The organism is Acidovorax bellezanensis (assembly GCF_025421555.1).
GTDB lineage: Bacteria > Pseudomonadota > Gammaproteobacteria > Burkholderiales > Burkholderiaceae_C > Comamonas > Comamonas bellezanensis.
This window is the reverse complement of sequence record NZ_JAODYH010000005.1, coordinates 280518-338188: the sequence shown is the minus strand read 5'-3', so window position 1 is coordinate 338188 and position 57671 is coordinate 280518. Positions and strand designations below refer to the sequence as shown.

Below are 57671 nucleotides of genomic sequence, written 5' to 3'. Positions count from 1 at the left end.
CGTCGAAGTCTTCCACCGTGACGAGCTCGACCGCATCCAGCGCGAGCTGCGCGACGTTCCCGGCTGCACGGCACTGATCTACGACCAGACCTGCGCCACCGAAAAGCGCCGCCGCCGCAAGCGCGGCACCCTGGCCACGCCGGACCGCACGGTGGTCATCAACGAGCTGGTCTGCGAAGGCTGCGGCGACTGCTCGGTGCAGTCCAACTGCCTGTCGGTCGAGCCGGTGGACACCGATTTCGGCCGCAAGCGCCGCATCAACCAGAACAGCTGCAACAAGGACTACTCCTGCCTCAAGGGCTTTTGCCCCAGCTTCGTCACCGTCGAGGGCGGCAAGCTCAGAAAGCCCAAGAAGGAAAAGAAAGGCCAGCTGTCGCTGCTGCCCCCGCTGCCCGAGCCCGTATTGCCGGTCGCCGAGAGCGCCTGGGGCATCGTCGTCGGCGGCGTCGGCGGCACGGGCGTGATCACCATAGGCTCGCTGCTGGGCATGGCCGCCCACCTCGACGGCAAGGGCGTGGTCACGCAGGACGCGGGCGGACTGGCCCAGAAAGGCGGCGCCACCTGGAGCCACATCCAGATCGCCAACCGGCCTGAAGCCATCTACACCACCAAGGTCGATACCGCCAAGGCCGACCTGGTGATTGGCTGCGACGCCATCGTCGCGGCCCACAAGTCCACGCTGGCCGTGATGCAGCCGGGCCGCACTTTCGTCGCCCTCAGCACCCATGCCACGCCCACGGCCGCCTTCGTGCACGACCCGGACTGGCAGTTCCCCGGCGGCAACTGCGCCAGCGCCATCGAGAGCGCTGTCGGCGCCGGCCTGGTCGGCAGCCTGGACGCCGAACAGGCGGCCGTGCAATTGCTGGGTGACAGCATCTATGCCAACCCGCTGCTGCTGGGCTATGCCTGGCAAAAAGGCCGGGTGCCGCTGTCGCACGCAGCGCTGATGCGCGCCATGGAACTCAACGGCGTGCAGGTCGAGAACAACCAGGCGGCGTTCGAATGGGGCCGCCGCTGCGCCCACGACCTGGCAGCCGTGCAGGCCTTGTACCAGGCCACGCAGGTCATCCACTTCGCGAAAAAACCTGGCCTGGAGGAAATCGTCGTCAAGCGCGTGGAATTCCTCACGGGCTACCAGAACGCGGCCTATGCCGGCAGCTACAAGGCGCTGGTCGACCAGGTGCATTCCGCCGAACAGGCGCTGGACAAGGGCACACGCCTGTCCCAAGCCGTGGCGCGCTATCTGTTCAAGCTGATGGCCTACAAGGACGAGTACGAAGTGGCCCGCCTGCACACCGACCCGGCCTTCACCGCCAAGCTCGAGCAGATGTTTGAAGGCGACTACAAGCTGGTCCACCACCTGGCGCCGCCGCTGCTGGCCAAGAAGGATGCGCAAGGCCATCTGGTCAAGCAGCGCTTCCAGCCCTGGATTCGCAGCGCCTTCACCTGGCTGGCCAAGGCACGCGGCCTGCGCGGCACCAAGCTGGACCTGTTCGGCTACACCGCCGAGCGCCGTACCGAGCGCGCGCTGATAGCGCAATACCGCGCCGACATCGCCGAGCTGCTGCAAGGCCTGAGCGCCGAGCGCCTGGCGCTGGCCGTGGAAATCGCCAGCGTCCCCGAAGACATCCGGGGCTACGGCCATGTGAAGGAACGCCACCTCGAAGCGGCCCGCGCCAAGCACGCCAAGTTGCTGGAGCAATGGCGCAAGCCAGCGGCTGCGGACGCTGCAGCAGTGCCGGCACGCGACGCCGTAGCGCACTGAAACGCGCCCTTTGGGGAACTTGTCACGCCCGCCCGGCCCCAAGCCTGGGCGGGCGTGCTATTTGTGGTGGGCGGAAATCAATTTTGATAGCATCAGACGCTGCGAGCAAAATGTGCGACACCGGAAACCAGCAGCCAGAACAAATCACTCCAGCGGCTGCCAAAAACCCAAAGGCCTACGGGTCGGGCCTGTAGTCGCGCAGAAACGCCCGCATACAATGTTCCGTTACCCATTCGGTGCGCAGTCGCGCAACCGGACAGGAAGCCATTTTTTTTGACCATCCATTTGTGGAGTCTTCGCCGTGTTTATTTCTTCTGCTTTTGCCCAGACCGCCCCTGCCGCTGCCGCCGAGGGCACCGGCATCATGGGTTCGCTCACCGGCATGCTGCCGCTGGTGCTGATGTTCGTGGTGCTGTACTTCGTGATGATCCGTCCCCAGATGAAGCGCCAGAAAGAGCACCGCGCCATGATCGACGCCCTGGCCAAGGGTGACGAAGTCGCCACGGTCGGCGGTCTGATCGGCAAGGTCACGGGCCTGTCCGATGGCTTCGTCCAGGTCGAGATCGCTTCCGGCGTGACCGTGCAGCTGCAACGCAGCGCCGTGACGCAAGTGCTGCCCAAGGGTTCGGTCAAGTAATTTTTTCGCAGTCGAAGACCCTGTTGTCTTCTTCCTGGCACGGCACCTGACCGCAGGACGCCGTGCCCATTGTGCTTTCTGAGAGATACGAGCGCGATCATGAACCGATATCCGGTCTGGAAATACGCGATCATCGTGATCGCGCTGCTGGTGGGTGTGCTCTACACCCTGCCCAATTTTTTTGGTGAAGCGCCTGCCGTGCAGGTGTCTTCCGTCAAGACCTCCGTCAAGGTGGACAACGCTGTGCTGCAGCGTGTGGAAGAGGCACTCAAGGCCGCCAACGTCACGCCCGACGTCCTGGAGCTCGAAGGCAACTCGGTGCGCGCGCGTTTCAACACGCCCGACGAGCAGCTCAAGGCCAAGGACGTGATCCAGCGGGCCCTGGTGCCCGATGCCAATGATCCCGCCTACATCGTGGCGCTGAACCTGGTGTCGCGCTCGCCCGCCTGGCTCACCGCCATCGGCGCCAAGCCCATGTACCTGGGCCTGGACCTGCGCGGTGGCGTGCACTTCATGCTGCAAGTGGACATGCAGGCCGCGCTGACCAAGAAGGCCGAGTCCTTCACCGGCGACCTGCGCACTTCGCTGCGCGACAAGGGCATCCGCCACGGCGGCATTTCGCGCGACGGCCAGTCCATCGAAATCCGCCTGCGCGACGAAGCCACGCTGACGGCCACACGCAACCTGATCGCCGACCAGTACCCCGACCTGCTGGTCACCAGCCAGCCCGACGGCAGCGAATTCCGTCTGCGCGCCGCCATCAAGCCCGAAGCCATGCGCCGGGTGCAGGAGCAGGCGCTCAAGCAGAACATCGTGACCCTGCACAACCGGATCAACGAACTCGGCGTGGCCGAACCGGTGATCCAGCAGCAAGGCCTGGACCGCATCGTGGTCCAGCTGCCAGGCGTGCAGGACACGGCCAAGGCCAAGGACATCCTGGGCCGCACGGCCACGCTGGAAGTGCGCATGGTGGACGAGTCCGCCGAAGCGCGCGCCGCCGAAATGGGCTCGGGCCCCGTGCCTTTCGGCGCCGAGAAGTACCTGGACCGCAGCGGCCAGGCGGTGATCGTGAAGAAACAGGTCATCCTGACCGGCGAAAACCTGACCGACGCCCAGCCTGGCTTTGACGGCCAGACCCAGGAGCCCACCGTGAACCTGACGCTCGATGCCAAGGGCTCGCGCATCTTCAAGGACATCACGCGTGAGAACGTGGGCAAGCGCATGGCCATCGTGCTGTTCGAAAAGGGCAAGGGCGAAGTCGTGACGGCGCCCGTGATCCGCGCCGAAATCAGCGGCGGCCGCGTGCAGATTTCCGGCCGCATGACGACCATGGAAGCCAACGACACTTCGCTGCTGCTGCGCGCCGGCTCGCTGGCCGCGCCCATGGAAATCATCGAGGAATACACCATCGGCCCCAGCCTGGGCGCCGACAACATCGACCGCGGCATCCACTCCGTGGTCTGGGGCATGGTGGCGATTGCCGTCTTCATGTGCGTTTACTACATGATGTTCGGGATCTTCTCGACCGTCGCGCTGTCGATCAACGTGCTGCTGCTGCTGGCGATCCTGTCCATGCTGCAAGCCACGCTGACCCTGCCCGGCATCGCGGCCATGGCCTTGGCCCTGGGCGTGGCGATCGACTCGAACGTGCTGATCAACGAGCGCATCCGCGAGGAACTGCGTGCCGGCGCTTCGCCGCAGGCGGCCATCAGCGCGGGCTACCAGCACGCCTGGTCGACCATTCTGGACTCGAACGTGACCACGCTGATCGCCGGTCTGGCCTTGCTGGCCTTTGGCTCGGGCGTGGTGCGCGGCTTTGCCGTGGTGCACTGCATCGGCATTCTGACCAGCATGTTCTCGGCGGTTTTCGTTTCGCGCGGCCTGGTCAACCTCTGGTATGGCAACCGCAAGAAGCTCAAGCAAATCTCGATCGGTCAAATCTGGAAGCCCGAGGACGCATCACAGTTGCGCTCGGTAGCGTCCAAGAAATAAGGGAGGAAGACCATGGAATTCTTCCGCATCAAAAAAGACATCCCGTTCATGAAATACGCGTTGATCCTCAACGCGATTTCCCTGCTGACCTTCGTGCTGGCCGTGTTCTTCCTGTTCAGCCGCGGCCTGCACCTGTCGGTCGAGTTCACGGGCGGGACCGTGATGGAAGTGGCCTACGTCCAGACAGCCGACGTGGGCAAGGTCCGCGAAACGGTCACGAAACTGGGCTACGCCGACGTGATCGTGCAGAACTTCGGCACCTCGCGCGACGTGATGATCCGTCTGCCGGTGCAAAAGGGCGTGACTTCGGCCCAGCAAAGCGAGCAGGTGCTCACTGCGCTCAAGGCCGCCGATCCCGAAGTGACTTTGCGCCGCACCGAGTTCGTCGGCCCGCAGGTCGGTGAAGAACTGATGCACAACGGCCTGATGGCCCTGGGCATGGTGGTTCTTGGCATCGTGATCTACCTGGCGTTCCGCTTCGAGTGGAAGTTCGGGGTCGCGGCCATCATTGCCAACCTGCACGACATCGTGATCATTCTGGGCTTCTTCGCCTTCTTCCAGTGGGAGTTCTCACTGGCGGTGCTGGCCGGCATCCTGGCCGTGCTGGGTTACTCGGTCAATGAATCGGTGGTGATTTTCGACCGGATCCGCGAAACTTTCCGCAAGTTCCGCAAGCTCAACACGCACGAAGTGATCGACCACGCCATCACGTCGACCATGAGCCGCACCATCATCACCCATGCCTCGACCGAAGCCATGGTGCTGTCCATGTTCTTCTTTGGCGGCCCCAGCCTGCACTACTTCGCACTGGCGCTGACCATCGGCATTCTGTTCGGCATCTACTCCTCGGTGTTCGTCGCCGCCGCCATCGCCATGTGGCTGGGCGTCACGCGCGAAGACCTGGTGAAGTCGCCGAAGAAGGACCACGACGCCAACGACCCCAACGCAGGGGCCTCGGTCTAGGCGCGCAGCGCCTGGCTGCGTGAAAGTAGGGACCATGCCGGCGGCCCTCCCTACGTTGTCCTCCGCCCAGGCCGTTGGCCTGGTGCACAAGGCACGCCAGCAACTGGTGCAAGGCCTGGTCCAGGCGCTGCCGGGCCTGGCCGCGCAACTGGACGCGTTTCTCTGCGAGCTCGCCGACCAGGTCGGCACCCAGCGCGAAATGCAGGACCGCCAGGCGGCCAGGCAACGCTTTCGCCTGCTGCGGACCGACTGGGTACAAGCCTGCTGCAGCGCATTGAACGCGGCGCTGGCGGAATCCATCCGGCCGGCCCCACCTTCCCGCCACGCCAGCCTGACGCAACCCGGCACGTTCGAGCTGCTCAGCGACGATGCCATCGAAAACCAGATTCAGGCCTCCCGCCTGGCCTTGGCAGCCAGCGAGCTGGCCGGCAACAGCTTCGAAGCCCTGCGGCTGCGCAGCCAGTGGCTGCAGCGCCAGGAACTGGCCGCCGACGACTTGCTGCGCCCCGAGACTTTCTGCCAGCTGCTGGTCGTCCAGTGGCAAAACTGTGACTTGCCACGCACCGATCTGCAAAGCCTCACGGCCCCGCTGCAGACGGCCTTGGGCGAGCTGCTGCAAGCCCAGTACGCGGCGCTGCACCAGCTCTACGACCGCCAGAACGTGCCTCCGTCCAAGGACCTGACCACGATACGCCGCAACCCGGACACCACGCCTTTGCCGTTGCACGCAGCCGGGTCCCCTGCCGCTGCCGCCAGCCCCATTCCAGTCCCCCGGCATCCGCTGCTGCGCGCACGCCAGCGCGCCCAGGATGTGCTCCAGCAGCTGCGCCAGCTGGTCCAGCCGGCGGGCGGCCTCGCGGCGCGGGCGCCAGGCCGGGCCACGCCAGGCCGGGCCACGCCAGGCCGGGCCGCGCCAGGCCGGGCAGAACCCGCCTCGCAGCCTTTGGCCCAGGCGCTCGCCGACCAGAGCCTGCAGGATGCCAGCGACTACGTTCCGCTGCCCTCGGGCCGTGCCGCCATCGACATCGATATTGTCCAATTGGCCCAGGCATTGCGCCAGCGCTCCAATGTCTGGAAGCAGCAGACTTCGGTGCCCAGCGAACGGGCCGCCATCGAAGTCGTGGCCTTGATGTTCCAGAGCATCCTGGCCGAAGACCGCATTCCGCCGTCGATACGCGTGTGGTTTGCCCGCCTGCAGTTGCCGGTGCTGCGCGTGGCACTGGCCGAGCCGGAATTCTTCAGCAACCTGGAGCACCCCGCACGCCTGCTCATCGACCGCATGGGCGCCTGCGTGATGGGCTTCGACGCGACCAGCATGGGCGGCAATGCGCTGGAAGCCGAGATCCGCCGACTGGTGCAAATCATCGAGCAATACCCTGAAACCGGCCAGCGGGTGTTCGTGCTGACCCACCAGGAGTTCGAGGATTTTCTGGCCCGCTACCTTACGCAGGAGCAGTCCAAGACCCGCATCATCACCCTGGCCCAGCAGGTCGAGCAAAAGGAAACGCTGACCATCCAGTACACGATAGAGCTGCGCCGACTGCTCAAGGACATGCCGGTACGCGACGAACTGCGCGACTTCCTGTTCCGCGTCTGGGCCGAAGTGCTGGCGCTGTCGGCCGTGCGCCACGGCCCGGCCCACGCACACACCCTGGCGTTCAAGCAGACCGCCAGCGATCTGGTCTGGGCCGGCAGCGCCAAGCCCACGCGCCAGCAGCGTGCGCAGCTGATCCGCAGCCTGCCCCATTTGCTGCAGCGTCTGCGCGAAGGCCTGACGCTGGTGGGCATGGATACCGGCGTGCAGGCCGAGCAGATCAAGCGGCTCACCGATACCCTGGCCGAAGCTTTCATCGCCAAGACGGCGGCGATTGCGCCCGAGGACCTGGAGATCATGGCCCAGCGCCTGAGCCGCCTGGAAGACTTCATGACCGAAGACGGGCCGCAGGACGACACGCCGCTGTCGGCCGAAAACATCGAAATGCTGCTGGGCGTGGACATCGTCGGCCTTCATGTAATGGCCAGCACCGCCAGCCCGGTCGACCCCACCCTGCGCGAATGGGCCTGCGCCCTGCAGCCCGGCAGCTGGTTCACGCTCGACCACAACGGCGCCAGCGTGCAAGTGCAATACGCCTGGCGCAGCAACCAGCGCCAGCTGCACCTGTTTGCCACGCTGGACGGGCAGTGCTATTTGATGCCGCTACAGCGGCTGGCCAGCTATCTGCAATCGGGCCTGCTGCAATGGTATGACGCCGAAGGCCTGACCCTGCGCGCCACACGCGACGCCCTGGCCAAGATCGAAGCCAATCCGGAACGGTTGCAGGCTTGAAAAAAATAAGCACCCCCTGAGCCGCTGACGCGTCTTCCCCCTCTCATCCTTCGGTGGAGGGGGACGGCAGCCTCGCTGCGCGACGGCGCTTGCTCGCTGCCCCCTTGCTGGGCCGCGCCAGTTTCATGGGCTGTGGAGCGTGGAGGCTAACCCCTCTCCAGCCGCTGGAACAATCCACCCGGCAGTCTTGCCACCCTCCCCGCGAGCTCCAGCTCCAGCAAGGCCGCCTGCAGGTGCGCCGCATCCCAGCCGGTGCGCGCCACCAGTTCATCCAGGCCGAGCGGGCCAAAACCCAGGGCCGACAACAGACCCCCATGGACCGGACTGGCAGGCGGCGGGGCTGTCACGCGGGGCGGCGGTACGGGCTGGCGCAGGGGCAGGCCCTGCAGTTCATCGAGCACATCCTGCGCCGTCTCCACCAGCTTGGCGCCCTGGCGGATCAAGGCGTGGCAGCCGCGCGACTGCGGCGCGTGGATGGAGCCGGGAATGGCAAACACTTCACGGCCCTGCTCCACGGCCAGGCGCGCGGTGATCAGCGAGCCCGACGCCAGCGCCGCCTCGACCACCAGCGTGCCTTGCGCCAGGCCCGCGATGATGCGGTTGCGCTGGGGGAAATGGGCGGCCAGCGGTGGCGTGCCCAAGGGGTACTCGCTGACCAGCAGGCCCTGGCGGGCAATGCGCTGCGCCAGCGCCTCATGCCGGCGTGGATAGATCTGGTCCAGGCCCGTGCCCAGCACGGCAATCGTGGCCGGACCGGCGCCTGGCACCGCGCAGTCGGCCTCCAGTGCCCCCGTGTGCGCGGCGGCATCGATGCCCAGGGCCATGCCCGACACGATGCTGAGGCCGGCCGCGCGCAACTCGCGGGCAAACGCCAGTGCATCGATGGCGCCCTGGGCAGTGGGGTTGCGGCTGCCGACCATGGCCAGCGCCTGCTGCGGCGGAAACACAGGTCCGGCGCCCGAGAACATCTCGGCCGCGCCAGCGACGTACAGCAGCAGCGGCGGATCGGCGGTTTCCAGCAGGCCCACGGGGTAGCGCGCATCGCCCAGCGTGATCACCGCGTGCACCAGCCCTGCGGGCGGGGACTGCAGCCATTGCTGCGTGGCCTGCAGCGTCTGCTGCTGCTGCGCGGACAAGGTCCGCAGGGCCGTGGTTTGCGCAGGCGTGAGCAGGGCCGTGGGAAGCTGCTCGAACACCGCGGACGCCGATCCGCACTGCGCAAGCAGACGCCGGGCCACAGTCCGGTTGATGCCCGGTGTGAGCGACAACCTCAGCCAGGCTGACAGTTCAACAGAGTCCAAGGTCTTCTCCTCGGCACCGACAACTCAATTTTTCATGATGCGCGCGCCACACGCGATGGGCAAGCGTAGTTGGTATTTTTTTCTCAGCGCATGCACGAACAACAGCCCATGCAACTGGCTCGGCCCAGCAAGGGGGCAGCAAGCGAGGCTGCCGCCCCTAGCCGGGCGCCCCCTCCACCGAAGGATGAGAGGGGGGAGCCGGGGCCGGCCATCCGGCGTGAGCGGCTCAGGGGGTGCTTCATATCACCTTGGCGTCACCAGATGATCCCCCACCACCACGCCGAGGCGCACGTCCAGGATCAGCACGTAGGACACGCGGTCGAACGTGCGAAAGACCATGGCCAGGCCATTGTGTTCGCGCGGCAGTTGCACCCGATCGCGCCGGTCACCGGTCTTGTCCTTGATCACTTCGCCCTGGGTGACCAGCTCCAGCACCTGGCCCGCCGCCATGCCGTCCCGGGTGCCACGGTTGATGGCCACCACCTGGTTTTGCGCGGCGTATTTCAGCGCGGAATCGCCGTAAAGCGACACCACGCGCGCCGCCACGTCGGTCTGGGGCGCATGCGGCACATAGTTCGAGTAGCTGCGCTCGGGCGCGGGCAGCAGCCGGTCGCCGGCACGGATCTCGCCCGTGGATTTGCGAATGTCGACCGTGGCCGGCACCTGGGTTTGCAGCAGTGCCCCCTTGGGATTGCGCACGCTCATGGTGCTTTCACCCGCGACCAGCTCGGCTTGACCCAGGTACTGGGCTTCATAACCCAGAATTTCCCCGTTGTCGGGATCCTTCAGCGCCACCGCGTTACGGAACAGACGCCAGGAGCGTGGCTCACCGGGCTCGCGCGTGAGCTGCGGTCCGCCGCTGCTGCGCACATAGGCGCGGTCGCCGCTGGCCATGATCACGCGCTCGTCGGTGGTGGCCACCACCCGCGGGGCCTGCAGCAGCGCCTTTGCATCCACCACCAGGGGCTGGACCAGGAAAGGTTCGATCACATGGGCTGGCAGGGTCGGCAAGGCCAGGTCGGCCAGGCTTTCGCTGCGGGTGCGCGGCGACACTTTCACCGTGGACGAGCCATCGCCTTGGCGGGTGCTCAAGCGGGCATAGCCATTGCTCTTGTCGAGATACAGCACCTGGCCCGGATAGATCAGGTGGGGGTTGGCAATGGCCGACAGGTTCATGCCCCACAGCTCCGGCCAGCGCCAGGGCTGGCGCAGAAACAGGCCGGAAATGCCCCACAAGGTGTCGCCCGAGCGCACCGTATAGCTGTCCGGCGCCGTGGGTGACAGTTCCGCGAGCGGTACACCCTGCTGCGCCACCTGCTGGGCCGTGGCGCGCTGCGTGGCCGTTACCGGATAGCTTTGGGCGTGCACGGCGGTCAGCGCAGCAAGCAGCGCGCCCCCCATACCCCAGGCCCGAGCGTTGGCAAATGCCGTCATGTCAATCCCTCTTTTGGTCAGGCAGCACATCCCCGCGTGTCGCTGCGGCTGCGCCAGCCCCGCAGGCAGCGCCGTGATAATACGTAACAAAGCTTCACAGATTTTCAGTGCAAGGCCTTGATCAAGCAATGATTATTGGACAAGCGCCCAGCGAATACCCGCAAAAGTGGCGAAAATAGCGACATCATTTTGTTGGCTGCCATGGCAATTCTTCCCATTCTCTGCTATCCCGATCCACGCCTGCACAAGGTGGCCCAGCCGGTCACCGTGGTGGATGCGCGCATCCAGGCCCTGGTGGCCGACATGCTCGAAACCATGTACGACGCCCAGGGCATAGGCTTGGCCGCGACGCAAGTCGACGTGCACGAACGCGTGGTCGTGATCGATGTCTCGGAAGAGCGCGACCAGCCCATGGTGCTGATCAACCCCGAAATCCTCTGGGCCAGCGACGAAAAGCAGGTCGGCGACGAAGGCTGCCTGTCCGTGCCCGGCATTTACGACGGTGTCGAGCGCTCGACGGCCGTCAAGGTCCGCGCCCTCGACGGCAGCGGCCAGTCGCGCGAAATCGACGCCGAAGGCATGCTGGCCATCTGCATCCAGCACGAGATGGACCACCTGCTGGGCAAGGTCTTCGTCGAATACCTTTCGCCGCTCAAGCGCAACCGCATCAAGACCAAGCTGCTCAAGCAGCAAAAGCAGGACCGGCAATGAAAGCCCGCCCAGTGTTGCTCCGATGGACGCGCTGGGCAGTGGGGAGCGCGGCCTGTCTTTGGCTTGCCGGCTGCGCCGTCCCCGAATGGCAAAAAATCGGTGCCCCGCGCGCCGAAGTGCTGCAGGACATGGGCCGGCCCACGCTCACGCTGGCACTTCCCGGCGGCGCGCAGCGCCTGCTCTACAGCCGCCAGCCGGCCGGCCAGCAGGTCTACCACCTCGATTTCGACGCCCAGCAGCGCCTGACCCGTGTGCAGCAGGTGCTGACCATGGAACAGTTCTTCACCCTGCGCAACGGGGTCGACACGCGCGACACGGTCTTGCAGCAATTCGGCCCGCCGGCGCTGGTCGAGCATGTAGCCAGCTTCAAAGGCGACATCTGGACTTACCGTTTGCTGGACAATGGAGCGTCACGCCAGGCCCATGTGCACATCGATCCCCAGGGTGTGGTGCGTCGTGTGATGTTCACCGACGAAGTTTTCAACGACAGCGACCGCCACCATTGAGGCCGGCCGCGCTTTTCCCCTTGTGATTGCATGAACGTCATTTTTGCCGGTACGCCGGAATTTGCCCGTGTGGCCTTGCAGCGTCTGCTGGATGCCGGCTTTTCCGTGCCCCTGGTACTGACCCAGCCCGACCGGCCCGCGGGCCGCGGCATGAAACTGCAGGCCTCGCCCGTCAAGCAGTGCGCGCTCGCCCATGGCATCCCGGTGAGCCAGCCGCGCAGCCTGCGCCTGGACGGCAAATACCCGGAAGACGCAGCCGCGGCGCGCGAAGCGATTGCCGCCGCCCAGGCGGATGTGATGGTCGTGGCCGCCTACGGCCTGATCCTGCCGCAGTGGGTGCTGGACGCGCCCGCCCGGGGCTGCCTCAACATCCACGCCAGCCTGCTGCCGCGCTGGCGCGGCGCGGCCCCCATCCACCGGGCCATCGAAGCCGGCGATGCCGAAACCGGCGTCACCATCATGCAAATGGATGCGGGCCTGGACACCGGCGACATGTGCCTGATCGAGCGCCTGCCCATAGAACCGACCGACACCACGGCCAGCCTGCACGACAAGCTGGCCCTGCTGGGCGGGCGGCTGATCGTCGAAGCGCTGGAAATGAGCGCCTGCGGCGGCCTGCCGCGCACGCCCCAGCCCGCCGAAGGCATCACCTACGCGCACAAGATTGAAAAAGCCGAAAGCTGGATCGATTGGCGCCTGCCGGCCGCGGCCATCGACCTGCGGGTCCGTGCCTTCACGCCTTTCCCCGGCACCGCCAGCCTGTTCCAGGGCGAGACCATCAAGTTCTGCGAAGGCCGGCCCGAGCCCCGCAGCGAACCGGCCTCGCCCGGCCAGGTGCTGGCGGCCGATGCCGCGGGCGTGGTCGTGGCCTGCGGCGAAGGCGCGATGCGCTTTACCCAGCTGCAGCGCGCGGGCGGCAAGCGCCTGCCCGCGGCCGACTTCCTGCATGGCTTTGCACTGCCCGTGGGCGCCCAGCTCGACACCGCGCCATGAGCGCATCCCCTACGCCTGAAACATCCTCTGAACTCGCCGCCCTGACGCGGCGCGCCCGCGGCATTGCCCGCGACCCGGCCTTTGCCCAGGGCATACGCGACATGAGCGGCGTCTCGGTGGGCATCGGTGCCTGGGCGCTGGTCACCGGCGTGGCCATGGTCAAGAGCGGCATGTCCGTGCCCATGGCCTTGCTGATGTCGTTCACGGTCTACGCCGGCAGCGCCCAGCTGGCCGTGCTGCCGCTGATGGTGGCCGGCGCGCCGCTGTGGGTGGTCTGGTTCACCGCCACCTGCGTGAATCTGCGCTTCGTGATCCTGAGCAGCATGTGGCGGGTGTTCTTTGCGCATCTGGCACGGCGCCACCGGATGGCGCTGGCCTACTTCAGCGGGGATGTGATTTTTGTCGCCTTCCTCAAGCGCTATCCCGATTCCCAGCTCAAGGACGACCAGTTGCCCTACTTCTGGGGCGCGGCTTCGACCAACTGGCTGGTCTGGCAAGGCTGCTCGGTGGTCGGCATTTTCCTCGCCGACCAGGTGCCCCTGTCCTGGGGCCTGGGCTTCGCCGGCGTGCTGGCGCTGCTGGGCGTGCTGTATTCCATGCTCAGCGACCGCACCACCTGGACCTCCACCATCGTGGCCGCCGCGGCAGCCGTGGCCGCCTTTGCGCTGCCGCTCAAGCTCAACATCCTCGCGGCCATCGCCGCCGCCGTGGCCGTGGGCCTGCTGATGGAAAGCGCCGAACGCCAGCTGCGCCACTGGCGCGCCGGCCCGCCCACGCTGCGCCCGCCCGATCCCGCGCGCGGTGAGCGCCACCCAGTGCTGCCGCTGGACGAGGAGAAGCGCCCATGATGGATTCCTGGTGGCTGTTTGCCCTGACCTGTTTTGGCCTGGGAGCGATCACGCTGATCACCCGCGTTTTCTTCCTCTTCCCCGAAGAAGAAATCCCCATGCCGCACTGGCTCAAGCGCGGGCTCAAGTACGCACCGCTGGCCGCGCTGGCGGCCGTGATCGCCCCCGAACTGGTCATGACCCAGGGCGCGCTGATCCAGACCCTGCTCGACGCGCGCCTGCCGGCCGTGGCCTGCGCCACGGCCTACTACTTCTGGCGCCGCGGCATCCTGGGCACCATCGTGGTCGGGATGGCGGTGTATCTGCCCCTGCACATCGGCCTGGGCTGGTGAATGTAGCCCCCACGCTTGCTCGCTTCGTGTAGCTGCGCGCTGGGGGCGCAGCCCTCCAGATGCAGATGCATTTGCCTTGGGGCGGCCCTGCGGCGGCGGAAGTGACCCGTGGTTGCCGTTGCGGGGATTGCCAAGCCCCCTGCGCCTGCAGCGCTGTCGAGCAGGCGCCTACAATGGCGGCGCTTTCCACCACCACCGCCTCCTGCGCGAGGCTGATTCGCCGCCATGAACATTCTTCGTTTTTCCGACCTGTGTGCCCAGGGCAAAGCCCAAGGACAACGCGTTTTCATCCGTGCCGACCTGAACGTCCCGCTCAATAACGCAGGCGAAATCACCGAAGACACCCGCGTGCGCGCTTCTGTGCCCTGCATTGAAATGGCGCTCAAGGCCGGTGCGGCCGTGATGATCACCAGCCACCTGGGCCGTCCCACCGAAGGCGAGTTCCAGCCCGCGGATTCGCTGGCTCCCGTGGCCAAGCGTCTGGCCGAGTTGCTGGGCCGCGAAGTGCCGCTGGTCGCCAACTGGGTCGACGGCGTGCAGGTCGCTCCCGGCCAGGTCGTGCTGCTGGAAAACTGCCGCGTCAACGTCGGCGAGAAGAAGAACGCTCCCGCCCTGGCCCACAAGCTGGCCGCACTGTGCGATATTTTTGTCAACGACGCGTTCGGCACCGCCCACCGCGCCGAAGGCACGACCTACGGCATCGCCCAGTTCGCGCCCATCGCCTGCGCCGGCCCGCTCCTGTCGGCTGAAATCGACGCCCTGCAAAAAGCCCTGGCCGCGCCCGCCCAGCCCCTGGTGGCCATCGTCGCCGGCTCCAAGGTCTCGACCAAGCTCACCATCCTCGAAGCCCTGTCGCACAAGGTCGACCAGCTGATCGTCGGCGGCGGCATCGCCAACACCTTCATGCTGGCCGCCGGTCTGAAGATCGGCAAGTCGCTGGCCGAGCCCGACCTCGTGGCCCAGGCCAAGGCCGTGATCGATGCCATGGCCGCGCGCGGCGCGCAGGTGCCCATCCCCACCGACGTGGTGGTGGCCAAGACTTTTGCCGCCGATGCACCGGCCACGGTCAAGGCAGCTACCGACGTGGCCGACGACGACCTGATCCTGGACATCGGCCCCGACACCGCCGCACGCCTGGCCGCCCAGCTCAAGGCCGCGGGCACCATCGTCTGGAACGGCCCCGTGGGCGTGTTCGAGTTCGCGGCCTTCGAAAACGGCACGCGCACCATCGCCCAGGCGATCGCCGAATCCAAGGCCTTCAGCATCGCCGGCGGTGGCGACACGCTGGCCGCCATTGCCAAGTACGGCATCGAAGACCAGGTCGGCTACATTTCGACCGGCGGCGGCGCTTTCCTCGAAGTGCTGGAAGGCAAGACCTTGCCCGCATTTGAAATCCTCGAGAAGCGCGCAAACGGCTGATTGCCTCCCGCGTCGACCCGCCAAAGCCCGTGCCTGCACGGGCTTTTTGCATGGGAACTGCCGGCTAAAAAGACCGGCATTGCAGCAGTCCGCGCCGCGCCGCCTAAAATCGCACCCCATGACTTTCCTCGACATGCTGCGCAACGCCGGCTCGCAAAACCAATCCATGCTGTGCGTGGGGCTCGACCCCGAGCCCAACCGCTTTCCTGCCGCGATGCAAGGCGATGCCTCGAAGATCTACGACTTCTGTGCCGCCATCGTCGATGCCACGGCCGATCTGGTGAACTCGTTCAAGCCGCAGATCGCTTATTTCGCGGCCCACCGCGCCGAAGACCAGCTCGAACGCCTGATGGCCCACATGCGTGCCGTCGCCCCCCATGTGCCGGTGATTCTCGACGCCAAGCGCGGCGACATCGGCTCCACGGCCGAGCAGTACGCCAAGGAAGCCTTCGAGCGCTACGGCGCCGACGCCGTGACCCTGTCGCCGTTCATGGGCTTCGACTCGGTCGCGCCCTATCTGAAGTACGAAGGCAAGGGCGCGTTCCTGCTGTGCCGCACGTCCAACCCGGGCGGCGACGACCTGCAGGCGCGCACCCTGGCCGATGTGCCTGGCAACCCCAAGGTGTTCGAGCATGTGGCCGCGCTGGCCCAGGGCCCGTGGAACCTCAACGGCCAGCTGGGTCTGGTGGTCGGCGCGACGCGCCCGCATGAAATCGAGCGCGTGCGCGAAATTGCACCGACCCTGCCGCTGCTGATCCCCGGCGTGGGTGCCCAAGGCGGCGACGCCGTGGCCACCGTCAAGGCCGGTCTGCGCGAGCACGGCAGCATCATCGTCAACTCCTCGCGGGCGATTCTGTACGCCTCGTCCGGCGCCGACTTTGCCCAGGCCGCACGCACCCAGGCCCTGGCAACGCGCGAAATACTCCAGCAGGCTGCGCTAGAAGCGCGCGGCTGAGCCTCGGAGCGCCAGCCATGCAGATGAAATGGCTGGAGGACTTTCTCCTGCTGGCCCAGGAGCGCAGCTTCACCCGTGCGGCCGAACTGCGCCATGTGACCCATCCGGCGTTCGGTCGGCGCATCCGGGCGCTGGAAGCCTGGACCGGCACGGCGCTGGTGGTGTCGGGCAGCAGCCCGGTGCGGCTGACGCCGGCCGGCGAAGCTTTTCTCGAGACCTGCGGACTGATGACGCGCACGCTGGCCCAGTCGCACGAAGAGCTGCAGGCCATCGCCGGCCTGCAGGCCCGGGCCATCACGCTGGTCACGGGCCGCACGCTGGCGCGCACCATCGTCGCCGACTGGCTGGTGCGGCTGGGCCCCTTGCTGCAGTCCAACCCGCTGACGGTGGAGACGCGCAGCCTGCATGAGACCGTGACCATGCTGGAGCAGGACGAAATCCAGTTTTCGCTGCTCTACCACCACCCGGCGATTGCCGTGCGCCTGGACGCGCGCCAGTTCACCCATGTGCATGTCGCCAGCGACCGGCTGGTGCCGGTGTCGCGCACCGATGCCGCGGGCCAGGCCTTGCACAGCTTTGCCGCGCCGGGCAGCGTGCCCTACCTGTCCTTTCCCCACCGCATGGCCCTGGGCCGGCTGGTGGAAGACCATTTGTCGCAGAACCCGCAGGCGCCCCGTCTGCACCGCATTCTGGAGTGCGACTCGGCCGATGCGCAGTACGAATACGTGCACAAAGGCATGGGCGTGGCCTGGCTGCCCTGGTCCATGGTCCATGCGGATTGCAAGGCCGGGCGCCTGGCGCTGGCCGGCGACCGGGCCATGGAAATCCGCTTCGACGTGCGCCTGTACCGGCCCAAACGCCGCCTGACGCCCGCCGCGGAAGAGTTCTGGGTCCGCGTAACTCGGAGCACCCCCTGAGCGGCTAACGCCGCTCCCCCCTCTCATCCTTCGGTGGAGGGGGGCGGCAGCCTCGGTGCGGGGCGGCCCTTCCTCGCTGCCCCCTTGCTGGGACGCGCCGGTTTCAAAGGCAGCGGATGGCACGAACGCTATGGATAAGACAAGGCTGTTGTGCAATAGTGGCACGAGATTGTGCTTTTTCAGCACCGATCCAGGCCACAGGACTTTTGACAATTGACGTTATTCAAATAAGGAATCGCTTCATGCAAAATCGTTCTATGCTGCGCCGCACCGCCCTGGCCTGCGGTATCGCCCTTCTGGCCGCCGGTTCCGCTTTTGCCGACACCGCCTACCCCAACAAGCCCATCACCATGGTCATCGGCTACCCACCAGGCGGCAGCACCGATTTGATCGGCCGCATGGTCGGCACCGAACTCTCCACGCGCCTGGGCCAGCCCGTCGTGATCGAGAACCTGGGTGGCGCCGGTGGCGCGATCGGCGCGCAAAAAGTCGCCAAGGCCGCTCCCGATGGCTACACCATCATGGTCGGTGCCAACAACGAGCTGGCCATTGCCCGCCTGATCAACAAGAGCGTGAAGTACTCCATCCAGGACTTCACCGCCCTGGGCCTGGTGGCTTCGCAGCCCATGGTGCTGGTCGCTTCGCAAAAAGCCGGCGTCAAGAACACCGCTGAATTCATCACCGCCGTGTCCAAGAACCCCGGCAAGTTCAGCTACGGCAGCTCGGGCGTGGGCACGGCCTTGCACCTGGCCGGCGAACTGATCAAGGAACAAGGCAAGCTGGACATGGCCCACGTGCCCTACCGCGGCGTGGCCCCACTGACCACCGACCTGGTCGGCAACAACATCGAATACGGCATGTTCGTGCTCTCCAGCGGTCTGCCCCAGATCCAGTCGGGCAAAGTGATCGCCCTGGGCACCACCGAAGCCAAGCGCTCGGCCGTCACGCCCGACATCCCTGCCCTGTCCGAAAACCCGACTTTCAAGAACGTGGACCTGGGTTCGTGGTTCGCGATGATGGGCCCTGCCAATCTGCCCAAGCCCATCCAGGACAAGCTCAAGAAGGCCTTGAGCGACACGCTGGCATCGGCTGACTTCCGCAAGAAGCTGGCCGCGACGGGCTCGACGGTCATGGACCAGAAGATCGATCCCGCCAAGTTCATCAACGCCGAAATCGCCAAGTACAGCAAGATTGTCGAGTTCGCCAAGATCGAAGACTGAAGCGATGAGCGTTCTGACATTTGACCTGCCGGCACCCGACATCGCCGCCTGGCGTGCGGGCAACACCGGCACCGAAGGAGTCTGGCGCTTCGACTCGGGTCTGCCCGGCCGCCAGGTGATGATTTCCGCCCTGGTCCACGGCAACGAGCTGTGCGGCGCCTGGGCGCTCAAAGGCCTGCTCGAAGCCGGCCTGCGCCCGCTGCAAGGCTCGCTGACCCTGGTGTTTGCCAACCTCGACGCCTTCGACCGTTTCGACGCCGCCGCCCACGATGCGTCGCGTTTCACCGACGAAGACCTGAACCGCCAGTGGAGCGACGAGCGCATCGATGCCGGCAACACCGCCGAGCGCCGGCGCGCCGCGGCGCTGCGGCCCTTCGTGCGCCAGGCCGACTGGCTGCTCGACCTGCACTCCATGCACGAGCCTTCGGCTCCGCTGCTGCTGACCGGCGTGCAGCCGCGCAATCTGGTGCTGGCCAAGCAGATGGGGGCGCCTGCCCACATCGTGGTCGACGCCGGCCACAAGGACGGCACGCGCCTGCGCGACTACGGCCGCTTCGGCCTGTCCGACGAGGAAGCCGGCGACTCGCGCTCGCTGCTGGTCGAATGCGGCTTCCACGGCGACCCGGCCAGCCGCGCCGTGGCCCAGGACCAGTGCCTGCGCTTCCTGCTCGCCTCCGAAGTCATCGATGAGGCCGAAGCCCAGCGCCTGCTGCCCGGCTGGCGCCTGCCGGCTCCGGCCGAGCAGTTCGCGCTGACCGTGACCGGCCCCGTGGTCGCCAAGAGCCAGGGCTTTCGCTTCAACGCGCCGTTCACCGGTCTGGAGCGCTTTGCCCAGGCCGGCACCGTGATCGGCGACAACGACGGCGAACCCGTCTGCACGCCTTACGACGACTGCGTGCTGGTCATGCCGTCCGTGCGCCAGGCGCGCGCGGGCGTGACCGTGGTGCGCTTCGCGCGCTCGGCAGCGCTGTAGAACCAGCCATTCCGCCCGCCATCGCGCGTGGCCGGCCCTGTGGATAACAATGGGGGCAAAGCTTGGACCTCTCAGCGCTCGCCCCATCTTCGACAGAGAAAAAAAGGCCTCCATGTCCGCGGCATGGAGGCCTTTTGCTTGTCCGGCCTTGTGGCACCGTCACGGTCATCGGCTCGGCCGCAGAGGCTGTACCCGCCATTTTGTCGCCGCGACCTGGGAGCATGCCGCCCGAACCCATGGCTGCCACCGAGATCGTGACCGGGAAGTCCTTGACCCTCAAGGTGCAGTCGCTACAGAAACAGCAGCACCCGCTCTGTGGATAAAAATGTGGATAACTTGAAAAGTCGTCAGCGCAACCGCGCTGGCGACAGTCGATCGGGCTGCACGCCATGGCCCTGCAAGTCCGCGTCCAGCGCTTCGCCCAACAGCAGATTGCGCGCCAGCAGTCCGGCCCCATAAGCCGTCTGTATGCCGTAGCCGCCCTGGGCCGCCAGCCAGAAAAAGCCCGGCTGACCGGCCGCGGGCGGTGCATCCCAGCCGATCACTAGCTCGCCATCGGCGACAAACGAGCGCAGACCGGCCCAGGTGTGCGAAGGCCGGCGGATCTGCAGCGTGGTGTATTCCTCGATGTGGAAAATTCCCGTGGCCACGTCCAGTTCCTCGGGCACCACGTCGTGCGGGGTGGTCGGATCGGCGTTGGCCGGCGAGCCCAGCAGCTGGCCGGCGTCGGGCTTGAAGTAAAAGCTGTCGTCCACGCCCATCACCGCCGGCCAGCGCGCGGCGTCCATGCCGGGCGGGGCCGGGAAAGTGAAGGCGCTGCGCCGCTTGGGCACCAGGCCCAGACGCTCCAGGCCGGCGAGCTGCGCCAGCGCGTCCGCCCAGGCCCCGGCGGCGTTGACCACATGGCGCGCCGCCACCTGGCTGCCGTCGGCCAGCGTGAGCTGCCAGCAGGCCTGGTCCGCATCGCGCGCCAGCGCCACCACTTCGGCATTGCAGCGCAGCTGGGCACCGCGCTGGCGCATGCCGCGCAAGAATCCCTGGTGCAAGGCATGCACGTCGATGTCGCGCGCTTTTTCGTCCAGAAAGCCCGCGGTGACCACTTCGGGCCGCAGGCAGGGCACGAGCGCCAGCAGTTCGGCCTGGTCCAGCGGCCGCACGGCCTCGGAGTGCTCGCGTGCTTCGGCATAGGCCGCATCGAGCAGGTCGCGCTGGTCTTCGCGCGCCACGTACAGCGCGCCGCGCGGACTCAGTACCGGCTGCGGCAGGAAGTCCGCGGGCGGCGCTTCGTAGAACGCCCGGCTGGCGCGCGTCAAGGCCTGGACCTGGTCCGGCCCGTAATGCTCCAGGAACAGGGCCGCCGAACGGCCCGTGGAGTGGTAGCCGGGCTGGGATTCGCGCTCCAGCACCAGCACCGAGGAACGGCCCGACAGCTGCCAGGCCACCGACGCGCCCGCAATACCGGCGCCCACCACAACAAAATCAACAGGAGACATGCACACCACCTCGATTGCAAAAAACACCTTGCACCTGCCGGCCATTGTGCCCCGGCTGTCAGCGCCTCCCGGCGCCAGCCTTGTATGCATCGAGGGCGTATCCGCCCTGGTCCCCCACATGACTGTGCACAGCGGCCATCGGTGATGAACTGACCATGCCAGGTCCGGGCCGGACAGGCCGAGCCCTTTCATGGTGTTCACCTACAGGAGACTTCATGCGCAAAGCCTTTCAGCGTGCGGCAGTTGCCACCGCGCTCACTGTCCTCTTCAGCGGGCCGGCCCTGGCCCAGATCAAGATCGCCTACATCGATCCGTTTTCCGGGCCTTTTGCCAACACGGGAGAAGTGCAGCTCAGCCATGTGCGGCAGATCGCCGAGACCATCAACGCCCGCGGCGGCGTACTGGGGCAAAAGCTGGAAATCCTGCCTTTCGACGGCAAATCCAGCCCCCAGGACAGCGCCAGCGCACTGCGCGCGGCCTACGACAAAGGCGTGCGCTTTGTCTTCCAGGGCAATGGCTCGAACATCACGGCGGCCCTGGTCGATGCCATCAACAAGCAGGTCAGCCGGGGCGATCAGCCCATGGTGCTGATCAATTTCGGCGGCTTCGACCCCGACCTCACCAACAGCAAGTGCAGCTTCTGGCATTTCCGCTTCATGCAGAACGTGGACATGAGCATGAACGCCATTTCCTCGCAGATCGCCAGCCGGCCCGACGTCAAGAAGGTCTACCAGGTCAACCAGGACTACCACCCCGGCCACCAGGCCGCCAAGGCCTTCCGCGAAATGCTGGCCAAGAAACGCCCCGACGTGCAATTGGTCGGCGACGACTTGCATCCGCTGGGCCGGGTCAAGGATTTCTCGCCCTATGCGGCCAAGATCGTCGCTTCGGGCGCCGACACCGTGCTCACCACCAACTGGGGCAACGACTTGACGCTGCTGGTCAAGGCCATCAAGGAGGCCGGCGGCAAGGCCGACATCTACACCTTGTACGCCAACACCATCGGCGTGCCCACGGTGATCGGCAAGGACGGCATCGACACGGTGTTTGCGCTGTCGGAGTGGCACGCGAACATCGAGAACAACCGCACCGAGGCCTATGCCAACGCTTTCCAGAAGAAGTTCAACACCGACTTCATCCTGCTGCGGGTGAACATCCCCATGGAGATGCTGGCCAAGGCCATGACCGAGGCCAACAGCACCGACCCCACGGCCATGGCGCGCAAGCTCGAAGGCATGCGCTATCAAAGCGATATCGGCGAGGTGGTGATGCGTGCAGAGGACCACCAGCTGCAGCAGCCGCTGTACATCTCCACGTTCGCCAAGGTCGACGGCAAGGCCGTGCGCTATGACCTGGAGAAAACCGGCGTCGGCATGCGCACGGTCAAGCGCATCGAAGCCCCGGACGCGGCCCTGCCCACCAGTTGCCAGATGAAGCGCCCGGTCTGAACCTCCCGCCGGCCGTTATTCCGCGGCCGTCAGATAACGGCGCAGGTAATGGCCGGTGTGGCTGCCCTCGTGGGCGGCCAGTTGCTCTGGCGTGCCCGTGGCGACCACGTTGCCGCCACCGGCGCCGCCTTCGGGGCCCATGTCGATCAGCCAGTCGGCGGTCTTGATCACGTCGAGGTTGTGCTCGATGACGACGATGGTATTGCCCGCGTCGCGCAGCTGGTGCAGCACCTTGAGCAGCAGGTCGATGTCGGCGAAGTGCAGGCCCGTGGTCGGCTCGTCGAGGATGTAGAGCGTGCGGCCGGTGTCGCGCTTGCTCAGCTCCTGCGCCAGCTTGACGCGCTGGGCTTCGCCGCCCGACAGCGTGGTCGCGCTCTGGCCCAGGCGGATGTAGGACAGGCCCACGGCCAGCAGCGTCTGCAGCTTGCGCGCGATGCTGGGCACGTCCTGGAAGAAGGCATGGGCGTCTTCCACCGTCATCTGCAGGATCTGCGCGACGTTCCTGCCCTTCCACAGCACTTCCAGGGTTTCGCGGTTGTAGCGCTCGCCGTGGCAGATGTCGCAAGGCACGTAGACGTCGGGCAGAAAGTGCATTTCCACCTTGACCACACCGTCGCCCTGGCAGGCTTCGCAGCGGCCGCCGGCGACGTTGAAGCTGAAGCGCCCCGGGCCGTAGCCGCGTTCCTTGGCCGTGGGCGTCTCGGCCATCAGATCGCGGATGGGCGTGAACAGGCCGGTGTAGGTCGCGGGGTTGCTGCGCGGCGTGCGGCCGATCGGCGACTGGTCGACGTTGATGACCTTGTCGAAATACTCCATGCCCACGACTTCGTCGTGCGGCGCGGGCTCTTCGCTGGCGCGGTAGAGCTGGCGCGCGACTTCGGCGTACAGCGTGTCGTTGACCAGCGTGCTCTTGCCCGAGCCCGAGACGCCGGTCACGCAGGTGAACAGGCCCACGGGGAATTCCACCGTGACGTTCTTCAGGTTGTGGCCGCGCGCGCCGACCACGGTGATCGCCTGCAGGTCGCCCTGGCGCGCCACATGCTCGGCCTGGCGCTCGGCGCGGCGCAGCGACGCGGCCGACTGGGGAAAGCGGGACTTGCTGGGCGCGGGCGCGGCCAGAGCGGATTTGACCACCGGCAGCCAGGGCGTGCGCCGCGCGGGCACGGCAATCGACTGCGTGCCCGCCAGATAGCGCCCGGTGGGCGAATCGGGGTTGTTCTTGACCTGCTCGAACGTGCCCTGGGCCATGACGCGCCCGCCATGCAGGCCGGCGCCCGGCCCCATGTCGATGATCTGGTCGGCCGCGCGCATCATGTCTTCGTCGTGCTCGACGACGATCACGCTGTTGCCGATGTTGCGCAGGTGCTGCAGCGTGGCGATCAGCCTGTCGTTGTCGCGCTGGTGCAGGCCGATGCTGGGCTCGTCGAGCACATACATCACGCCCGTCAGGCCGCTGCCGATCTGGCTGGCCAGGCGGATGCGCTGGGCCTCGCCGCCCGACAGCGTCTCGGCGCTGCGGTCCAGGCTCAGATAGCTCAGGCCCACATCGTTGAGGAACATCAGCCGCGACGTGATTTCTCGCACCACCTTGTCGGCGATGTCGGCCTTGGCGCCGTGCAGCTTGAGCTGGGCAAACCAGGCATGGGATTCGGCCAGCGTGGCGCGGCTGACTTCGTAGATCGCGCGCTGCTGCTCGCCTTCGCCGATGCGCACCCAGCGCGCTTCGCGGCGCAGGCGCGTGCCTTCGCAGTCGGGGCAGCAACGCGTGCTGCGCAGGCGCGCCAGGTCGTCGCGCACCACGCTGGAGTCCGTCTCGCGGTAGCGCCGCGCGATGTTGGGAATGATGCCTTCGAACGGGTGGTGCTTGATCAGCGGCTGCTTCTGGTGCTTGCCGCTGTCAGTGAAGTAGGAGAAGGCGATGGCCTCCTCGCCCGAACCCCACAGCACGCTCTGGCGCACGGCCTCGGGCAGGTCTTCGAACGGCTGCTCGATGTCCGCGCCGTAGTGCGCGAGCACGTTCTCCAGCATGGTGAAATAGTAGGCATTGCGCCGGTCCCAGCCCTTGATGGCACCGCTGGCCAGGCTCAGCGAGGGGAAGGCCACGACGCGCTCGGGATCGAAGGAATCGCTCTGGCCCAGGCCGTCGCAGGTCTGGCAGGCGCCCTGGGGCGAGTTGAAGGAAAACAGCCGCGGCTCCAGCTCGGGCAGCGAATAGCTGCACACCGGGCAGGCGAACTTGGCGCTGAACCAGTGCTCCACGCCGGTATCCATTTCCAGCGCGATCACGCGCCCGCCGGCCTCGCTGCCGCCCGCGCGCAAGGCCGCTTCAAAGCTCTCCGCCAGGCGCTGCATGGCGTCCGGGCGGATCTTGAGGCGGTCGATGACCACGTCGATCGAGTGTTTCTCGTTTTTCTGCAGCTGCGGCAGCGATTCCACTTCGTAGATCTGGCCGTCGATGCGAAAGCGCACATAGCCCTGGGCCTGCATCTGGGCAAACAGCTCGGTGAATTCGCCTTTTTTCTCGCGCGCCAGCGGCCCCAGCACCATCAGCTTGGTGTCTTCGGGCAGCGCCAGCGCCGCATCCACCATCTGGCTGATGGTCTGGGCCTGCAGCGGCTGCTCGTGGTCGGGGCAATAAGGCGTGCCGGCGCGGGCATACAGCAGGCGCAGGTAGTCGTTGATCTCGGTGACCGTGCCCACGGTGGAGCGCGGGTTGTGGCTGGTGGCTTTCTGCTCGATGCTGATCGCCGGCGACAGGCCTTCGATCAAATCCACATCCGGCTTGTCCAGCCGTCCCAGAAACTGGCGCGCATAGGCCGACAGGCTTTCCACATAGCGCCGCTGCCCTTCGGCATACAGGGTGTCGAACGCCAGGCTGGACTTGCCCGAGCCCGACAGGCCCGTGATCACCACCAACTGGTTGCGCGGAATATCGAGATCGATGTTCTTCAGGTTGTGCGTGCGCGCGCCGCGAATGCTGATGCGCGATTGCGCCAGGGCATGGCCCAGGTAGCGTCCGGAATCAGCGGTCGCAACCAGGTCGGAAGGGGAGGATGTGGGGTCGTTCACGGACGCAGGCGCTCCATGCGGGGAAACCTAGCATGATAGTGAGCCTGGCCATCGAACAGTGCAGGATCTGCAGATCACGGACAATCGGGCCTGTTATTGTGCAGACCATGCCCCGGCATCGGTCTGCCGCGCCGCGACGGCCCTCTTCCAATCACTTGCATTTTTTGCGCGTGCCACAAACGACCACTCCCCTTTCTGCGGCTTCCTCCGCCCCCGCCCAGATGTCTTCCACGATGACTCCGCTCGAGCGCCGCGCCAGCGGCAGCCTGGCGCTGATCTTTGCCTTGCGCATGCTCGGACTGTTTCTGGTCCTGCCCGTGTTCGCCCTGGAAGCGCGCAAGTACCCGGGCGGAGACGATCCCGCGATGGTCGGCCTGGCCATGGGCATGTACGGCTTGACCCAGGCTTTTTTCCAATTGCCGCTGGGCCTGGCCTCCGACCGCTTCGGCCGCAAGCGCGTGATCGTGATCGGCCTGCTGGTGTTCGCGGCCGGCAGCCTGCTCGCGGCCATGGCCGATTCGCTCACCGGCCTGATGGTCGGCCGCGGCCTGCAAGGCGCGGGGGCCGTGTCCGCGGCCGTCACGGCCCTGCTCGCCGACCAGACACGCGACGCCGTGCGCACCAAGGCCATGGCCATGATCGGCGGCTCCATCGGCCTGATGTTTGCGCTGGCCCTGGTCGCCGGCCCCGTGCTGGCCGCCTGGGCCGGCCTGTCGGGCGTGTTTGCGCTGACCTTTGCGCTGGCCCTGGCCGGCGTCGCCGTCGTGCTGTGGGTCGTGCCGCCCGAGCCCTTGCAACACAAGAACCAGCCGCGCGGTCGCCTGGTCGAGCTGCTGCACCAGCCGGATCTGCTGCGCCTGAACCTGGGCGTGTTCGTGCTGCACACGGTGCAGATGGCGATGTGGGTCGCCGTGCCCGCGCTGCTGCTGCAGGCCGGCCTGGCCAAGGGCGCGCACTGGCAGATCTACCTGCCCGCCGTGCTGCTGTCCTTCATCGCCATGGGCGGCATGTTTTCGCTGGAGCGCAAGGGCAAGCTGCGCATGGCCCTGCTGGGCGCCATCGCCCTGGTGCTGGTCGTGCAGCTGGGCCTGGGCGTCGTCGCCGCCAGCGGCACCACTCCTTCGCTGTGGCTGATGGGCCTGCTGATGCTGGTGTTTTTCTGCGGCTTCAACATCCTCGAAGCCAGCCAGCCCAGCCTGGTATCGCGCATGGCGCCCACGTCTCTGCGCGGCGCGGCGCTGGGCACCTACAACACCTTGCAGTCGCTGGGCCTGTTTGCCGGCGGTGCGCTGGGCGGGGCCATCGCCAAATGGGCCGGCATGCCCAGCCTGTTTGCCGTGACGGCCGTGCTCACGGCCATCTGGCTACTGGTGACCTGGCCGCTGCGACCTACAACTAAAAGCACCCCCTGAGCCGCTGACGCGGCTCCCCCCTCTCATCCTTCGGTGGAGGGGGGCGGCACCATCGCTGCGGGGCGGCCCTTGCTCGGTGCCCCCAGGCTGGGCCGCGCCAGTTGCATGGGCTGCAACCCCGTGGCTAACGCAGCTTCTCAGCCCTGAGCGCATTACGGGTTTTCTCCACTGTTCCTGGTGAACGGATATCCTGCGTAATGTGCTGTCACCAGGGGTTGCGGCACAATCCACCATCTGGCGCGGGAACCCTTATCTTTTGGCCCGCGCTACCTATTTTTCGAGGTTTTTCATCCATGGCATCCGTCAACAAAGTCATCATCGTCGGCAATCTGGGCCGCGATCCGGAAATGCGCACTTTCCCCAGCGGTGACCAGGTGGCCAATGTGACCATCGCCACCACCGACCGCTGGCGCGACAAGAACACTGGCGAAAACAAGGAATCGACCGAATGGCACCGCGTGGTGTTCAACGGTCGCCTGGCCGAAATCGTCGGCCAGTACCTGCGCAAGGGTTCACAGGTCTATGTCGAAGGCTCGCTGCGCACGCGCAAGTGGACCGACCAGGCCACGGGCCAGGAGCGTTACGCCACTGAAATCCGCGCCGACACCATGCAAATGCTGGGCAGCCGTCAAGGCATGGGCGGCGGTCAGGGCCAGCAAGGCGGCGGCTACAGCGATGACAGCGGCTATGGCGACAGCAGCGGCGGTAACGGCAACAGCGGTTACGGCGGTGGCAACGACGGCGGCTACGAACCCGCTCCCCGCCGCCCCGCCCCGGCCGCGCCCCGCGCCGCAGCACCTGCCCAGCGCATGGCCCCTCCCGCACCCGCACCCATGGCTCCGGCCCCCCAGCGCGCGGCTTCGGGCTTTGACGACATGGATGACGACATCCCGTTCTGACTCCGCCTTAGTAGTGTTTTGTTGTTAGTAGGCCTCTGCTCTTCATGAGCAGGGGCCTTTTTTCTTGTCGCGCGGCGCTGGCCATCGGCCTGCCGCCTGTGGTACGCTTTTTTCGCGCGTTTCCTATCACCCACAGGCCTTGGCGCACGCCACCCACGCAAAGCGCTCGACCCATGTCAGAACAAAAAATCGAATTTTACGAAGGCCCTGCGGGAGGCTGGGGCGCGCTGCGCAGCGTCAAGAACACCTTGCTCAAGCACGACATCGCCATCAAGGGCGCCAAGACCCTGCTGTCGGCCAACCAGCCCGACGGCTTTGACTGCCCGGGCTGTGCCTGGCCCGATCGCAACCATGCGTCCAGCTTCGAGTTCTGCGAGAACGGCGTCAAGGCCGTGGCCGCCGAAGCCACGGCGCGGCGCGCAGGCCCCGATTTCTTTGCCCGGCATACCGTCGCCGAAATGATGGCGCAAAGCGATTTCTGGCTCGAAGACCAGGGCCGGCTCACGCAGCCCATGCGCTATGACGCCACCAGCGACCGCTATCTGCCGGTGGAGTGGACCGAAGCTTTCGCGCTGATCGCCCAGCATCTGAACGCCCTGCCCGACCCCAACCAGGCCATCTTCTACACCTCGGGCCGGGCCAGCAACGAAGCCGCCTTCCTGTACCAGCTGTTCGTGCGCGAGTACGGCACCAACAACTTCCCCGACTGCTCTAACATGTGCCACGAGCCCAGCGGCAGCGGCATGCGCCCGCAGATCGGCGTGGGCAAGGGCACGGTCACGCTGGAGGACTTCGAGCAGGCCGATGCCATTTTCATCTTCGGGCAAAACCCGGGTACCAACCACCCGCGCATGCTGGGCGAGCTGCGCGCCGCCCACAAGCGCGGAGCGCGCATCGTCAGCTTCAACCCGCTGCGCGAGCGGGGCCTGGAGCGTTTCCAGGATCCGCAAAGCAAGCTGGAGATGGCGACCCTGGGCGCCACGCCCATCAGCACGCACTATTTCCAGGTGCTCCCCGGCGGCGACCTGGCCGCCGTCAAAGGCATGATGAAACATGTGCTGGAACAGGAAAGTGCGTTGGGCGGCATTCTGGACCACGCCTTCATTGCCGAGCACACCAGCGGTTTCGAGGCCATGGCGGCCGACCTGCGCGCCGAGTCCTGGGAGGTTCTGGCGCTGGAATCGGGGCTGGACGAAGCGCAGATGCGCAGCGCCGGCGATGTCTACATAGGCGCCAAGAGCAGCATCGTCTGCTGGGGCATGGGCATCACCCAGCACACCCATGCCGTGGCCACGGTGCAGATGCTGGTCAACCTGCTGCTGCTGCGCGGCAACCTGGGCCGCCCCGGCGCCGGGGCCTGTCCGGTGCGCGGCCACAGCAACGTCCAGGGCGACCGCAGCATGGGCATCTGGGAGAAGCCGCCGGCTGCGCTGCTGGACCGGCTGCAGCAGGTCTTCGGCTTTGCCCCACCGCGCGCCGACGGTGTCGACACGGTGGAAGCCATCCGCTTGATGCTGGACGGCCGGGGCCGGGTGTTCTTCGCGCTGGGCGGCAACTTTGCCGCGGCCACGCCCGACACCGACGCCACCTGGCGCGCGCTGCGCCAGTGCGATCTCACGGTGCATGTGACGACCAAACTCAACCGCAGCCACCTGGTGCACGGGCGCGACGCGCTGATCCTGCCCTGCCTGGGCCGCACGGAGATCGACCTGCAGGCCGCGGGCCCGCAAAGCGTGACGGTGGAAGACTCGATGAGCATGGTGCACCTGTCCGCGGGCATCAACCCGCCGGCGTCGGCGCAGTTGCTGTCCGAGCCGGCCATCGTCGCGCGCCTGGCCGCGGCCACGCTGGGCGACAGCCGCACGGACTGGCTGTGGCTGATCGAGGACTATGCGCGCATCCGCGACCTGATCGCCCAGGTGTTCGACGACTTCCAGGACTTCAATGCCCGCGTCGCCACGCCCGGGGGCTTTCGCCTGTACAACCCGGCCAGCGAGCGCATCTGGGCCACGGCCAGCGGCAAGGCGTCCTTCCAGACCCACCCCGTGCCACGCGATACGCCCATGCACCGCGCGCGCGCCAGTGCTCCCGAGCAAATCGTTTTCTCGCTGATGACGACGCGCTCGCACGACCAGTACAACACCACCGTCTACGGCATGGACGACCGCTACCGCGGCGTGTTCGGCCAGCGCCGCGTGGTGTTCATCCACGCCGAGGACATTCGCGCCCTGGGCATGCAGGACGGCGACTGGGTGGACCTGCGCACCGTCTGGGACGACGGCCAGGAGCGGCGCGCCGAGCGCTTTCGCCTGGTCGCCTACGACATCCCGCGCGGCAACATCGCCGCCTACTACCCCGAGACCAACCCGCTCGTGCCGCTGTCGGCGATCGCCATCGGTGCGGGCACGCCCACGTCCAAAGCCGTTCCCGTGGTGATTCAGCCCCACGCCGGATGACGCCAGGCCCTGACAGCCTGGAACAGGCCATCCTGCAGGCGCTAGCGCAGTTGCCCGAGGGCAGCGGCATGTCCCTGCCGCGCCTGGGCAAGCAACTGGGCCAGAGCGCCAGCGTGCTGATGCGCTGCCTGGCCACCATGGGGTCGGCTTCACTCGGAGGCACCACGGGGCCGGGCTGGGTGGAGGTGCAGCAGCAGGACGGCCACTGGCGCGTGACGCTGACACCGGCAGGCCGGCGCCAGGCCTGAACCCTGCGCCCGGGCATGGAACCGGCGCACCTTATCCGTTACTCACAGGCACCTCCCTCCATTCCATTGCCTGGAGCTTTCATGGATTTCTCATCGTTCCTGCAGGAAATCGGTGCTGCCGCTCATCTGGACACCAGCGCCGCGGCCCAGGCCGGCGGCTGCACCATCGTTTTCAGTGCCACCATGGAGGTCACGTTCGAGCACGATGCCAAGACCCAGGTGGTGCAGGTCTTCGCGCCGGTGCTTGCGGCCGGAGAATGGCCGGTCGAGCTGCGCGCGCGCATGCTGGCCAGCGTGCTGGAGCTGCATTTGTTCGGCCTGGCCACCGATGGCAACTATTTCGGCTTCGACTCCCAGCTCGACCGCATCATGTTCTTTCGCAGCATTGCACTGCCCGGACTGGCGCCGGCGCAGGCAGTGCAGGCCGTCGAGTCCTTCGTCAACCAACTGGAGCGGCTGCAAAGCCATCTGGCGCGTGCCGCCGCAGCGCAAGCGGCACCGAGCGTGACCGAAAAACCCAAGCCTTTGTCCATGCAACGCGTCTGAGCCAGCGAGGATAGACCGATGGAAGTCCGCGGCACGAGCAGCTACATAGGGACAGGAGTCAAAGCCCTGGCATTTGCGGCACTGAACCGCTTCGACAGCTTGAATTCGCTGGTCAATCGCATGACCGGCGGAAGCATCAACCGTGACACGCTCGCCCAGAAAGTGATGCGCGACGGCATACACATGGCCCTGCAGGCCAGCCTCCCCCTCAGCCTGCAGGATCGCCAGGCCAGCATTCTTCCGCTGCTGGCCAGACTGGTGCACGGCGACACGCGGGAAGAGGTCTCCACCTCGATCAAGGAGCTCGCGGACGTACTCACCCCGGTCGACAGCCACCCCATGGATGGCATGGCGGCGACGCTGAAAACCATGGGCAAGGAGGCCGGACGGCTGGCGGCCGCGGGGCTGGCATCCATCGCGGCCCAGCACATCAACGAAACGCATATCGTTGAGAAAGTGCTGCACACCATGCTCAAGGAGCACGGCTGGACATCTTTGGACAACTACATGGAAAGCATGCTGACGGCTCTGCCGTTCGGCAAGGGCTTCGCCGCCAACCTGGGCAAGAACCTCTTGCAGCGGGCCATTCTTGACCGGCCTGAATTCGATCGCAGCCATTCGCCCGAATTCCGCCTCCTGGCCGATGAAGCCCATGCCAGCATCACCGACCAGGCCTACAGCAAGCCGCTGGCCAACTACTTTCTGCGCAGTGCCGCCGCGGACATGCCCACCGCCCTGGACAGCGCGACGAAAGCCGGACTGAGCATCGCCGACACCACGCTGCTGACGTCGCGAGTGCTGGCCAAAGGCGTGACCGACGTCACGGAAAATCTGCAGCAATCCCAGTACTCGCAGGCCTTGATCAATACGGGCACCACACTGCTCCAGGCCAGCACCACGCTCGCCCATGGCGTATTCCATGACATTGCCCCCGCCTTGACGCAGGCCACGGGGGACTTGGCCAAAGTCTCGGGCAAGACCGCCTTGGCCGGCCTGGCCTACGCTGCGCCCCTGGCCTATCAGGGCACCCTGAGCTTCTACCAGGGGACCAAGCCCTGGATAGACAGCACCCAGCATGCCTTGGTCGGGGCGCCAGCCTCCCAGGATGTGCGCAAGGCCTACGCCAAGGACATCGCGCAGGCACAGACCAGCCCGCTCCTGGCGGCCCCGGTACCGCAGGCCCACGGCAGCGACAGCCAATGGGTGGACCAGCTCGCCAGGCAGCAGGCCATCGCCCTGGATGCCACGCCGGATGCGCCGCCCTCCACCCACGAGCGCCTGGCCTCGGTAGTGGAGGCTTTCCAGCAAGGGCAGATAGACTCCGCACGCTACAACGCCCTGACCCAGCTCACCGAGCAGCTGGACGTCGAACAGCTCTCCCCGTTCGGTGCGCTCTCCGGCTCGCTGAAGACCGCGCACAATATTTCCGGCAACCTCGCCCGCCTGGAGTCGGAAAGCCTGGCTTCGATGGCATTCGGCGCCGCCACGGCACAGACCATGGGCGGCGTGATCGATGCGAGCACGGTCAAGGAAAGCAGCAAGGGCGGATACAAGGTCGCCGACGTCTATGCCCGGCAGGTAGGCCAGCTGGCGCTGGATTTCCCCGCAGGGGTCTACAGCCACGCCGATGCCGGCCTGGACACGGCCAAGGCCGCGAGCAACTACGCCCTCGGCTCCTGGGGCTATCCGGATGTCGGCGTGGCGGATTGGGCCGAGCTGCGCAAACTGCACAACACCTGTGGCGGCAACGAGCAGCTGACACTCAAGGTCAGCAGCTACCTGGACCCCGCCATGGCGTCCCAGGCGCTCTCGGCGCCTGTGCTGGGCGAGCTGGATCCGCACGACAGCGGGCTGCTGCGCTTGCCCACAGGCCTGCAATTGCAGCTGACCGAGACCACGCCCCAACACCAATACCAGTTGCGGCGCGACGGCGAGAACGTGGTGCTGACCATCAGCGCCGTCTGGGACATCGCGCAGTACGGCACGGATGCACAACGGCTGCGCAGTCCCCAAGGCGCGCAGACCAGCCAGCTCACCGCCGCCATCCACATCACGGTGTCACCGACGGGCAGCGTCAGCCATTCCGCCCCGTCGCTGCAATGCGCCATCCGCAACGCATTCAAATTCGACAGCTATGGCGCACTGCAGGCCCCCGCCACGCCGCAGCCGGAAATCAGCGTCTCCCACCTCGAGCACTTTGAGGCGCCGCTGGACCAGGCTTTGGCTGCCACCTGAGGCCAGCGGACGGCTCAGTCGCGCTGAGGCGGTGAATAGGGCGCCACGGCCGCAATCATGCCGCCGCCCAGGCAGACGTCGCCGTCGTACAGCACGGCCGACTGGCCGGGCGTCACGGCCCATTGCGGCTCGGGGAAGTCCAGGCGGAAGCTCGCGTCCGTGGCCTGGCTGATCACGGCCGGCGAATCGGGCTGGCGGTAGCGCGTCTTGGAGCCATAGAGACCGGGCGCCGGTGGCTCGCCCGCGACCCAGCTGGCGTTGTCGGCATCGAGCTGCGGCGACAGCAGCCAGGGATGGTCATGGCCTTGGACCACGCGCAGGATGTTCCTGTCGAGCTCCTTGCGCGCGACAAACCAGGGGTGGTGCTCGCCGCCGCCGCGCTGCGCGCCTTTTTCCTTGATGCCGCCAATGCCCAGGCCCTGGCGCTGCCCCAGCGTGTAGAACGACAGGCCTTGATGACGGCCCAGCTTGCGGTCGCGGTCGTCGAGGATCCAGCCCGGTTCCTTGCTGATGTAGCGGTTGAGGAAGTCGCGGAACGGCCGCTCGCCGATGAAGCAGATGCCGGTCGAGTCCTTCTTCTTGGCGTTGGGCAGGCCGATTTCCTCGGCGATGCGCCGCACTTCGGTCTTGTGCAGCTCGCCCACGGGGAACAGCGTCTTGGACAGCTGGGCCTGGTTCAGGCGGTGCAGGAAATAGCTCTGGTCCTTGGCCGGGTCCAGCCCCTTGAGCAGCTCGAAGCGCTGCGTCTGCAGGTTCTGGCGCACGCGCGCATAGTGGCCCGTGGCGATCTTCTCCGCGCCCAGGCGCATGGCATGGTCGAGAAAGGCCTTGAACTTGATTTCGGCGTTGCACAGCACGTCGGGATTGGGCGTGCGGCCGGCCTGGTATTCGCGCAGGAACTCGGCGAACACCCGGTCCTTGTACTCGGCTGCGAAGTTCACGTGCTCGATCTCGATGCCGATCACGTCGGCCACGGCCGCAGCGTCGACGAAGTCGACATTCGACGAACAGAATTCGCTGTCGTCGTCATCTTCCCAGTTCTTCATGAAGATGCCGACCACGTCATGGCCTTGCTGCTTGAGCAAATAGGCGGTCACCGCCGAATCCACGCCGCCTGAAAGGCCCACCACCACCCGATGCTTTGTCATAGGTGTGCGATTATCCCAGCCACCCGCCCAGAACGGGTTGGTGGGGACAAATACAGGACAAGCAATGGAATTGCGGCAGCTGCGCTACTTTGTGCGCATTGTGGAAATGGGCTCGATGAGCCGCGCGGCGCGCGAACTCGACGTCGTGCAGTCGACGCTGAGCCAGCAGATCACGCGGCTGGAGAGCGAACTCGCCGTGCGCCTGCTGCAGCGCACGCCGCGCGGCGTCGTGCCCACCGAGGCCGGCGTCGCGTTCTTTCGCGAAGCCCAGCTCGCGCTGCGCCATGCCGACCAGGCCGTGCGCAGCGCCCAGCAGTCGCGGCTGTCGGGCTCGGTCAGCCTGGGCCTGGCGCCGACCACGGCCACCATACTCGCGCTGCCGCTGATGCAGGCCATGCGTGCGCGCTACCCCGATGTGCGCCTGCACATGGTGGAGAGCATGTCGGGCCATCTGGCCGAAATGCTCAACGCGCGCGCACTCGACATGGCCGTGCTGTTCGATTCGCGCCTGCATGGCAGCGAGGCCGGCCCGGCCAGGCCAGGCCAAGCGCGGCCCGGCGGCCGGCGCTGGCAGGTGCACCCGCTGATCGAGGAACGGCTGTTCCTGATCCGCTCGCGCCGCCACCCGCACGCCAGCCCGCTGCCCGCGTCCATGGCGCTGGCCGACCTCGCGCTCGAGCCCTTGATCCTGCCCACGGGCCAGCACGGCCTGCGCAGCACGCTGGACACCGCGTTCGCCCAGGCGCGCTTCACGCCGCATGTGGTGCTTGAAGTCGATTCGCTGTCCATGGTCATGGCGGCCGTCGATGCAGGCCTGGGTTCGTCACTGCAGCCCTGGGCGGCCATGGGCCGCTTCGAGGACGCAGCCCAGCGCTTCGAGTCGGCGCTGATCACCGACAAGGACGCGCAGCGCACCAACCTACTGTGCAGCCTGTCCGAGGACGAGCTGTCGCCCGCCGCGCTGGCCGCGCGCGTGGTGCTGGTCGACTGCGTGCGCGAACTCGTGCAGTCTGGCGCCTGGAGCGGCACCGAAGCCATCCATCACGATCACTGATACCCCCATGCACTGAGCCCCCTGCACCGGGGGCGGGTTGATTCCTACAGTTGAGCTCCCCCCGAGAGAGACTGCAAGGAGAATTCCCATGGACACCGATGTTCTGGTCATCGGTGGTGGCAACGCTGCCCTTTGCGCCGCCCTGATGGCGCGCGAAGCAGGTGCGCGCGTGCTGCTGCTGGAGTCCGCACCCCGCGAATGGCGCGGCGGCAACTCCGCCCACACCCGCAATCTGCGCTGCATGCACGATGCGCCGCAGGACGTGCTCGTCGAAGCCTACCCCGAAGAAGAGTTCTGGCAGGACCTGCTCAAGGTCACGGGCGGCATCACCGACGAACACCTCGCGCGCCTGGTGATACGCGCTTCCTCGACCTGCCGCGACTGGATGCGCCGCCATGGCGTGCACTTCCAGCCGCCGCTGTCGGGCGCGCTGCATGTCGCGCGTACCAACGCCTTCTTCATGGGCGGCGGCAAGGCCCTGGTCAACGCCTATTTCCGCAGCGCCGAGGCGCTGGGCGTGGAAATCCGCTACGAAGCGCCCGTGGACAGGCTGGAAATCGACAACGGCCGCTTCGTTGCCGCCTGGAGCTGCGGCCAGCGCATCACCGCCAAGAGCTGCGTGCTCGCGGCCGGCGGCTTCGAATCCAACCGCGAATGGCTGCGCGAGGCCTGGGGCCAGAACGCGCGCGGCGAATGGCCTGCGGACAACTTCCTGATCCGCGGCACGGCCTACAACAAGGGCGTGCTGCTCAAGCACTTGCTCGACGAGCAGCAGGCCGACCGCATCGGCGACCCGACCCAGGCCCACATGGTGGCTATCGACGCGCGCGCGCCGCTGTACGACGGCGGCATCTGCACGCGCATCGACTGCGTCTCGCTGGGCGTGGTCGTCAACCGCGACGCCGAACGTTTCTACGACGAAGGCGAGGACTTCTGGCCCAAGCGCTATGCGATCTGGGGTCGGCTCGTGGCCCAGCAACCGGGCCAGGTCGCCTATTCGATCATCGACGCCAAGGCCATAGGCCGCTTCATGCCGCCGGTGTTCCCGGGCATCACGGCCAACAGCCTGCCCGAGCTCGCCGAAAAGCTGGGCCTGGACGCCGCGACGTTCACCAGCACGCTCGCGGCCTACAACACGGCCTGCCGCGTGGGCCAGTTCGACCACACGGCCCTCGACGACTGCCACACCGAAGGCGTCGCGCCCGCCAAGACCCACTGGGCCAGGCCCATAGACACCGCGCCGTTCTACGGCTATGCGCTGCGCCCCGGCGTGACCTTCACCTACCTGGGCCTCAAGGTCGACGACACCGCCGCCGTGCGCTTCGCGGGCCAGGCCAGCAGCAACCTGTTCGTCGCCGGCGAAATGATGGCCGGCAACGTGCTGGGCAAGGGCTACACGGCCGGTGTAGGCATGTCCATAGGCACGGCCTTCGGCCGCATCGCCGGACGCAACGCGGCCCTGGCCGCACAAGGCCTGCCAGCCGTCGCTGGCGCCGTCAACGACTAGGAAACCGTTCCATGCAAACCCTGCAATCCCTGACCGAAGACGCCAAGGCCCTGGCCAACGGCCTGCCCGTGGCCGCCGCCAGGTCGCCCGCCAAGGTCATTCCCATCCAGGTGATCTCCGCCAAAGACGAAGTCGCGCGCGCGCTGCAGATCTGCAATGCCTGCCGCTACTGCGAAGGCTTTTGCGCGGTGTTTCCGGCAATGACGCGCCGGCTCGAGTTCGGCACGGCCGACGTGCACTACCTCGCCAACCTGTGCCACAACTGCGGCGCCTGCCTGCACGCCTGCCAATACGCGCCGCCGCATGAGTTCGCGGTCAACATCCCCAAGGCCATGGCCGAAGTGCGCGGCAAGACCTATGCCGACTACGCCTGGCCGCCCGCGCTGGGCAGCCTCTACCAGCGCAACGGCCTGACGCTGTCGCTGGCCCTGGTCGCGGCGTTGACGCTGTTCCTGGTGCTGGCCGTGGTGCTGCAGGGCAATGGCCTGGCCGCGCTCTGGGGCGCCGATCTGGGCGGCAACTTCTACCGCCTGTTCCCGCACAACCTGCTGGTGGGCATGTTCGCGCCGGTGTTCCTGTTCGTGGTGTTCGCGCTGTTCATGGGCGTGCGCCGCTTCTGGACGGAGATCAAGCCCGCGACCAGCGGCGTCGATGTCGGCAGCGCCGCGGCCGCCGAAGCGACATCCGACGTGCTGCGCCTCAAATACCTCGACGGCGGCCACGGCCAGGGCTGCAACAACGAGGACGACGCCTACACCCAGCAGCGCCGCCGCTGCCACCACCTGACCTTCTACGGCTTCATGCTGTGCTTTGCCGCGACCGGCCTGGCCACGGTCTACCACTACGTGTTCGGCTGGGCCGCGCCCTACGACCTGCCCAGCCTGCCCAAGATCCTGGGCGCCGTGGGCGGCGTGAGCCTGATGCTGGGCACGGCCGGCCTGTGGCGGCTGAACTTCAAGCGCCATCCGCAGCACGGCGACGCCAGGCAAAAGCCCATGGACCTGGGCTTCATCGCCCTGCTGTTCGTGGTCAGCGCCAGCGGCCTGGCGCTGTGGCTGGGACGCGGCACGCCCGCGCTGGCCCTGCTGCTGTGCCTGCACCTGGGCGCGGTGATGGCGCTGTTCGCCACCCTGCCCTACGGCAAGTTCGCGCACGGCGTGTTCCGCAGCGCGGCGCTGCTGCGCCACAACACCGAAAAACGCCAGCCCAACCCCATAGGACTGGGCGCGGACTGAAGCGCCGCAGCCACCCCACGACAACAACAACCAGGAGCCCCCCATGAAACGCCGCACTCTCCTCCATACTGCCGTGCTCGCCTCCGCGACACTCAGCGGCCTGTCCCAGGCCCAGGACTTCCCACCCAAGAAAGCCGTGACCATGGTCGTGGGCTTTGCCGCCGGCGGCGCCGCCGATGCGGCCGCGCGCCTGATCGCCAAGAAGCTGGGCGAAAACATAGGCCAGACGGTGGTGGTGGAAAACAAGGGCGGCGCGGGCGGCAACATCGCCCACGGCCAGGTCGCCAATGCGGCCACCGACGGCTCGGTGATCCTGTTCGGCTCGGTCGGGCCGCTGACCATCGCCCCCCACCTGATGAAGCTCACCTACGATCCGTTCAAGGACCTGGCACCGATCTCCGGCGGAGTGAACTTCCCGAATGTGCTGGTCGCGCACAAGGGCACGGGCGTGAAGACACTCAAGGAATTTGTCGCCCTGGCCAAGAAGAAGCCCGGCAGCGTGGACTATGCCTCGTCGGGTGCGGGCTCGGCCTCGCACCTCGCGGGCGAATTGTTCAACCAGCGTGCAGGCGTGGAAATGGTGCATGTTCCCTACAAGGGCGGCGCACCGGCCCTGCAGGATCTGCTGGGCGAGCGCGTGACCAGCTACTTCGCCGCTCCGCCGACGGCCATGCCCCATGTGGAAACCGGCAAGCTGATTCCACTGGCGACCACCGGTCTGACGCGCCCCGCCTACCTGCCCCACATTCCCACGGTGGCCGAAGCCGGCTATCCGGGCTTTGAAGCCCTCAACTGGTATGCCTTCGTCGGTCCGGCCAAGACGCCCGCAGCCATCCTGGACCGCTGGAATCTGGAAATCGTCAAAGTGCTGGGCGACGAAGAGGTCAAGAAGGCCTTGCAGCAACACGGCCTGACGCCCCAGCCGACGACACGCCAGGAGCTCGGCGCCTTCATGAAGAAGGAATCCGAACAGTGGGGCAAGGTGGTGCGCGAACGCCGACTGCAAGGAAGCACCCCCTGAGCCGCTTCGCGTCTTCCCCCTCTCAACCTGCGGTGGAGGGGGACGGCACCCTCGCTGCGCGACGGCGCTTGCTCGGTGCCCCTGGGCTGGAGCACGCCAGTTTCATGCGCCGTGGATAGATAACTGAGAGCCACCCCCACGGCCCGGCTCAGGCAGCCCGGGGCGACGGTGCCGGCACTTCGTAGACGCTGCCGTCCACATGCACCAGGCTCAGATCAAAGCGCTGGCCCGCGAGATAGTCGCGCACGGACTGCAGCACCATCGGGCTGCGGTGCCGTGCCACGCTGGACTGCAGCTCGGCAAGCGTCATCCACAGCGTGCGCACGATGCCGTCATCAAGCGCGCGCTCTGGATGGTGGGTGCCCAGCTCGCCCGTGAAAGAAAAGCGTACATAGGTGATGTCGGCCCCCGTACGCGTACGGGTGAAGCGATTCATGTAAATGCCCACCACGGCCTTGGGCGTGAAGCTGTAGCCGGTTTCTTCCAGCACCTCGCGTGCGCAGGCGTCTATGGGCGACTCCGCAGGGTCGAGATGGCCGGCCGGCGTATTCAGCTTCAGACCATCGGCCGTTTCTTCTTCCACCAGCAAAAACCGTCCATCTTTTTCAATGATGGCGGCCACAGTGACATTGGGTTTCCAGCGATTAGGCATATCCCACATTATCGCCAGACTCGCCGCCTGCCGACACTGCGTCCTCATCAGAGAACGCACGCAGCATATAAACCGCTTCGCTCCCATAACTCCCCAGGCACTGCTGCTGCAGGGGATCTTGCAGCGAATACACGCTGTAACCATGGCGACACCAGTAGTCCTGCGAGCCCTGCACCGACACCAGGGCCGAGTACCGCATGCCACGGCGCAAGGCCTGCTCCCACAACGGCGCCAGCAGGCAACGGGCCAGGCCCTGGCCGGCCTGGGCGGGGTGCACGGCCATATCGTGCAGATACAGCGTATCGGGCTGGTCGCAGTCGTCAAAGTCGCCATGCAAGGGCGTGACCTTGCCCCGCGCCGACCAGTAGGCCGCCAGGTAGGCCACCACTTCGCCGCCGCGCAGCGCCACCAGCGAGCAGTTCGCGGGACTGGCCAGGCGACGCGCAAACAGCTCGTGGCCTTCGACGTAAGCCTCGCCATAACAGAGCCGCTGTATCTCCATCACCGCCGGCAGATCGGCAAGCTGCAAAGGCCGCACGGCACAGGGCGACGTGCGGCCGTCATCCAAGGAGAGGGTATTCAAAGGCGGCATGGCTTGGCGGGCAGCTGACGTGAAGAGAGCAAACGTCCGTAAATCCGCAATTATCCCGGAGCGCTGCGATCGCAGCGGGCCCGGCACCCCTTGGGTGGCCGCGCCTGATGGGCAAACACCGCCTTTTTGATCAACGCTATCGAAGCATTCGACCAAACTAACTGGATATATTGAATGAGAATAACTATCATTCAATGCAACATATACAGAAGGAATCCGCATGACCCGTCTTCGCCATATCTTTCGCGCCCACCAACCGACGCTGTTGAAGACGGCCAGCTACTACCTGATCCACATCGTGGTGGCTGCCTGCGTCGCCTATGCCGTGACCCGCAACTTCTGGGCCTCGCTGACCCTCAGTCTGCTGGAGCCCACGGTGCAGGCTTTTGCCTACTTCTTTCACGAAAAAGCCTGGAACCGCGCACAAATGCGCAAATCCCAGGCCATGGCATCCCAGCCCGCGCTGGAACCCAGCCACTGAGCGCATCCCCGGCACGCACGCACCGGGTCGGGCTCCAGGCCTGATCAATCCAGCGTGATGTTGGCGTTCTTGATCACGTCGCGCCACTTGGCGACTTCCACTTTCAGGAAGTCGGCCGATGCAGCGGGCTTGAACGCCGAAGGCAGCACGCCCATGGCGTCCAGCTTGGTCTTGACCTGCGCATCCGGCAGCGCCTTGGCAATTTCAGCATACAGGCGGTCCACGATGGGCTGGGGCGTGCCCGCGGGCACGGCAGCCATGAACCAGGCATCGGCCTGGAAGCCCTTGAGGCCTTGTTCGTTCATGGTCGGCACGTCGGGCAGGGAAGCCAGACGCTCGTTGTGCGCGACCGCCAGCGCCCGCAGCTTGCCGGCCTTGAGCTGGGAATCGATGGTCACGGCCGTCAGAAAGCCGAAGTCGGTTTCACCCGCCACCAGGGACACCACCGAAGGCGCGCTGCCTTTGTAAGGGATGTGGCTGATCTTCACCTTGGCCTGCATGGCGTAGAGCTCACCGCCCAGGTGATTCGGGCCGCCCGTGCCCGACGAAGGGTAGTTGAGCTTGCCCGGCTGGGCGCGCGCGGCGGCCGTCAGCTCGGCCATGGACTTGAACGGGCTTTGCGCACCCACCGTGAGCACCAGCGGGCTGCGCGCCACCAGGCTGACCATCGTGAAATCCTTCAAGGGCTCGTATGGCAGCTTGGTATAGAGGGCGGGAGCCATGGCCATGCAGCCTACATCGCCGAGCACGATGGTGTAGCCGTCGGCCGGCGCCTTGGCCACCTGATCGCAGCCCAGCGTGCCGTTGGCACCCGGCTTGTTTTCCACCACCACGGTGGCGTTCATGTTTTCGCCCATCTTCTGCGCCAGCAGGCGGCCGAGAATGTCGGTGGAGCCGCCCGCGGAGTAGGGCACGACCAGGCGGATGGTCTTTGTCGGATAGGCCGCGGGGCTCGACGCCTGCGCCCAGGGGCTGAACAGCGCCGCCGTGGTCGCGGCAATGCCCAGCGCCGCGCGCAAGGCCATGTGGCGGGAGGCTGGGGTGGCGAGGGAAAGACGGATCGTGGGCTGCGTCATGAATTTCTCTTAATGCGGGTTAGTGTTATTACCGATCGATGAGCATAACCGCGTTTTTCGTATGGATAAAGCGCTTGCAGCGTGCCGGTGCGCACGGTTTTCGCACCAGCCTGGTGCACCCCCTCGGTCATCACCAGCATTGCATTCAGGTCACAGCTGTTTGACCTTGCAGCCGCGTCCGCACGCGTTCTGTTTTTTATAGCACTGAGCCTACAATCAGCCGCTCTATAAACGATCCGCTGGCCAGCCATCGTTGCTGCGGATTGATTCACCCTCGAGCTGGAGACGCTTGATGTCCGACAATACGGTCCCCCCTACCCCCATCGACAAACGTGCTTTGCTGCGCCTCGCGGCATTGGAATACCACGAGTTTCCCAAGCCCGGCAAAGTGGCCATCGCGGCGACCAAGCCCATGGCCAACCAGCACGACCTGGCCCTGGCCTACTCGCCTGGCGTGGCCGCCCCTTGTGAAGAGATCGTCAAGGATCCCAACGCCGCCTTCAAATACACCAGCCGGGGCAACCTGGTCGGCGTGATCACCAACGGCACGGCCGTGCTGGGCCTGGGCGACATTGGCGCCCTCGCTTCCAAGCCGGTGATGGAAGGCAAGGGCGTACTGTTCAAGAAGTTCGCAGGTGTGGACGTTTTTGACATAGAGATTGACGAAAAGGACCCCAAGAAGCTGGTCGAAGTCATCGCCGCGCTGGAGCCGACCTTCGGCGCCATCAACCTCGAAGACATCAAGGCGCCCGAATGCTTCTACGTGGAGCGCGAATTGCGCAAGCGCCTGAAGATTCCCGTCTTCCATGACGACCAGCACGGCACGGCCATCACCGTGGCCGCGGCCATGATCAATGCGCTCAAGGTGGCGAACAAGAAGATCGAGGAAGTCACGCTGGTCGCTTCGGGCGCCGGCGCTGCCGCCCTGGCCTGTCTGAACCTGTTGCTCAAAGTCGGTCTGCGGCGCGAGAACGTGTTTGTGACCGACCTCGCCGGCGTGGTTTATACCGGCCGTACCGAGCTGATGGACGAAGACAAGGCCCAGTTCGCGCGCGATACCGACATGCGCAAGCTGGCCGAAGTGATCGTCGGGGCGGATGTGTTCCTCGGCCTGTCGGCCGGCGGCGTGCTCAAGCCCGCGATGGTGGCCGGCATGGCCGCACGTCCCATCATTTTTGCGCTGGCCAACCCCAACCCAGAAATCACGCCAGAAGATGTCAAAACCGTGCGCGATGACGTCATCATGGCGACGGGACGCACGGATTACCCGAACCAGGTCAACAACGTCCTGTGCTTCCCTTACATCTTCCGCGGCGCACTCGATTGCGGTGCGACGACCATCACCCTGGAGATGGAAATCGCGGCCGTGCATGCCATCGCCGACCTGGCCCAGGCGGAGCAAAGCGAAGAAGTGGCCGCCGCCTATGCCGGCGAGCCGCTGGTGTTCGGCCCCGAATACCTTATCCCGAAGCCCTTCGACCCGCGCCTGATGATGAAGATCGCGCCGGCCGTGGCCCAGGCCGCGGCCCACTCGGGCGTGGCCCAGCGTCCCATCCAGGACATGGATGCCTACCGCGAGCACCTGCAGACTTTCGTCTACGCTTCAGGCACGACGATGAAGCCCATCTTCATGGCCGCCAAGAAAGCCGCCAAGAAGCGCGTGGCCTATGCCGAGGGCGAGGAAGAGCGCGTGCTGCGCGCCGCACAGGTCGTGGTCGACGAGCGCATTGCCCGCCCCACGCTGATCGGCCGCCCGGCCATCATCGCCCAGCGCATCGCAAAATTCGGTCTGCGCCTGGAACACGGTCGCGACTACGACGTGGTCAACGTCGAGGACGATCACCGCTACCGCGACTTCTGGCAGACCTACCACCGCATGACCGAGCGCAAGGGCATCACCGCCCCGATCGCCAAGATCGAAATGCGCCGCCGCCTGTCGCTGATCGGCGCCATGCTGCTGCACAAGGGCGAAGTCGACGGCCTGATCTGCGGCACCTGGGGCCAGACCGCCCACCACCTGAACTACATCGATCAGGTGCTGGGCAAGCGTGCCGGCGTGCAGACCTATGCCTGCATGAACGGCCTGCTGCTGCCCGAGCGCCAGGTGTTCCTGGTCGACACCCATGTGAACTACGACCCCACGGCCGAGCAGCTGTGCGAGATCACCATCATGGCGGCCGAGGAAATGATGCGCTTCGGCATCAAGCCCAAGGTCGCACTGCTGAGCCATTCGAACTTTGGCACCAGCCTGCAGCCAAGCGCAGTGAAAATGCGCGCTACCCTGGAGTTGCTGCGCATTCAGGCCCCCTGGCTGGAAGTTGACGGCGAAATGCACGGCGATGTGGCCTTGAACGGCAAGGCCCGTGCCGCCTTGATGCCTCACAGCACCCTGGTGGGTGACGCCAATCTGTTGGTCTTGCCCAACATCGACGCGGCCAACATCTCCTACAACCTGCTCAAGACCGCGGCCGGCGGCGGCATTGCCATCGGCCCGGTGCTGCTGGGCGCATCCCAGCCGGTGCACATCCTGACCCCCAGCGCCACGGTGCGCCGCCTGGTGAACATGACGGCCCTGACCGTCGCCGACGCCAACGCCGCGCGCTGAAACCGGGGCCCAACGCGCGGCCCCAGACCCTTATCTGCCGCCATCAGCGGCGGATAAAAGCCAAGCGCCTGCCCAATATTTGGGCAGGCGCTTGCTTTTTGGGGGGTGATGCGTCACACTAGCAGGTCGAAATTTCGGGGCTTCCCTGAGTTTCTGAAAGGTGTTTTTGATGCTGAAGGCTGTCGTCGCCCGGTTTTTGCAGACAGGTTTTGCGATCGTTTTGGGGACAGCCTGTGCCGTTACGCCGCTTGCGGCGTCTGCGCGCGGGGCCCAAACGTCCCCAGAACTGTCCTCCATTGCGCTGTCCGAACTGCCGCCCCAGGGTCGCAGAACGTATGGACTGATCCGCCAAGGCGGGCCCTTTCCCTACGCCAAGGACGGCAGCGTATTTGGTAACCGTGAACGCATCCTGCCCAGCCGCAAACGGGGCTATTACCGGGAATACACCGTAGAGACCCCGCGTTCGCGCGACCGTGGCGCGCAACGCATTGTGTGTGGCGGTCTTGAGCCCCAGATACCCCAGGCCTGTTATTACACCCGCGACCATTACGCCAGTTTTCACTACATCATCGAATGAAGCCGCAACCGACACCCGCCGCCGCTGGCCGCGAAGGGTGCCTTGACGGGCCCTTCTCCGAGTCCTATTTTTCGCCACCGGACGACAGCCCTCTTGCACCGCCTGTGGACAGCCTAGTCAAAGAAAGAACCACGGAGATGGAAACGCCACTTCGTAAGAACCCAGACCTCCCATTGCGCAATGTGCGCCAGAACATCGTGCAGTCCATCCGCGCCTATCGCGTGCAGGATCTGCAGGATGCCGCCAAGGTGCTGGGCAACCACTTCCTTTACGCCAATCTGGCCCATGCCCAAACCAAGCAGGACATACTGGACCTGATTGCCACGCAGTTCATGTTTCCGGCCCACTTCGGCAAGAACTTCGACGCCCTGTACGACTGCCTGACCGATCCGCTGCACAAGGCCGGGCCACAACCGGGCTTTATCCTGGTGCTCGACCAGATTCCGACCACGACCAAGTTCGACAAGGAAGTGCGCGAGCAGTTGCTCGACAGCTTCCGGGATGCGGCCGAGTACTGGGCCGAGCGCAAGATCTCGTTCCGCTGCTTCTACTCGTTCCTCTGAGCGCTGCGCCGCAGCGGGCGCGACAGAAATGCAAAAAGCCCCTCACGGGGCTTTTTTACGTCCATCGGTGGGCGAGGCACCTAGCCGGCCGCACCGACTTCCGCGGCCAGGGCCACGTATTCGTCCACCGACACTTCTTCGGCACGGCGCTTGACGTCGAAATTCCCGGCGTAGGCTTTCTTTTCCTCGAGCCAGCGGCCCAGCGTGTGGCGCAGCAGCTTGCGGCGCTGGCTGAAAGCCACCTGCACCAGCTCTTCGAGCAAGCGCTTGTCCACGGGCGCGGGTTCCGCGCGCGGCACCATGCGCACCACGGCGCTGTTGACCTTGGGTGGCGGGTCAAAGCTCTCGGGCGGCACGAACAGCACTTCCTGCATGGCGTAGCGCCATTGCAGCAGCACCGACAGGCGGCCATAGGCCGCGGTGGACGGAGAGCCCACCATGCGGTCAATGACTTCCTTTTGCAGCATGAAATGCTGGTCCTGGATCAGGTCCACATATTCCAGCAGGTGGAACAGGATGGGCGTGGAGATGTTGTAGGGCAGGTTGCCGACCACACGCAGCTTCTGCGTCTGCAGCTTCTGCGCCACGGCGGCGAAATCGACCTTGAGCACGTCGGACTCGATCACGTCGAGTTCCGAACGCAGACGCAGGCGAAATGCCAGGTCGCGGTCGAGCTCGATCACGGTGAGCCGGCCAAGGCGCTCGACCAGCGGCTGGGTCAGGGCCATCAGGCCCGGACCGATCTCCACCATGGGATCGCCGGCCTGGGGGCCAATGGCCTGGACGATGGAATCGATGATGGCGCCATCGGTCAGGAAATTCTGACCGAAGCGTTTGCGGGGAATGTGTTTCAAACCAAAACCTTATTGCGGGGGATCGCGGTATTCCACATAGGCGCGCCCACGCACTTCCTGAATCCAGGTGTTGTAGGCTTTTTCCAGCTTTTGCTCACGCACCACGTTGCGCAGCGACTCACGCTGTTCACGCGGCGTCAGCGTCGCTTGACGGCGATCGATCAGCTGGATCAGGTGCACGCCAAATCGGGACACCACAGGTTCACTGACCTCGCCAGGCTTGAGCTGGCGCAGGACTTCTTCAAATTCGGGAACAAAAGCGCCGGGACCGGCCCAACCCAGGTCGCCGCCTTCCTTGGCGCTGCCGTCCTGCGAGTGCTCGCGTGCCAGGTCTTCAAAGCGGGCTTGTCCAGTCTGCACGCGGCGGCGGTAATCCGCCAGCAGCGCCGCGGCCTTGCCTTCCGTGAGTTGATCGGAAGGGCGCAGCAGGATGTGGCGCGCATGGTTCTGCGTGACCACGGTGGCCGCACCCAGCTGTGACTTCTCCAGCACTTTCAGCACGTGAAAGCCCGCGCCCGAGCGCAGCGGTCCGACTACGCCGTTTTGCGGCGTGGACGCCACGGCGCGCACAAACAGCTCAGGGTAACGGTCCGCCGAACGCAGGCCCAGCGCGCCGCCGTCCTTGGCCTCGGCCGCATCCGAATAGTCACGCACCACGGCGCTGAAATCCTGACCGCCGCGTATTTTTTCCAGCGCTTCGCGCGCACGGGCTTCACGCTGGGCCACCACGGCGGGCGAGGCGTTTTCCGGCACGGCGATGAAGACATGGCCCAGGTTCAGCGTCATGCTGGCCACGTCGCCGGTCTTGCGCTGCTCCTGCAGGTACTGGTCGATATCGAGTTCGCTCACGCGCACGCGGCCGTCCACTTCGCGCTCACGCAGGCGCTGCAGCAGCATCTGGTTGCGCAGTTCTTCGCGAAAACGCGTGGGACTGATGCCGTCGGCGGACAGTCGCGCCTGCATCTGCTCCAGCGTCAGGCTGTTCTGGCGGGCCACGTTCTGCGCAGCCTGGTCGACTGCATAGTCGTCGACCTTGATGCCCTGCTCACGTGCGCTTTGCAGCTGCGCCTTTTCAAGGATGAGGCGCTCGAGCACTTCGCGTGCCAGCACGTCCTTGGACGGCACCTGCCCCCCCTGGGCAGCGATGGACTGGGCGACACGGCTCATGCGGTCGCGCACTTCGTTGTTCGTCACCGGTTCGGAATTGACCACGGCCACGATGAAATCCGCCGAGCGCACGCCGGTATTGCCCGGCACGGCACGGGCGCTGCCGTCCAGGGCCCGTGACAAGGACGCGTTCGGCCCGTCGGACAGACGCAGGCCCTGGGCCTGTGCGCCCACGGCGACAAAAGAGGCCAGGCATACGAGGCCCATGGCAAAAGTGCGAGGGGTCAAAGAGGTGAAACGCATGGAGCAGGTGCTTTGTTTAATCGTAATTGCTGAAGCGGCTGGGCGCCGCGCCGGGCTGGCGCAGGGCCTGGTAACGCGGAATATTGTCTTTCAGGCTTTGCAAGGGGTTGGCCCCCAGGCTCAGCCGCGAAAAGCCAACGAACTCGATCTGGAACAACAACCGGGTATTCGCGGTGGTGATACTGCTTTGCAGGCGCTCGAGCACGACGCGCCCGACCCAGCAGCAGCTGTCGTATTCAAAACCCACCACCGTGTCCACCAGCTTGCGGTCCTGGATGCTGTAGTTCAACCGTCCCACAGAGTACCAGCGCCCGCCGTTGCGGCCTTTGTCCTCGGCCGCCCAGGGATTGCGGATAGGCCATTGCCAACCCACATCGACCTGCTCGCTGGTGCCGCGCTGCAGACGGTAGGCGGCGCTCACCGTGCGGTAGCTGCCGGGGCTGTAGCGCGCACCAATGGTGGTCCGCTCGGAATGGCCGGTTTCGCGGTTGTACTGCACCGCGCCATCCAGCGCCCACTTGGGCGTCCAGTTGATCGAGGCACCGAACAGGATATCCGACAGACGGTCGGTCGCCGGCACTTCGCCCGGCAGCGTCACGCGTTGGTCGGAAAAGCGCACCCGCTGGGCCACGCCCAGCCGCGCCGACTCGGCACCGGTGTCGGCGTCGATGAAGCGCGTGGTCACGCCCAGGGTCAGCAGATTGTTGTCGGCAATACGGTCCTGGCCGCTGTAGTTGTTGTCGCTGTAAATCGTCGCCAGGTTGAAATCGTTGAGCGCCGTGTCATACACCGGCAGCATGCTTTGATTGCGATACGGCGTGTAGGTGTAGAAAGCGCGCGGCTCCAGCGTCTGCAGCAGGTTGCGGCCGAACAGCTTGGTCTCGCGCTCGAACACCAGGCCGCTGTCCAGGCTCAGCGTGGGCAGGGTGCGCGAAGTCGCGCCCATGCCGTTGCTCAGGCGGTCGTCAAACTGGTAATGGCTTGCATGCAGCTTGAGCTTGGGCGTGAAGAAGCCACCAGGCGCCAGGAAAGGCCGGCTGAGTTCCGCCATCACATAACTGCGCTGGGCGTTGGTCTGGCGGGTCCGCAGCGGATCGGCTTCGAAGCGGGTGGTGTCCGCTTCCACCGTGAGATCCAGCCCATGGTCGAGGTTCAGCGGCGTATAGCGCCACTGCAATTGCGGCATGCGGTCATACGGCGGAACAATGGGCGAGGCCACATCCTGCAAGGTCTGCCACTTGAGCGTGCGCAGTTGCAGCGTCATGTCCGGACCGAACCAGCTCAGGCTCGCATCGCTGGGCAGCAGGCGCGTGTTGAGCACGCGGTTGGCGCCGCTGTTGTTGCGTGTGAAATCGCGCCAGTAATTGTTGTCACTCACCCGGTTGAGGTTCATGTCCAAGGACAACGTTCCCCAGGGCGAGGCCACCAGGCCCTGGTGCTTCAAGCCGTAGGACCAGCGGTCCCGGTCGCGCAGCTTGTCGCTTGGCATGTAATCGAACCGCAACTGACCTTTGTAGTTGGGTTCGAGGTAGCGGAACTCCGTCCCCAGGTTCACCCCACGCTTGGTCATCACCGTGCTCGTCAGCGTCGCGTCGCGGTTGGGCGCGATGTTCCAGTAATACGGCTGGACGTATTCCACACCGCTGATGCTGTCCAGGCCAATGGTCAGCGGCAGCAGACCCGACTTGCGCTTGTCCGACAGCGGAAAGCTCATCTTGGGAATGGGCAGCAGCGTCCGGCCCTTGAACTGCAGCGATGCGCCTTCGGCCACGCCGACCTGTTCGCCCTGGTCCAGGCGAATCACCTTGGCCTTGAGCACCCAGTCCGGCTCCCAGCTGGCTTCGTTGTCGCGCTGGCAGGTGGTGTAGGTGGCGTCATGGACCACCGAACGCTCGTGGTCCAGAAAATCTATTTTTGACGCATCGCCATGCGCCTGGGTGACCAGGAAGCGGTAGTTGGCGTCCGCGAAATAGCCGCGAAAGGCATCGACTTCCAGATCCAGCCGGCTGCCGTCATAGACGTTGCCGGCGCGGTTGATGTGCACCTGGCCTTCGGCCTGCACCCGGTCGTCGGCCACGGTGTATTCCATGCGGTCGGCACGCACGATGGTGTCGCTGCGGCGCAGCTCGGCATGGCCGTCGATCACCGTGTGCACATCGGTCTGGCCGAGGATGGAATCCCCGCGCACATACACCGGCTGCAGCGAACGCGTCGCATCGGTAATCGTTTCCTTCAGCATGGGGCTGGCGCGCAGCACCGGAGCGGGCAAGGGCTCCAGAGGGGCTTCCTGCGCCTGGGCCAAACCGGCCCAGGCCAGGGCCATGCACCACGCCAGGGGGCGGACGGCCGGCAGACCGGACGGCTGCCGCCGCCGGGGCAGCGGGCAGGGCGTGGGCAATGCAATAGGGTGCTGGCGAAAGGGCACGTTGGGCGAATGGGTGGAAAGCTGAGGGGCACAGTCCTGCGCTTGCGCGCGGACCAACAGGCGTCTTTGTAGAATCCGATTATCCATGAGCCACCCAATCTCCCCCACTGCCAGCGTTATATGGCCCAATGCCGATCGCCAAGCCGCCTTTGCGGCCTGGCTCGCCCCCCTCGTCATTTCGCACCAATTGCTGCCTGACAGCCTGCGTCCGGCCTCGGCCGACGCGAGCTTTCGCCGCTATTTGCGCCTGGACTGCGTGAACGGCGACAGCCTCATCGTGATGGACGCGCCGCCCGACAAGGAAGACTGCGCGCCCTTCGTCAAGGTGCAGGCCCTGCTTGCGGCCGCCGGCCTGACAGTACCCGACATTCTTGCCTGGGACCAGGCCCAGGGCTTCATGCTGCTCAGCGACCTGGGCAACCAGACCCTGATCGAACGCCTGGACCCGGCCAAACCACGCGACGCCGAGCCCTGGTACCGCGAGGCCTGCGACCAGTTGCTGATCTGGCAACAGGCTTCGCGCCCCGGCGTGCTACCCGTCTATGACGAAGCCCTGCTGCGCCGTGAAATGGCCCTGTTCCCCGACTGGTATGTGGCCCAGCACAGGAACGTGACCCTCAACGACAAGCAGCAGGCCACGCTGTCCAAGGCCTTTGACGCCATCGTCGCGCACAACCTGGCCGCCCCCAGCGCCTATGTGCACCGCGACTTCATGACGCGCAACCTGATGCTGCCGCGCACCCCGGGCGCCCCCCTGGGCGTGCTCGACTTCCAGGACGCGGTCTACGGCCCCATCACCTACGACATCGCCAGCCTGCTGCGCGACGCCTTCATCAGCTGGGACGAAGATTTCATCATCGATATCACCGTGCGCTACTGGGAAAAGGCGCGCAAGGCCGGCCTGGTGGGCGCGACCAGCGCCACGGGCTGGGGTGACGATTTCGGCGAGTTCTACCGCGCCGTCGAATGGATGGGACTGCAGCGCCACCTCAAGGTGGCCGGCATCTTCGCGCGCCTGACGCTGCGCGACGGCAAGCCCAAATACCTGGCCGATACGCCGCGCTTCATCCATTACATTCGCGCCACGGCCAACCGCTACCGCCTGCTGGGGCCCATGCTGAAAGTGATCGACGAGATCGAGAACATCCAGGCCGTCGAGGGCTACGCCTACGGGCGCATGTAAGCCGGGAGCAGCATTTGCTTGCTGCTCTTGCCGTTCAATACAAAAAAGGGGGCCTGGCCCCCTTTCCTTCCCTCTTTCCCACTGCCCATGCCCCGATTCCACTGCCCCATTCCGCTGCACACCGGCGACACGCTGGATCTGCCAGCCGGAGCCGCTCGCCATGTGCAGGTGCTGCGCCTGCAACCTGGCGACAGCATCACCTTGTTCGAAGGCCAGGCGGGTGAAGGCTTTGCCGGCGGCGAGTTCGATGCCACCGTGCTGCGCATGGGCCGCAGCGACGTGCAGGTACAGGTCGGCGCGCACCGGCCCGTGGAGCGTGAGACCGCGCGCGAAGTCCATTTGCTCGCCGGCATCACCGCCAACGAACGCATGGACTGGCTGGTGGAAAAAGCCACCGAACTGGGCGCCACCAGCCTCACGCCGCTGCTCGCCGAGCGCAGCGTGCTCAAGCTCAAGGGCGAGCGCGGCGAGAAAAAGCGCGCCCACTGGCAGGCCGTTGCCGTGGCTGCCTGCGAGCAATCCGGGCGCAACCGCGTGCCGCTGATCCACCCCGCGATCGACCTGGAAGACTGGCTCAAAAGCGCGCCCCCCGCAGCCCTGCAGGCAAGGCTGCTGCTGTCGCTGGGCGAAGGCACCCAGCCCTTGCGCGCAGCCGCGGCCCAGCATGCGCCCGCACAGCAATCGGTGGTCTTTCTGTCCGGCCCCGAAGGCGGCCTGAGCCCCAAGGAAGAGGCCCTGGCGCGCGCGGCGGGCTTTGCGCCGGTCAGCCTGGGCGCACGCGTGCTGCGCGCCGAAACCGCGCCCCTGGCGGCATTGGCGACACTGACGCAGGATTAAAAAAGTACCCACGCCCCATGCAACTGGCGCGCTCCAGCAAGGGGGCAGCGAGCAAGGGCCGTCCCGCAGCGAGGCTGCCGTCCCTGGCCGGGCGCCCCCCTCCACCGAAGGTTGAGAGGGGGGAGACGGGGCGGCCCATGCCGCGTAAGCGGCTCAGGGGGTGATTGGAAGACTAGCTATCACCTGCGCCACCGCGGCCGTGAGCTTCTTGGCATAGGGCACATGCAGGAACTCATTGGGTCCATGGGCATTGCTCTTCGGGCCGAGCACGCCGCAAACCATCATCTGCGCCTTGGGAAAGCCCTGGCTCAGCAGATTCATCAGCGGAATCGTGCCGCCCTGGCCGATGTAGCCGCAGGATGCGCCGAAATGCGCGCGGCTGGCGCTGTGCAGGGCCTGCTCGAACCAGGAATCCATGGCCGGGGCATTCCAGCCGCTGGAAGAGCTCAAGCCCTCCCAGGTCACCTTGGCCTGGTAGGGCGCGTTGTCTTCGAGCAAGGCCTTCATCTCCTGCACGCAGGATGCGGCGTCGACCAGCGGCGGCAGGCGCAGGCTCAACTTGAACGCCGTGTAAGGACGCAGCACATTGCCCGCGTTCTGCATCGAAGGAAAGCCTTCGGCACCGGTCACGCTCAGCGTGGGCTCCCAGGTGCGCTTGAGCAGCGATTCGACCGGGTCGGTCGTGGTCGGCAACGCGAACGTGGTCGCACCGCCGCAGTCGTAATGCGCCCAGGGAAATCGCTTGGTGACCTCGTCGCCCAGGATGGCCGCCGTGGCCCGCGCCTGGGCCAGCCGGTCGGCCGGCACTTCGCAGTGAAAGCTCGCCGGCAGCAGGCGGCCGGTGGCGCTGTCTTCGAGCCGGTCCAGCACCTGGCGCATGATGCGAAACGACGAGGGCACGACGCCAGAAGCATCGCCCGAGTGCACGCCTTCGGTGAGGATTTCCACCTTGAGCGTGCCGCTGGCCATGCCGCGCAGGCTGGTGGTGAGCCACAGCTGGTCATAGTTGCCCGCACCGCTGTCCAGGCAGATCACCAGGGCCACTTCGCCCAGGCGTGGGCGCAGCGCATCGACATAGGGCAGCAGGTCGCGCGAGCCGCTTTCCTCGCAAGTCTCTATCAATCCGCAGATGCGCGGATGCGGCACGTTCTGGCGCTTGAGCTCCTGCACCGCGGCGATGCTGGCGTAGACCGCATAGCCGTCGTCGGCGCCGCCGCGGCCGTAGAGCTTGCCGTCTTCGTACTTGGGCGTCCACGGACCCAGATCACTGCGCCAACCTTCGAATTCGGGCTGCTTGTCGAGGTGGCCGTACATCAGCACGCTGCCCTGCGCCTTGGACTGGGTCGCCGCGACTTCGAAGAACAGCACCGGCGTGCGGCCCGGCAGGCGCACGATTTCCAGCGTCAGGCCGGCGACTTTCTGCGCCTCGACCCAGGCCGCCGCATTGCGCAGCACGGTCTCGAGATGCCCCTGCTGCTCCCAGTCGGGCGCAAACATCGGCGACTTGGCGGGAATGGCGATGTACTCGGTCAGCTGACCGACGATGTCCCGGTCCCACTGGGCGCTGACGCGCTCCAGTGCGAGGGCCGGGTCCAGAACGGTGGCGGGGATGCGTGCATTCATGGCAAAAGCTCCTAAAGCGATGCCCTATTGTCCCGCAGCTTATGAAACTGGCGTGCCCCAGCAAGGAGACAGCGAGCAAGCGCCGCCGCGCAGCGAGGCTGTCGCCCCCCTCCACCGAAGGATGAGAGGGGGGAGCGGCGTAAGCCGCTCAGGGGGTGTTCATTTCAGCGCCGTGATGGCCGCGCGACCGACGGCCGGATCATCGGTGAACACGCCGTCGATGCCGGTGCGCAGGAAAGCGTCCATATCGGCCCGGGCGTCACCGCGCTGGGAGGCTTGCGCCACCGGCTGGCCCTTGAGGCGCTCGGGCAGGAAGGCGTTTTCCGGGCGCAGGGTCCAGACATGCACCTGCAGGCCCGCGGCATGGGCATCCCGGACCAACGCGGTGGGCTGGCCATGGCCGCCGTCGACATTCGGAATCACCATGGTCTTGCTCGGCCCCACGGCCTGGGCATAGGTCGCGATATCGGCCAGGCCCGCGGGCGTGCTCATCTGCGCGTAAGTCCTGGCCTGGGCGCCGTGGCGCAAGCTCTGGTCGAACGGACTGCCCTTGGGCGTCAGCAGCTGCACCAGGCGCACCGGCGTCTGCTGGTGCAGCGCGCGCAGGTTGTCGACTTCAAACGACTGGATGAAGACCGGCGCATCCGCGCGGTTGAGGCCGTTTTTCGCCAGGATCTCGAGCAGGGGCGTTTCCAGCGGCTGGCCTATGGACTGGAAATAGCTGGGGTGCTTGGTCTCGACGTACAGGCCGATGGTGCGGCCGGTGCGCTCGCTCTGGCTGCGTGCCAGGGCGATCACTTCCTGCAGCGTGGGCACTTCGAACTGCCCGTCGTAGGCCGCATTGGCCGGACGCAGCTGCGGAATGCGTTCGCGCGCGCGCAGCGTCTTGAGTTCGGCCAGTGTGAAATCTTCGACAAACCAGCCGGTGATGGGCTTGCCGTCTATGGTCTTGGTGGTGCGCCGGGCCGCGAATTCCGGGTGGTCGGCCACATCCGTGGTCGCCTCCTGGATCGTGCCGTCGGCCTTGAGGATGGCGATGGCGTTTTCATGGCGCGCCACCAGCACGCCGTCGCGCGTGATGACCAGGTCTGGCTCTATCAGGTCGGCCCCGTCGTCAATCGCCTTCTGGTAGGCCGCGAGCGTGTGCTCGGGGCGCAGCGCCGAAGCGCCGCGGTGCGCGATCAGCGCGGGTTTGGGCGGCCAGGCCTGGGCCTGCGCCGCCACCGGCTGGGCCTGGGCAGACCCCGCGAGGGCCATCCACGCCAGCGCACTGGCCAGCACCGTTTTCTTGCATGACCGCAGCAAAACCATGATCTACCTTTGCTTCACATTGAGACAAAGTCATCGTACCGCACGCAACCTTTGAAACCGGCATGACCCAGCTCAGGGGCAGCGAGCAAGGGCCGCCCCGCAGCGAGGCTGCCGTCCCCCTCCACCGAAGGATGAGAGGGGGAAGCGGGGGACGGCCCCTGCCGCGTAAGCCGCTCAGGGGGTGCTTCTTCATTCATTTTCCAGGCAGAACACGGCCGTTCCGGCGCGCAGATTGGGCATGAAGCGCACGGTCTCGCCGTCCTGCAGGCCAAAAGCGTCGCGCACGCTCAGCCGGTTCTTGTGCGCCAGCACTTCGAAGTCCTTGAACGTGCCCACGCGGATGTTGGGCGTGTCGTACCACTGGTAAGGCAGGCGGCGCGTGACCGGCATGCGCCCGCGCAGCACCGACAGACGGTTGGGCCAGTGCGCGAAATTGGGAAAGGCGACGATGCCCATGCGGCCGATGCGGGCCGTCTCGCGCAGCATCACTTCGGCATTGCGCAGATGCTGCAGCGTGTCGATCTGCAGCACCACGTCGAAGCTGTTGTCGCCGAACATCGCCAGGCCGTCTTCCAGGTTCAGCTGCAGCACGTCCACGCCGCGGCGCACGCAGGCCAGCACATTGGCGTCGTCCAGCTCCACGCCATAGCCGGTGCAGCCGCGCTCGCGTTGCAGGTGCGACAGCAGCCCGCCATCGCCACAGCCCAGATCCAGCACGCGTGCGCCTTTGGGCACCAGGCGTGCAATCGCCTCCATGGTGGATTTTTCGGTCATGCGATCTCCTTCGCGATGCTTTCAAAATAAGAGCGCATGACGCCCATGTAGCGCGGGTCATCGAGCAAGAATGCATCGTGACCGTGGGGCGCGTCGATTTCGGCGTAGCTCACGCGGCGCTGGTTCTCCAGCAGCGACTTGACGATTTCACGGCTGCGCGCGGGCGCAAAGCGCCAGTCGGTGGTGAAGCTCACCAGCAGGTACTGGGCCTGGCTGGCCGCCAGCGCCTGGGTCAGATTGCCCGCATGGGCGCGCGCCGGATCGAAGTAGTCCAGCGCGCGGGTGATCAGCAAATAGGTGTTGGCGTCGAAATAATCGCTGAACTTGTCGCCCTGGTAGCGCAGATAGCTTTCGATCTCGAACTCGATGTCCTGGGTGCTGTACTTGAGGTCCAGCCCGTCGCGCAGCTGGCGGCCGAACTTCTGATTCATCACATCGTCGCTGAGATAGGTGATGTGGCCGATCATGCGGGCGATGCGCAGGCCGCGCCGGGGCACGGCGCCGTGGGCATAGAAGTTGCCGCCATGGAAGTCCGGGTCGGTGACGATGGCCCGGCGCGCGACTTCATTGAACGCAATGTTCTCGGCGTTGAGGTTGGGCGCGCTGGCCACGACCACGGCGTGGGCCACGCGCTCGGGATAGCGCAGCGACCAGCACAGCGCCTGCATGCCGCCCAGGCTGCCGCCGAGCACCGCCGCGAGCCGGGAAATGCCCAGTTGGTCCAGCAGGCGCGCCTGGGCATCCACCCAGTCTTCCACCGTGATCACCGGGAAATCGGAGCCGTAGATCTCCCCCGTATCGGGGTTGCTGTGCATGGGGCCGGTGGAGCCGAAGCAAGAGCCCAGGTTGTTGACACCGATCACGAAGAAACGGTTGGTGTCGACCGGCTTGCCCGGGCCGATCATGTTGTCCCACCAGCCCTCGCTTTTGGGCTGGTCGGCATACACCCCGGCCACATGGTGCGAAGCATTCAGGGCATGGCATACCAGTACGGCGTTCGAGCGGTCGGCATTGAGCTGTCCGTAGGTCTCGTAGGCGAGGTCGTAGTGGTGGATCGAGGCCCCGCCCTGCAGCGGCAGGACGTCCTCGAAATGCATGAACAAAGGAGTGGCGATGAAGGACATAAAAAAACCCGGCATCGCTAAAAACGAGGCCGGGTCGAGATGTCGTCGGACGGGTCTTTAGCTGGATTTATAAAGCGCCCGCAAGCTATGGCAAATCGGCGCGTGTAACTTCTATTATGCCAAAACGTCGACGCCCGGGGCCCACCAGGCCAGCAGGCCCAGTACCAGGAAAATCGAGGCCGACACCTTGTGCACGATGGGCAGCGGCACCAGGCGCGTGATGCGCTCACCCAGCCAGACCACGGGCGCATTGGCCAGCATCATGCCCAGCGTCGTTCCGGCCACCACCCACAGGAAGGCGTTGTACTTGGCGGCCAGCACCACGGTGGCGATTTGCGTCTTGTCGCCCATCTCGGCCAGGAAAAAGGCCACCAGCGTCGTGCCGAAGACGCCCCAGCGCGAAACGCCAGAAGTTTCTTCCTCGTCGAGCTTGTCGGGAATCAGCATCCACACCGCCATGGCGACGAAGCACGCGCCCAGCACCCAGCGCAGAGTCTGCGGGCCGAGAAAGGTGGTGACCC

General features: G+C 66.0%; 48 protein-coding genes (2 of these 48 cut by a window edge). 32 read left to right on the top strand and 16 right to left on the bottom strand.

The annotated features are described in order from the left end of the window. The 5 genes from N0K08_RS13035 to N0K08_RS13015 all read left to right on the top strand — a co-directional run. Nucleotides 1-1765: the 3' portion of an indolepyruvate ferredoxin oxidoreductase family protein gene (locus N0K08_RS13035; RefSeq protein WP_261500808.1), read on the top strand. Its footprint begins 1883 nt before the window's first position; 1765 of the gene's 3648 nt are visible here — the last part of the coding sequence; its start codon lies off the left edge, out of view; its stop codon occupies nt 1763-1765. A gap of 301 nt (nt 1766-2066) precedes the next feature. After that, a complete protein-coding gene (gene yajC, locus N0K08_RS13030) occupies nt 2067-2402 on the top strand; it encodes a preprotein translocase subunit YajC (protein ID WP_261500807.1) in 336 nt (111 codons plus the stop codon). A 99-nt stretch (nt 2403-2501) separates the two neighbouring features. Beyond that, nucleotides 2502-4394: a protein translocase subunit SecD gene (gene secD, locus N0K08_RS13025; RefSeq protein ID WP_261500806.1), complete on the top strand. Its 1893-nt coding sequence runs from the start codon at nt 2502-2504 to the stop codon at nt 4392-4394. Nucleotides 4395-4406: 12 nt separating this feature from the next. After that, nucleotides 4407-5357 carry a protein translocase subunit SecF gene (gene secF, locus N0K08_RS13020; protein WP_261500805.1) on the top strand — a complete coding sequence of 317 codons (951 nt, stop codon included), beginning with the start codon at nt 4407-4409 and terminating at the stop codon, nt 5355-5357. Between the two features lie 34 nt (nt 5358-5391). Continuing rightward, nucleotides 5392-7683 carry a DUF1631 domain-containing protein gene (locus tag N0K08_RS13015; protein WP_261500804.1) on the top strand — a complete coding sequence of 764 codons (2292 nt, stop codon included), beginning with the start codon at nt 5392-5394 and terminating at the stop codon, nt 7681-7683. 146 nt (nt 7684-7829) lie between these two features. Here N0K08_RS13015 and dprA read toward each other — a convergent pair whose 3' ends face one another. Then, entirely contained in the window at nt 7830-8984 is a 1155-nt protein-coding gene (gene dprA, locus N0K08_RS13010) for a DNA-processing protein DprA (RefSeq protein WP_261500803.1), read from the bottom strand. Between the two features lie 243 nt (nt 8985-9227). Then, entirely contained in the window at nt 9228-10418 is a 1191-nt protein-coding gene (locus N0K08_RS13005) for a LysM peptidoglycan-binding domain-containing protein (protein WP_261500802.1), read from the bottom strand. Nucleotides 10419-10619: 201 nt separating this feature from the next. Between N0K08_RS13005 and def the strand changes: the two genes are divergently transcribed. The 10 genes from def (at nt 10620) to N0K08_RS12955 (ending at nt 19292) form a co-directional block, all read left to right on the top strand. Further along, complete coding sequence (def, locus tag N0K08_RS13000; RefSeq protein WP_261500801.1) at nt 10620-11129, top strand: peptide deformylase; 510 nt, start codon at nt 10620-10622, stop codon at nt 11127-11129. Next, nucleotides 11126-11635, top strand: coding sequence for a hypothetical protein (locus N0K08_RS12995; protein ID WP_261500800.1), 510 nt, complete (start codon nt 11126-11128; stop codon nt 11633-11635). The genes def and N0K08_RS12995 overlap by 4 nt, the downstream gene beginning before the upstream one ends. A 30-nt stretch (nt 11636-11665) precedes the next feature. Next, nucleotides 11666-12628, top strand: coding sequence for a methionyl-tRNA formyltransferase (fmt, locus tag N0K08_RS12990; protein ID WP_261500799.1), 963 nt, complete (start codon nt 11666-11668; stop codon nt 12626-12628). After that, nucleotides 12625-13476, top strand: a complete 852-nt coding sequence (locus N0K08_RS12985) for an AzlC family ABC transporter permease (protein WP_261500798.1) — start codon at nt 12625-12627, stop codon at nt 13474-13476. Before fmt ends, N0K08_RS12985 begins: the two co-directional genes overlap by 4 nt. Further along, nucleotides 13473-13808, top strand: coding sequence for an AzlD domain-containing protein (locus tag N0K08_RS12980; RefSeq protein WP_408642947.1), 336 nt, complete (start codon nt 13473-13475; stop codon nt 13806-13808). Before N0K08_RS12985 ends, N0K08_RS12980 begins: the two co-directional genes overlap by 4 nt. A gap of 225 nt (nt 13809-14033) precedes the next feature. Then, a complete protein-coding gene (locus N0K08_RS12975; RefSeq protein ID WP_261500797.1) occupies nt 14034-15227 on the top strand; it encodes a phosphoglycerate kinase in 1194 nt (397 codons plus the stop codon). A gap of 118 nt (nt 15228-15345) precedes the next feature. Further along, entirely contained in the window at nt 15346-16182 is an 837-nt protein-coding gene (gene pyrF, locus N0K08_RS12970; protein ID WP_261500796.1) for an orotidine-5'-phosphate decarboxylase, read from the top strand. 17 nt (nt 16183-16199) lie between these two features. Further along, entirely contained in the window at nt 16200-17099 is a 900-nt protein-coding gene (locus N0K08_RS12965; protein ID WP_261500795.1) for a LysR substrate-binding domain-containing protein, read from the top strand. 242 nt (nt 17100-17341) lie between these two features. Further along, nucleotides 17342-18319: a Bug family tripartite tricarboxylate transporter substrate binding protein gene (locus N0K08_RS12960; protein ID WP_261500794.1), complete on the top strand. Its 978-nt coding sequence runs from the start codon at nt 17342-17344 to the stop codon at nt 18317-18319. Nucleotides 18320-18323: 4 nt separating this feature from the next. Continuing rightward, nucleotides 18324-19292, top strand: coding sequence for a M14 family metallopeptidase (locus N0K08_RS12955; RefSeq protein ID WP_261500793.1), 969 nt, complete (start codon nt 18324-18326; stop codon nt 19290-19292). A gap of 347 nt (nt 19293-19639) precedes the next feature. On the opposite strand, the gene N0K08_RS12950 is transcribed toward N0K08_RS12955, so the two are convergent. Next, nucleotides 19640-20785, bottom strand: coding sequence for an NAD(P)/FAD-dependent oxidoreductase (locus tag N0K08_RS12950; protein WP_261500792.1), 1146 nt, complete (start codon nt 20783-20785; stop codon nt 19640-19642). 215 nt (nt 20786-21000) lie between these two features. On the opposite strand from N0K08_RS12950, the gene N0K08_RS12945 reads away from it, so the two are divergent. Beyond that, nucleotides 21001-22233: a branched-chain amino acid ABC transporter substrate-binding protein gene (locus N0K08_RS12945; protein WP_261500791.1), complete on the top strand. Its 1233-nt coding sequence runs from the start codon at nt 21001-21003 to the stop codon at nt 22231-22233. A gap of 15 nt (nt 22234-22248) precedes the next feature. Here N0K08_RS12945 and uvrA read toward each other — a convergent pair whose 3' ends face one another. After that, complete coding sequence (gene uvrA, locus N0K08_RS12940; RefSeq protein WP_408642946.1) at nt 22249-25302, bottom strand: excinuclease ABC subunit UvrA; 3054 nt, start codon at nt 25300-25302, stop codon at nt 22249-22251. Between the two features lie 233 nt (nt 25303-25535). Between uvrA and N0K08_RS12935 the strand changes: the two genes are divergently transcribed. The 6 genes from N0K08_RS12935 (at nt 25536) to N0K08_RS12910 (ending at nt 33098) form a co-directional block, all read left to right on the top strand. After that, entirely contained in the window at nt 25536-26714 is a 1179-nt protein-coding gene (locus tag N0K08_RS12935) for an MFS transporter (RefSeq protein WP_261500790.1), read from the top strand. A gap of 293 nt (nt 26715-27007) precedes the next feature. Further along, the gene (gene ssb / locus N0K08_RS12930) at nt 27008-27613 is read left to right on the top strand and encodes a single-stranded DNA-binding protein (protein ID WP_261500789.1); all 606 of its coding nucleotides are present in this window, start codon (nt 27008-27010) and stop codon (nt 27611-27613) included. A 173-nt stretch (nt 27614-27786) separates the two neighbouring features. Further along, nucleotides 27787-30069 carry an FdhF/YdeP family oxidoreductase gene (locus tag N0K08_RS12925; protein ID WP_261500788.1) on the top strand — a complete coding sequence of 761 codons (2283 nt, stop codon included), beginning with the start codon at nt 27787-27789 and terminating at the stop codon, nt 30067-30069. Continuing rightward, a complete protein-coding gene (locus N0K08_RS12920; RefSeq protein ID WP_261500787.1) occupies nt 30066-30317 on the top strand; it encodes a helix-turn-helix domain-containing protein in 252 nt (83 codons plus the stop codon). The genes N0K08_RS12925 and N0K08_RS12920 overlap by 4 nt, the downstream gene beginning before the upstream one ends. An 81-nt stretch (nt 30318-30398) precedes the next feature. Next, entirely contained in the window at nt 30399-30863 is a 465-nt protein-coding gene (locus N0K08_RS12915; RefSeq protein ID WP_261500786.1) for a type III secretion system chaperone, read from the top strand. 18 nt (nt 30864-30881) lie between these two features. After that, on the top strand, nt 30882-33098 hold the full coding sequence (locus tag N0K08_RS12910; protein WP_261500785.1) for a hypothetical protein: 2217 nt from the start codon (nt 30882-30884) through the stop codon (nt 33096-33098). 14 nt (nt 33099-33112) lie between these two features. Here N0K08_RS12910 and mnmA read toward each other — a convergent pair whose 3' ends face one another. Further along, nucleotides 33113-34246: a tRNA 2-thiouridine(34) synthase MnmA gene (gene mnmA / locus N0K08_RS12905; RefSeq protein WP_261500784.1), complete on the bottom strand. Its 1134-nt coding sequence runs from the start codon at nt 34244-34246 to the stop codon at nt 33113-33115. Between the two features lie 64 nt (nt 34247-34310). Between mnmA and N0K08_RS12900 the strand changes: the two genes are divergently transcribed. The 4 genes from N0K08_RS12900 to N0K08_RS12885 all read left to right on the top strand — a co-directional run bounded on the left by N0K08_RS12900 (nt 34311) and on the right by N0K08_RS12885 (nt 39063). Beyond that, a complete protein-coding gene (locus tag N0K08_RS12900) occupies nt 34311-35300 on the top strand; it encodes a LysR family transcriptional regulator (RefSeq protein ID WP_261500783.1) in 990 nt (329 codons plus the stop codon). Between the two features lie 88 nt (nt 35301-35388). Further along, nucleotides 35389-36807, top strand: a complete 1419-nt coding sequence (gene tcuA / locus N0K08_RS12895; RefSeq protein ID WP_261500782.1) for an FAD-dependent tricarballylate dehydrogenase TcuA — start codon at nt 35389-35391, stop codon at nt 36805-36807. Nucleotides 36808-36818: 11 nt separating this feature from the next. Then, nucleotides 36819-38042: a tricarballylate utilization 4Fe-4S protein TcuB gene (gene tcuB, locus N0K08_RS12890; RefSeq protein ID WP_261500781.1), complete on the top strand. Its 1224-nt coding sequence runs from the start codon at nt 36819-36821 to the stop codon at nt 38040-38042. Between the two features lie 43 nt (nt 38043-38085). Next, entirely contained in the window at nt 38086-39063 is a 978-nt protein-coding gene (locus N0K08_RS12885; RefSeq protein ID WP_261500780.1) for a Bug family tripartite tricarboxylate transporter substrate binding protein, read from the top strand. Between the two features lie 148 nt (nt 39064-39211). Here the strand turns inward: N0K08_RS12885 and N0K08_RS12880 are convergent, their stop codons facing one another. Together N0K08_RS12880 and N0K08_RS12875 are read right to left on the bottom strand one after the other, a co-directional pair. Beyond that, on the bottom strand, nt 39212-39715 hold the full coding sequence (locus N0K08_RS12880) for an NUDIX hydrolase (RefSeq protein ID WP_261500779.1): 504 nt from the start codon (nt 39713-39715) through the stop codon (nt 39212-39214). Beyond that, on the bottom strand, nt 39708-40217 hold the full coding sequence (locus N0K08_RS12875) for a GNAT family N-acetyltransferase (RefSeq protein ID WP_261500895.1): 510 nt from the start codon (nt 40215-40217) through the stop codon (nt 39708-39710). The genes N0K08_RS12880 and N0K08_RS12875 overlap by 8 nt, the downstream gene beginning before the upstream one ends. A 310-nt stretch (nt 40218-40527) precedes the next feature. Between N0K08_RS12875 and N0K08_RS12870 the strand changes: the two genes are divergently transcribed. Next, a complete protein-coding gene (locus N0K08_RS12870) occupies nt 40528-40788 on the top strand; it encodes a DUF2061 domain-containing protein (RefSeq protein WP_261500778.1) in 261 nt (86 codons plus the stop codon). A gap of 44 nt (nt 40789-40832) precedes the next feature. Here N0K08_RS12870 and N0K08_RS12865 read toward each other — a convergent pair whose 3' ends face one another. Next, nucleotides 40833-41864 carry a Bug family tripartite tricarboxylate transporter substrate binding protein gene (locus N0K08_RS12865; protein WP_261500777.1) on the bottom strand — a complete coding sequence of 344 codons (1032 nt, stop codon included), beginning with the start codon at nt 41862-41864 and terminating at the stop codon, nt 40833-40835. A gap of 292 nt (nt 41865-42156) precedes the next feature. On the opposite strand from N0K08_RS12865, the gene N0K08_RS12860 reads away from it, so the two are divergent. The 3 genes from N0K08_RS12860 to N0K08_RS12850 all read left to right on the top strand — a co-directional run bounded on the left by N0K08_RS12860 (nt 42157) and on the right by N0K08_RS12850 (nt 45609). Further along, nucleotides 42157-44469, top strand: coding sequence for an NADP-dependent malic enzyme (locus tag N0K08_RS12860; RefSeq protein ID WP_261500776.1), 2313 nt, complete (start codon nt 42157-42159; stop codon nt 44467-44469). Between the two features lie 169 nt (nt 44470-44638). Beyond that, nucleotides 44639-45046 (top strand): ribonuclease domain-containing protein, encoded by a 408-nt coding sequence (locus tag N0K08_RS12855; protein ID WP_261500775.1) that lies wholly within the window; start codon nt 44639-44641, stop codon nt 45044-45046. 137 nt (nt 45047-45183) lie between these two features. Continuing rightward, nucleotides 45184-45609, top strand: coding sequence for a barstar family protein (locus N0K08_RS12850; RefSeq protein ID WP_261500774.1), 426 nt, complete (start codon nt 45184-45186; stop codon nt 45607-45609). Between the two features lie 80 nt (nt 45610-45689). Here N0K08_RS12850 and rsmA read toward each other — a convergent pair whose 3' ends face one another. The 3 genes from rsmA to N0K08_RS12835 are packed head-to-tail and all read right to left on the bottom strand — an operon-like array spanning nt 45690 to nt 50196. Then, on the bottom strand, nt 45690-46463 hold the full coding sequence (rsmA, locus tag N0K08_RS12845; RefSeq protein ID WP_261500773.1) for a 16S rRNA (adenine(1518)-N(6)/adenine(1519)-N(6))-dimethyltransferase RsmA: 774 nt from the start codon (nt 46461-46463) through the stop codon (nt 45690-45692). Between the two features lie 9 nt (nt 46464-46472). Further along, on the bottom strand, nt 46473-47873 hold the full coding sequence (locus tag N0K08_RS12840) for a peptidylprolyl isomerase (protein WP_261500772.1): 1401 nt from the start codon (nt 47871-47873) through the stop codon (nt 46473-46475). Nucleotides 47874-47889: 16 nt separating this feature from the next. After that, nucleotides 47890-50196, bottom strand: a complete 2307-nt coding sequence (locus tag N0K08_RS12835) for an LPS-assembly protein LptD (protein ID WP_261500771.1) — start codon at nt 50194-50196, stop codon at nt 47890-47892. Nucleotides 50197-50383: 187 nt separating this feature from the next. On the opposite strand from N0K08_RS12835, the gene N0K08_RS12830 reads away from it, so the two are divergent. Both N0K08_RS12830 and N0K08_RS12825 read left to right on the top strand, forming a co-directional pair. Then, nucleotides 50384-51481: an aminoglycoside phosphotransferase family protein gene (locus tag N0K08_RS12830; protein WP_261500770.1), complete on the top strand. Its 1098-nt coding sequence runs from the start codon at nt 50384-50386 to the stop codon at nt 51479-51481. 87 nt (nt 51482-51568) lie between these two features. Next, entirely contained in the window at nt 51569-52318 is a 750-nt protein-coding gene (locus tag N0K08_RS12825) for a 16S rRNA (uracil(1498)-N(3))-methyltransferase (protein ID WP_261500769.1), read from the top strand. A 153-nt stretch (nt 52319-52471) separates the two neighbouring features. On the opposite strand, the gene N0K08_RS12820 is transcribed toward N0K08_RS12825, so the two are convergent. The 5 genes from N0K08_RS12820 to N0K08_RS12800 all read right to left on the bottom strand — a co-directional run. Further along, a complete protein-coding gene (locus tag N0K08_RS12820) occupies nt 52472-53941 on the bottom strand; it encodes a M20/M25/M40 family metallo-hydrolase (RefSeq protein WP_261500768.1) in 1470 nt (489 codons plus the stop codon). 159 nt (nt 53942-54100) lie between these two features. Beyond that, a complete protein-coding gene (locus N0K08_RS12815) occupies nt 54101-55252 on the bottom strand; it encodes a glycerophosphodiester phosphodiesterase (protein ID WP_261500767.1) in 1152 nt (383 codons plus the stop codon). A gap of 189 nt (nt 55253-55441) precedes the next feature. Further along, nucleotides 55442-56026 carry a methionine biosynthesis protein MetW gene (metW, locus tag N0K08_RS12810; protein ID WP_261500766.1) on the bottom strand — a complete coding sequence of 195 codons (585 nt, stop codon included), beginning with the start codon at nt 56024-56026 and terminating at the stop codon, nt 55442-55444. Next, the gene (metX, locus tag N0K08_RS12805; protein ID WP_261500765.1) at nt 56023-57150 is read right to left on the bottom strand and encodes a homoserine O-succinyltransferase MetX; all 1128 of its coding nucleotides are present in this window, start codon (nt 57148-57150) and stop codon (nt 56023-56025) included. Before metX ends, metW begins: the two co-directional genes overlap by 4 nt. Nucleotides 57151-57264: 114 nt before the next feature. Further along, nucleotides 57265-57671 carry the 3' portion of a TMEM165/GDT1 family protein gene (locus N0K08_RS12800; RefSeq protein ID WP_261500764.1) on the bottom strand. Its footprint extends 172 nt past the window's final position, so the window shows 407 of its 579 coding nt (coding positions 173-579); its start codon lies beyond the right edge, outside the window — the gene reads right to left on this strand; the stop codon is at nt 57265-57267.

Excerpts from the sequence above, each read along its gene's own strand:
- secF (WP_261500805.1), top strand. The coding sequence starts at position 4,407 with ATGGAATTCTTCCGCATCAAAAAAGACATCCCGTTCATGAAATACGCG.
- N0K08_RS12915 (WP_261500786.1), top strand. The coding sequence starts at position 30,399 with ATGGATTTCTCATCGTTCCTGCAGGAAATCGGTGCTGCCGCTCATCTG.
- N0K08_RS12855 (WP_261500775.1), top strand. The coding sequence starts at position 44,639 with ATGCTGAAGGCTGTCGTCGCCCGGTTTTTGCAGACAGGTTTTGCGATC.
- N0K08_RS12850 (WP_261500774.1), top strand. The coding sequence starts at position 45,184 with ATGGAAACGCCACTTCGTAAGAACCCAGACCTCCCATTGCGCAATGTG.
- N0K08_RS12820 (WP_261500768.1), bottom strand. The coding sequence starts at position 53,941 with ATGAATGCACGCATCCCCGCCACCGTTCTGGACCCGGCCCTCGCACTG.
- N0K08_RS12860 (WP_261500776.1), top strand. The coding sequence starts at position 42,157 with ATGTCCGACAATACGGTCCCCCCTACCCCCATCGACAAACGTGCTTTG.
- secD (WP_261500806.1), top strand. The coding sequence starts at position 2,502 with ATGAACCGATATCCGGTCTGGAAATACGCGATCATCGTGATCGCGCTG.
- N0K08_RS12965 (WP_261500795.1), top strand. The coding sequence starts at position 16,200 with ATGCAGATGAAATGGCTGGAGGACTTTCTCCTGCTGGCCCAGGAGCGC.
- N0K08_RS12815 (WP_261500767.1), bottom strand. The coding sequence starts at position 55,252 with ATGGTTTTGCTGCGGTCATGCAAGAAAACGGTGCTGGCCAGTGCGCTG.
- metW (WP_261500766.1), bottom strand. The coding sequence starts at position 56,026 with ATGACCGAAAAATCCACCATGGAGGCGATTGCACGCCTGGTGCCCAAA.
- N0K08_RS12900 (WP_261500783.1), top strand. The coding sequence starts at position 34,311 with ATGGAATTGCGGCAGCTGCGCTACTTTGTGCGCATTGTGGAAATGGGC.
- N0K08_RS12995 (WP_261500800.1), top strand. The coding sequence starts at position 11,126 with ATGAAAGCCCGCCCAGTGTTGCTCCGATGGACGCGCTGGGCAGTGGGG.
- ssb (WP_261500789.1), top strand. The coding sequence starts at position 27,008 with ATGGCATCCGTCAACAAAGTCATCATCGTCGGCAATCTGGGCCGCGAT.
- N0K08_RS12985 (WP_261500798.1), top strand. The coding sequence starts at position 12,625 with ATGAGCGCATCCCCTACGCCTGAAACATCCTCTGAACTCGCCGCCCTG.
- N0K08_RS12980 (WP_408642947.1), top strand. The coding sequence starts at position 13,473 with ATGATGGATTCCTGGTGGCTGTTTGCCCTGACCTGTTTTGGCCTGGGA.
- N0K08_RS12955 (WP_261500793.1), top strand. The coding sequence starts at position 18,324 with ATGAGCGTTCTGACATTTGACCTGCCGGCACCCGACATCGCCGCCTGG.
- N0K08_RS12960 (WP_261500794.1), top strand. The coding sequence starts at position 17,342 with ATGCAAAATCGTTCTATGCTGCGCCGCACCGCCCTGGCCTGCGGTATC.
- N0K08_RS13015 (WP_261500804.1), top strand. The coding sequence starts at position 5,392 with ATGCCGGCGGCCCTCCCTACGTTGTCCTCCGCCCAGGCCGTTGGCCTG.
- N0K08_RS12880 (WP_261500779.1), bottom strand. The coding sequence starts at position 39,715 with ATGCCTAATCGCTGGAAACCCAATGTCACTGTGGCCGCCATCATTGAA.
- N0K08_RS12865 (WP_261500777.1), bottom strand. The coding sequence starts at position 41,864 with ATGACGCAGCCCACGATCCGTCTTTCCCTCGCCACCCCAGCCTCCCGC.
- N0K08_RS13005 (WP_261500802.1), bottom strand. The coding sequence starts at position 10,418 with ATGACGGCATTTGCCAACGCTCGGGCCTGGGGTATGGGGGGCGCGCTG.
- mnmA (WP_261500784.1), bottom strand. The coding sequence starts at position 34,246 with ATGACAAAGCATCGGGTGGTGGTGGGCCTTTCAGGCGGCGTGGATTCG.
- N0K08_RS12825 (WP_261500769.1), top strand. The coding sequence starts at position 51,569 with ATGCCCCGATTCCACTGCCCCATTCCGCTGCACACCGGCGACACGCTG.
- N0K08_RS12935 (WP_261500790.1), top strand. The coding sequence starts at position 25,536 with ATGACTCCGCTCGAGCGCCGCGCCAGCGGCAGCCTGGCGCTGATCTTT.
- N0K08_RS12835 (WP_261500771.1), bottom strand. The coding sequence starts at position 50,196 with ATGGCCCTGGCCTGGGCCGGTTTGGCCCAGGCGCAGGAAGCCCCTCTG.
- pyrF (WP_261500796.1), top strand. The coding sequence starts at position 15,346 with ATGACTTTCCTCGACATGCTGCGCAACGCCGGCTCGCAAAACCAATCC.
- N0K08_RS12950 (WP_261500792.1), bottom strand. The coding sequence starts at position 20,785 with ATGTCTCCTGTTGATTTTGTTGTGGTGGGCGCCGGTATTGCGGGCGCG.
- metX (WP_261500765.1), bottom strand. The coding sequence starts at position 57,150 with ATGTCCTTCATCGCCACTCCTTTGTTCATGCATTTCGAGGACGTCCTG.
- tcuA (WP_261500782.1), top strand. The coding sequence starts at position 35,389 with ATGGACACCGATGTTCTGGTCATCGGTGGTGGCAACGCTGCCCTTTGC.
- N0K08_RS12975 (WP_261500797.1), top strand. The coding sequence starts at position 14,034 with ATGAACATTCTTCGTTTTTCCGACCTGTGTGCCCAGGGCAAAGCCCAA.
- N0K08_RS12875 (WP_261500895.1), bottom strand. The coding sequence starts at position 40,217 with ATGGAGATACAGCGGCTCTGTTATGGCGAGGCTTACGTCGAAGGCCAC.
- N0K08_RS12925 (WP_261500788.1), top strand. The coding sequence starts at position 27,787 with ATGTCAGAACAAAAAATCGAATTTTACGAAGGCCCTGCGGGAGGCTGG.
- tcuB (WP_261500781.1), top strand. The coding sequence starts at position 36,819 with ATGCAAACCCTGCAATCCCTGACCGAAGACGCCAAGGCCCTGGCCAAC.
- N0K08_RS12945 (WP_261500791.1), top strand. The coding sequence starts at position 21,001 with ATGCGCAAAGCCTTTCAGCGTGCGGCAGTTGCCACCGCGCTCACTGTC.
- N0K08_RS12910 (WP_261500785.1), top strand. The coding sequence starts at position 30,882 with ATGGAAGTCCGCGGCACGAGCAGCTACATAGGGACAGGAGTCAAAGCC.
- N0K08_RS12885 (WP_261500780.1), top strand. The coding sequence starts at position 38,086 with ATGAAACGCCGCACTCTCCTCCATACTGCCGTGCTCGCCTCCGCGACA.
- fmt (WP_261500799.1), top strand. The coding sequence starts at position 11,666 with ATGAACGTCATTTTTGCCGGTACGCCGGAATTTGCCCGTGTGGCCTTG.
- N0K08_RS12920 (WP_261500787.1), top strand. The coding sequence starts at position 30,066 with ATGACGCCAGGCCCTGACAGCCTGGAACAGGCCATCCTGCAGGCGCTA.
- N0K08_RS12830 (WP_261500770.1), top strand. The coding sequence starts at position 50,384 with ATGAGCCACCCAATCTCCCCCACTGCCAGCGTTATATGGCCCAATGCC.
- def (WP_261500801.1), top strand. The coding sequence starts at position 10,620 with ATGGCAATTCTTCCCATTCTCTGCTATCCCGATCCACGCCTGCACAAG.
- N0K08_RS12840 (WP_261500772.1), bottom strand. The coding sequence starts at position 47,873 with ATGCGTTTCACCTCTTTGACCCCTCGCACTTTTGCCATGGGCCTCGTA.
- N0K08_RS12870 (WP_261500778.1), top strand. The coding sequence starts at position 40,528 with ATGACCCGTCTTCGCCATATCTTTCGCGCCCACCAACCGACGCTGTTG.